This window comes from Paeniglutamicibacter sulfureus (assembly GCF_039535115.1).
GTDB lineage: Bacteria > Actinomycetota > Actinomycetes > Actinomycetales > Micrococcaceae > Paeniglutamicibacter > Paeniglutamicibacter sulfureus.
Genome location: NZ_BAAAWO010000001.1, coordinates 402076 through 459746, shown reverse-complemented (window position 1 = coordinate 459746; position 57671 = coordinate 402076). Strand labels below are relative to the sequence as shown.

At 66.8% G+C, this 57671-nt stretch carries 50 protein-coding genes and 1 tRNA gene (2 of these 51 only partly in view); 14 read left to right on the top strand and 37 right to left on the bottom strand.

The window, feature by feature from the left end; all coding sequences use genetic code 11:
* From poxB to ABD687_RS02010, 10 genes are all read left to right on the top strand, one after another.
* On the top strand, positions 1 to 1488 hold the 3' portion of the coding sequence (poxB, locus tag ABD687_RS02055) for a ubiquinone-dependent pyruvate dehydrogenase (protein WP_310287714.1). 237 nt of this gene lie to the left of the window's left edge; 1488 of the gene's 1725 nt are visible here — the last part of the coding sequence; the start codon falls outside the window, past its left edge; its stop codon occupies positions 1486 to 1488.
* 350 nt (positions 1489 to 1838) lie between these two features.
* Complete coding sequence (locus tag ABD687_RS02050; protein WP_310287716.1) at positions 1839 to 2717, top strand: TetR family transcriptional regulator C-terminal domain-containing protein; 879 nt, start codon at positions 1839 to 1841, stop codon at positions 2715 to 2717.
* A complete protein-coding gene (locus tag ABD687_RS02045) occupies positions 2714 to 3601 on the top strand; it encodes a beta-keto acid cleavage family enzyme (protein WP_310287720.1) in 888 nt (295 codons plus the stop codon). Before ABD687_RS02050 ends, ABD687_RS02045 begins: the two co-directional genes overlap by 4 nt.
* Positions 3602 to 3603: 2 nt before the next feature.
* Complete coding sequence (locus ABD687_RS02040; RefSeq protein WP_310287723.1) at positions 3604 to 4575, top strand: 3-hydroxyacyl-CoA dehydrogenase NAD-binding domain-containing protein; 972 nt, start codon at positions 3604 to 3606, stop codon at positions 4573 to 4575.
* Positions 4572 to 5012, top strand: coding sequence for a thioesterase family protein (locus ABD687_RS02035; protein ID WP_310287726.1), 441 nt, complete (start codon positions 4572 to 4574; stop codon positions 5010 to 5012). Before ABD687_RS02040 ends, ABD687_RS02035 begins: the two co-directional genes overlap by 4 nt.
* On the top strand, positions 4990 to 6642 hold the full coding sequence (locus ABD687_RS02030) for an ABC transporter substrate-binding protein (protein ID WP_425566731.1): 1653 nt from the start codon (positions 4990 to 4992) through the stop codon (positions 6640 to 6642). The genes ABD687_RS02035 and ABD687_RS02030 overlap by 23 nt, the downstream gene beginning before the upstream one ends.
* An 8-nt stretch (positions 6643 to 6650) precedes the next feature.
* Positions 6651 to 7598 carry an ABC transporter permease gene (locus ABD687_RS02025; protein ID WP_377700331.1) on the top strand — a complete coding sequence of 316 codons (948 nt, stop codon included), beginning with the start codon at positions 6651 to 6653 and terminating at the stop codon, positions 7596 to 7598.
* Entirely contained in the window at positions 7595 to 8476 is an 882-nt protein-coding gene (locus tag ABD687_RS02020; RefSeq protein ID WP_310287728.1) for an ABC transporter permease, read from the top strand. Before ABD687_RS02025 ends, ABD687_RS02020 begins: the two co-directional genes overlap by 4 nt.
* Positions 8473 to 10212 carry an ABC transporter ATP-binding protein gene (locus tag ABD687_RS02015; RefSeq protein WP_310287731.1) on the top strand — a complete coding sequence of 580 codons (1740 nt, stop codon included), beginning with the start codon at positions 8473 to 8475 and terminating at the stop codon, positions 10210 to 10212. Before ABD687_RS02020 ends, ABD687_RS02015 begins: the two co-directional genes overlap by 4 nt.
* 8 nt (positions 10213 to 10220) lie before the next feature.
* Entirely contained in the window at positions 10221 to 11399 is a 1179-nt protein-coding gene (locus ABD687_RS02010) for a serine hydrolase domain-containing protein (RefSeq protein ID WP_310287733.1), read from the top strand.
* A gap of 92 nt (positions 11400 to 11491) precedes the next feature.
* On the opposite strand, the gene ABD687_RS02005 is transcribed toward ABD687_RS02010, so the two are convergent.
* Positions 11492 to 12469 (bottom strand): NAD(P)/FAD-dependent oxidoreductase, encoded by a 978-nt coding sequence (locus tag ABD687_RS02005; RefSeq protein WP_310287736.1) that lies wholly within the window; start codon positions 12467 to 12469, stop codon positions 11492 to 11494.
* Positions 12470 to 12581: 112 nt separating this feature from the next.
* Here ABD687_RS02005 and ABD687_RS02000 point away from each other — a divergent pair, with 112 nt between their 5' ends.
* Entirely contained in the window at positions 12582 to 13184 is a 603-nt protein-coding gene (locus ABD687_RS02000) for a helix-turn-helix domain-containing protein (RefSeq protein WP_310287738.1), read from the top strand.
* 67 nt (positions 13185 to 13251) lie between these two features.
* Here ABD687_RS02000 and ABD687_RS01995 read toward each other — a convergent pair whose 3' ends face one another.
* From ABD687_RS01995 to ABD687_RS01890, 22 genes are all read right to left on the bottom strand, one after another.
* A complete protein-coding gene (locus tag ABD687_RS01995) occupies positions 13252 to 13887 on the bottom strand; it encodes a dihydrofolate reductase family protein (protein ID WP_310287741.1) in 636 nt (211 codons plus the stop codon).
* A gap of 425 nt (positions 13888 to 14312) precedes the next feature.
* Positions 14313 to 14921: a GNAT family N-acetyltransferase gene (locus ABD687_RS01990; RefSeq protein WP_310287743.1), complete on the bottom strand. Its 609-nt coding sequence runs from the start codon at positions 14919 to 14921 to the stop codon at positions 14313 to 14315.
* Entirely contained in the window at positions 14918 to 17068 is a 2151-nt protein-coding gene (locus tag ABD687_RS01985; RefSeq protein ID WP_310287746.1) for a penicillin acylase family protein, read from the bottom strand. The genes ABD687_RS01990 and ABD687_RS01985 overlap by 4 nt, the downstream gene beginning before the upstream one ends.
* A 418-nt stretch (positions 17069 to 17486) precedes the next feature.
* On the bottom strand, positions 17487 to 18461 hold the full coding sequence (gene nrdF / locus ABD687_RS01980; protein ID WP_264269051.1) for a class 1b ribonucleoside-diphosphate reductase subunit beta: 975 nt from the start codon (positions 18459 to 18461) through the stop codon (positions 17487 to 17489).
* A gap of 130 nt (positions 18462 to 18591) precedes the next feature.
* Positions 18592 to 20733, bottom strand: coding sequence for a class 1b ribonucleoside-diphosphate reductase subunit alpha (gene nrdE, locus ABD687_RS01975; protein ID WP_310287750.1), 2142 nt, complete (start codon positions 20731 to 20733; stop codon positions 18592 to 18594).
* The gene (gene nrdI / locus ABD687_RS01970) at positions 20730 to 21212 is read right to left on the bottom strand and encodes a class Ib ribonucleoside-diphosphate reductase assembly flavoprotein NrdI (RefSeq protein ID WP_310287751.1); all 483 of its coding nucleotides are present in this window, start codon (positions 21210 to 21212) and stop codon (positions 20730 to 20732) included. The genes nrdE and nrdI overlap by 4 nt, the downstream gene beginning before the upstream one ends.
* A 48-nt stretch (positions 21213 to 21260) precedes the next feature.
* Positions 21261 to 21506, bottom strand: a complete 246-nt coding sequence (gene nrdH / locus ABD687_RS01965) for a glutaredoxin-like protein NrdH (RefSeq protein ID WP_217387827.1) — start codon at positions 21504 to 21506, stop codon at positions 21261 to 21263.
* A gap of 852 nt (positions 21507 to 22358) precedes the next feature.
* Positions 22359 to 23120 carry a YggS family pyridoxal phosphate-dependent enzyme gene (locus ABD687_RS01960; protein WP_310287755.1) on the bottom strand — a complete coding sequence of 254 codons (762 nt, stop codon included), beginning with the start codon at positions 23118 to 23120 and terminating at the stop codon, positions 22359 to 22361.
* A 646-nt stretch (positions 23121 to 23766) separates the two neighbouring features.
* Entirely contained in the window at positions 23767 to 24117 is a 351-nt protein-coding gene (locus tag ABD687_RS01955) for a zinc ribbon domain-containing protein YjdM (RefSeq protein WP_310287757.1), read from the bottom strand.
* 71 nt (positions 24118 to 24188) lie between these two features.
* A complete protein-coding gene (locus ABD687_RS01950) occupies positions 24189 to 24737 on the bottom strand; it encodes a hypothetical protein (RefSeq protein WP_310287759.1) in 549 nt (182 codons plus the stop codon).
* Positions 24734 to 25339: a hypothetical protein gene (locus tag ABD687_RS01945; protein ID WP_310287761.1), complete on the bottom strand. Its 606-nt coding sequence runs from the start codon at positions 25337 to 25339 to the stop codon at positions 24734 to 24736. Before ABD687_RS01945 ends, ABD687_RS01950 begins: the two co-directional genes overlap by 4 nt.
* Before the next feature lie 242 nt (positions 25340 to 25581).
* Positions 25582 to 25657, bottom strand: a tRNA-Ala gene (locus ABD687_RS01940).
* A gap of 72 nt (positions 25658 to 25729) precedes the next feature.
* The gene (rsfS, locus tag ABD687_RS01935) at positions 25730 to 26143 is read right to left on the bottom strand and encodes a ribosome silencing factor (protein WP_310287764.1); all 414 of its coding nucleotides are present in this window, start codon (positions 26141 to 26143) and stop codon (positions 25730 to 25732) included.
* 39 nt (positions 26144 to 26182) lie between these two features.
* A complete protein-coding gene (locus tag ABD687_RS01930) occupies positions 26183 to 27883 on the bottom strand; it encodes a hypothetical protein (RefSeq protein ID WP_310287767.1) in 1701 nt (566 codons plus the stop codon).
* 12 nt (positions 27884 to 27895) lie between these two features.
* Positions 27896 to 28537, bottom strand: coding sequence for a nicotinate-nucleotide adenylyltransferase (nadD, locus tag ABD687_RS01925; RefSeq protein ID WP_264269203.1), 642 nt, complete (start codon positions 28535 to 28537; stop codon positions 27896 to 27898).
* Positions 28530 to 28754 carry a hypothetical protein gene (locus tag ABD687_RS01920; protein ID WP_310287769.1) on the bottom strand — a complete coding sequence of 75 codons (225 nt, stop codon included), beginning with the start codon at positions 28752 to 28754 and terminating at the stop codon, positions 28530 to 28532. The genes nadD and ABD687_RS01920 overlap by 8 nt, the downstream gene beginning before the upstream one ends.
* Before the next feature lie 103 nt (positions 28755 to 28857).
* Entirely contained in the window at positions 28858 to 30177 is a 1320-nt protein-coding gene (locus tag ABD687_RS01915; protein WP_310287774.1) for a glutamate-5-semialdehyde dehydrogenase, read from the bottom strand.
* A 108-nt stretch (positions 30178 to 30285) separates the two neighbouring features.
* Positions 30286 to 31425, bottom strand: a complete 1140-nt coding sequence (gene proB / locus ABD687_RS01910) for a glutamate 5-kinase (protein WP_310287776.1) — start codon at positions 31423 to 31425, stop codon at positions 30286 to 30288.
* Between the two features lie 9 nt (positions 31426 to 31434).
* Positions 31435 to 33006 carry a GTPase ObgE gene (gene obgE / locus ABD687_RS01905; RefSeq protein ID WP_310287777.1) on the bottom strand — a complete coding sequence of 524 codons (1572 nt, stop codon included), beginning with the start codon at positions 33004 to 33006 and terminating at the stop codon, positions 31435 to 31437.
* Between the two features lie 152 nt (positions 33007 to 33158).
* Positions 33159 to 33413, bottom strand: coding sequence for a 50S ribosomal protein L27 (gene rpmA / locus ABD687_RS01900; protein WP_217387816.1), 255 nt, complete (start codon positions 33411 to 33413; stop codon positions 33159 to 33161).
* 48 nt (positions 33414 to 33461) lie between these two features.
* Positions 33462 to 33770 (bottom strand): 50S ribosomal protein L21, encoded by a 309-nt coding sequence (rplU, locus tag ABD687_RS01895; RefSeq protein WP_264269065.1) that lies wholly within the window; start codon positions 33768 to 33770, stop codon positions 33462 to 33464.
* A gap of 192 nt (positions 33771 to 33962) precedes the next feature.
* Entirely contained in the window at positions 33963 to 37328 is a 3366-nt protein-coding gene (locus ABD687_RS01890; protein ID WP_302266340.1) for an Rne/Rng family ribonuclease, read from the bottom strand.
* A 568-nt stretch (positions 37329 to 37896) separates the two neighbouring features.
* On the opposite strand from ABD687_RS01890, the gene ABD687_RS01885 reads away from it, so the two are divergent.
* Positions 37897 to 38526 carry a vitamin K epoxide reductase family protein gene (locus ABD687_RS01885; protein WP_302266338.1) on the top strand — a complete coding sequence of 210 codons (630 nt, stop codon included), beginning with the start codon at positions 37897 to 37899 and terminating at the stop codon, positions 38524 to 38526.
* Between the two features lie 58 nt (positions 38527 to 38584).
* A complete protein-coding gene (locus ABD687_RS01880) occupies positions 38585 to 38938 on the top strand; it encodes a ribosomal maturation YjgA family protein (RefSeq protein WP_302266337.1) in 354 nt (117 codons plus the stop codon).
* Positions 38939 to 39041: 103 nt separating this feature from the next.
* Here ABD687_RS01880 and ndk read toward each other — a convergent pair whose 3' ends face one another.
* From ndk to ileS, 4 genes are read right to left on the bottom strand one after another with little or no spacing between them, the layout of a single operon-like run.
* The gene (gene ndk, locus ABD687_RS01875; protein ID WP_264269069.1) at positions 39042 to 39458 is read right to left on the bottom strand and encodes a nucleoside-diphosphate kinase; all 417 of its coding nucleotides are present in this window, start codon (positions 39456 to 39458) and stop codon (positions 39042 to 39044) included.
* A gap of 50 nt (positions 39459 to 39508) precedes the next feature.
* A complete protein-coding gene (locus ABD687_RS01870; RefSeq protein ID WP_264269070.1) occupies positions 39509 to 39970 on the bottom strand; it encodes a DUF4233 domain-containing protein in 462 nt (153 codons plus the stop codon).
* Positions 39971 to 39974: 4 nt separating this feature from the next.
* Positions 39975 to 41339 carry a bifunctional folylpolyglutamate synthase/dihydrofolate synthase gene (locus ABD687_RS01865; RefSeq protein ID WP_302266336.1) on the bottom strand — a complete coding sequence of 455 codons (1365 nt, stop codon included), beginning with the start codon at positions 41337 to 41339 and terminating at the stop codon, positions 39975 to 39977.
* Positions 41336 to 44641 (bottom strand): isoleucine--tRNA ligase, encoded by a 3306-nt coding sequence (gene ileS, locus ABD687_RS01860; protein ID WP_310287785.1) that lies wholly within the window; start codon positions 44639 to 44641, stop codon positions 41336 to 41338. Before ileS ends, ABD687_RS01865 begins: the two co-directional genes overlap by 4 nt.
* A gap of 388 nt (positions 44642 to 45029) precedes the next feature.
* Here ileS and ABD687_RS01855 point away from each other — a divergent pair, with 388 nt between their 5' ends.
* Complete coding sequence (locus tag ABD687_RS01855; protein ID WP_302266334.1) at positions 45030 to 46751, top strand: HNH endonuclease signature motif containing protein; 1722 nt, start codon at positions 45030 to 45032, stop codon at positions 46749 to 46751.
* A gap of 52 nt (positions 46752 to 46803) precedes the next feature.
* On the opposite strand, the gene ABD687_RS01850 is transcribed toward ABD687_RS01855, so the two are convergent.
* The 10 genes from ABD687_RS01850 to ABD687_RS01805 form a co-directional block, all read right to left on the bottom strand.
* Positions 46804 to 47178 carry a DUF898 family protein gene (locus tag ABD687_RS01850; protein WP_302266332.1) on the bottom strand — a complete coding sequence of 125 codons (375 nt, stop codon included), beginning with the start codon at positions 47176 to 47178 and terminating at the stop codon, positions 46804 to 46806.
* A gap of 180 nt (positions 47179 to 47358) precedes the next feature.
* A complete protein-coding gene (locus ABD687_RS01845; RefSeq protein ID WP_302266330.1) occupies positions 47359 to 48861 on the bottom strand; it encodes an FAD-dependent oxidoreductase in 1503 nt (500 codons plus the stop codon).
* A 67-nt stretch (positions 48862 to 48928) separates the two neighbouring features.
* Positions 48929 to 50197 carry a uroporphyrinogen-III C-methyltransferase gene (gene cobA, locus ABD687_RS01840; RefSeq protein WP_310287792.1) on the bottom strand — a complete coding sequence of 423 codons (1269 nt, stop codon included), beginning with the start codon at positions 50195 to 50197 and terminating at the stop codon, positions 48929 to 48931.
* A gap of 59 nt (positions 50198 to 50256) precedes the next feature.
* Entirely contained in the window at positions 50257 to 51237 is a 981-nt protein-coding gene (locus tag ABD687_RS01835; protein ID WP_310287795.1) for an ABC transporter permease, read from the bottom strand.
* Positions 51227 to 51949, bottom strand: coding sequence for an ABC transporter ATP-binding protein (locus ABD687_RS01830; RefSeq protein WP_302266326.1), 723 nt, complete (start codon positions 51947 to 51949; stop codon positions 51227 to 51229). Before ABD687_RS01830 ends, ABD687_RS01835 begins: the two co-directional genes overlap by 11 nt.
* Entirely contained in the window at positions 51946 to 53073 is a 1128-nt protein-coding gene (locus ABD687_RS01825) for an ABC transporter substrate-binding protein (protein WP_302266325.1), read from the bottom strand. The genes ABD687_RS01830 and ABD687_RS01825 overlap by 4 nt, the downstream gene beginning before the upstream one ends.
* A 58-nt stretch (positions 53074 to 53131) precedes the next feature.
* Positions 53132 to 54514, bottom strand: coding sequence for a sulfate adenylyltransferase subunit 1 (locus ABD687_RS01820; RefSeq protein ID WP_310287800.1), 1383 nt, complete (start codon positions 54512 to 54514; stop codon positions 53132 to 53134).
* 1 nt (position 54515) lies between these two features.
* On the bottom strand, positions 54516 to 55469 hold the full coding sequence (gene cysD, locus ABD687_RS01815; RefSeq protein WP_302266323.1) for a sulfate adenylyltransferase subunit CysD: 954 nt from the start codon (positions 55467 to 55469) through the stop codon (positions 54516 to 54518).
* 83 nt (positions 55470 to 55552) lie between these two features.
* Positions 55553 to 56272, bottom strand: a complete 720-nt coding sequence (locus ABD687_RS01810) for a phosphoadenylyl-sulfate reductase (protein ID WP_310287802.1) — start codon at positions 56270 to 56272, stop codon at positions 55553 to 55555.
* Positions 56269 to 57671, bottom strand: partial view of a nitrite/sulfite reductase gene (locus ABD687_RS01805; protein ID WP_302266320.1) — the 3' portion only. 322 nt of this gene lie beyond the right edge of the window; only the last 1403 of its 1725 coding nucleotides appear in the window; its start codon lies beyond the right edge, outside the window; the stop codon is at positions 56269 to 56271. The genes ABD687_RS01810 and ABD687_RS01805 overlap by 4 nt, the downstream gene beginning before the upstream one ends.

The following is a 57671-nucleotide window of genomic DNA, read 5'->3' as shown; positions in this document are numbered from 1 at the left end:
TTGATCAACGGGCTCTACGACGCCAACCGCAACCGCGTCCCGGTGCTGGCCATCGCGGCGCACATCCCCACCGGCGAGATCGGCAGCAACTACTTCCAGGAGACCCACCCGGCAGAGCTCTTCCGTGAGGCCAGCGTGTTCTGCGAGACGGTCTCGGCCCCGGAGCAGATGCCGCGGCTGCTGGAAATCGCCATGCGCACCGCGATCGAACGGCGCGGGGTCGCGGTGCTGGTCATCCCCGGGGACGTCGCCCTGGCCGAGGCCAAGGGCACGCGCGCCTCGGTGCTCAACGCCAGCCGCTCCGCCGTCCTGCCCCACGCCGAGGACCTGGCCCGGGCGGCCGATCTGCTGAACGCAGCCAAGCGGGTTACCATCCTGGCCGGCGCCGGGGTGGCCGGCGCGCACGCACAGGTCATGGAGATCGCAGGTCTGCTGGGCGCCCCGGTGGTGCACGCGCTGCGCGGCAAGGAGCACATCGAGTACGACAATCCCTACGACGTCGGGATGACCGGCCTGCTCGGGTTCGCCTCCGGGTACCGGGCCATGGACGCCGCCGACACCATCCTGCTGCTGGGCACCGACTTCCCCTACCAGCAGTTCTACCCGCAGGATGCGAAGATCATCCAGGTCGACGTGCGCGGGGAACAGCTGGGGCGGCGCACCCCGATCGACGCGGGGCTGGTCGGCACGGTGGCCGACACCCTGGAGGTGCTGGCACCGCTGTTGAAACGCAAGGCCGACACCACGCACCTGCAGGACGCGCAGAAACACTACCGCAAGACCCGCGAGAAGCTTGACGACCTGGCCACCCCATCGCGCCGGGGCGCGAAGATCCATCCGCAGTATGTCGCCCGCACCCTGGACGAACTGGCGGACGACGACGCCGTCTTTCTGGCGGACGTCGGGTCCCCGGTGGTCTGGGCGGCCCGCTACCTCACCATGAACGGACGGCGCCGGCTGCTGGGATCCTTCAGCCACGGCACCATGGCCAACTCAATCCCGCAGGCCATCGGAGTCCAGGCCTCCCATCCGCAGCGCCAGGTCGTGACGCTCTCGGGCGACGGCGGACTGGCCATGCTCATGGGCGATTTGCTCACGCTGGTCCAGTCGAAGCTGCCGGTTAAGGTCGTGGTCTTCAACAACTCGTCGCTGAACTTCGTGGAACTCGAGATGAAGGCCGCCGGGTTCGTGACCTTCGCCACCGACCTGTCCAACCCCAACTTTGCCGACGTCGCCACGGCCATGGGCATCCGCGGGTTCCGGGTGGAAAAATCCAAGGACCTGCCGGATGTCCTGCGCGAGGCCCTGGCGCACGACGGACCCGCCCTCATCGACGTGGTGACCGATCGGCAGGAACTCTCGATGCCGCCGGCCGTCACCGCGGAGCAGGCAAAGGGCTTTGCGCTCTACGCCGTCCGCACCGTGATGTCGGGAAAGGGCGACGAGCTGCTGGATCTGGCCGCCACCAACTGGCGCCAGCTCTTCTAGAAATATGTATGGGGGCCGGAACATCGGCGCAGCCCCAAGGCCGGGCAGGCTTGCCGATTCCCCTGGGTCGGTTCGAAGCCGGCCGTCTTCGCACCGCGGTGTACGGCCAGAACAATTCGCGCTTCATGGCAGGCATGTCTTTTTGCCGTCCAGATTGGCGCCGTCCGGATTTGGCCGATGGCTACCGAGTTGCTGGTGCCCCATTTGCGAACCCACTCTGGCCAGAGCCGTCATCCAGGCCGATCCGCGATAGGTTCCCGCTCCGGCATCGAAGGGGTCCCATCGCAACATTTACTGACCTTGAGTCAGAACTCTTGCGTTAATCGCAAATATGAGTCTAGGGTTGCACCATGCCCGAACCAGAGAACATCCCCTCGGGGATAGCCGAGCGCATCCGCGAGGCCATCCGCAACACCGGCCTGCCGCAGCGCAAGATCGCACGCCGGACGGGATTCGAAGAGTCCAAGCTGTCCAAGTCGCTCAGCGGCACCAGGAAATTCACCAGCGAGGAAATCGTCCTGTTGGCAACCGTGACCGGCGTGACGGCCAATTGGCTTATCACCGGTTCGGATGCGGCGCAGACACCTTCCGCGGCACCACCGGCAGACATCCTTCCGAAGCGTCACCGGGAAGACGAAAAGCATGCCCAGCGCCGTCGAAGCATCATTGAACGTGCCTGGTGGCTGTTTTCCGAACAAGGCTATGCAGCGGTGCGCATCGCAGACATCGCCAAGGATGTCGGTGTCAGCACGCCAACGGTGCATTATTATTTCCCATCAAAGCAGGCCCTGTTTGCCGAAACCCTGCACTATTCGGTAAAACTCGCCTACGACCGACAGGTTGCCGGGTTGCAGCCGATCACCGATCCGGTGGCACAGCTCAAGCGCCTTGTCGAGCTCCAGCTTCCCCTCGGGGCCGAAGGGCGCGCCGAGTGGTCCATCTGGCTGCAGACCTGGACCAAGCTCGCCGTTAGAGAGGGAGGGCTCGACACCCATTCCCCAGGCTACCGGCGCTGGACCTCGACTGTGCATGACATCATCTCCGCCGGACAAAAAACAGGACACTTTGTGACCGTCGATGCCGGCACCCTAACCGCCGAGCTGACCGCCATGTTCGACGGAATGGGAATCCAGGTCTTGACAGGAAACCTGACTCCAAGTCAAATGTTCGCAAATATTTGCGGTTTTATCGACCGCACCATCATCCAACAGCAAGGAGCGACATCATGAGTCGTAAAGTCATCGTCACCTGCGCCCTCACGGGGGCCGGAGACACGACATCACGGAGCGAGCACGTTCCGGTTTCCCCGGACCAGATCGCTGCCGACGCCATCGCCGCCGCCCGGGCCGGGGCCTCAGTGGTGCACATCCACGTCCGGGACATCGCAACGGGCCAAGGTTCCCGCGACGTGGCCCTGTACAGGGAGGTCGTGCGCCAGGTGAAGGCCTCGGACGTGGACCCGGTAATCAACCTCACCGCAGGAATGGGCGGGGACCTCTTCATCGATCCTGCCAACCCCACCGTGCACATGCCGGGCACCGACCTGGTTTCCGGGCTGGAGCGCCTGGCCCACGTCGAGGAACTGCGCCCCGAAATCTGCACCATCGACTGCGGTTCGCTGAACTTCGGCGAAGGCTCCCAGCTCTATGTCAGCACCCCCGACATGTTGCGCGAAGGCGCCGCACGGATCCGGGACCTCGGGGTAAAGCCGGAGATGGAAATCTTTGACACCGGCAACCTGTGGTTTGCCAACGTCATGGTCGAGGAGGGCCTCATCGCTCCCCCGCCGCTTTACCAGATCTGCATGGGCATCCCTTACGGGGCACCGACCGATCCCGGCCTGCTGCAGGCCATGGTGAACATGCTGCCCGATGGCGCCCAGTGGACCTCGTTTGCCATTGGCCGCAACCAAATGCCGTGGGTCGCGCAATCGGTACTGCTCGGCGGCCACGTGCGCGTGGGCCTGGAAGACAACCTGTACCTGTCCAGAGGGGTCAAGGCCACCAACGCTCAGTTGACCGAACGCGCCATCACGATCGTTGAATCGATGGGCCACTCGGTGGCCACCCCGGACGAAGCCCGTGACATCCTCAAGCTCGATAAGGCGGCCTAAGCATGGTCACGTACCCCAAGTTCGAAGACATCTCGAGTGTTGCCTGCGTTGGAGTGGGCACCATCGGCGGCGGCTGGGCCGCCTACTTCCTGTCCCGCGGCCTGAGCGTCCGAGCGTGGGACCCCTCCCCTGATGCCGAAGCGAAGCTGCGCAGACTCATCGACGCGGCCTGGCCGGCGTTGACCGCGCTCGGTCTTGCCGAGAACGCTTCCAGGGACAACTTCACCGTCCACGCCGACTTGAACGAGGCTGTTCGCGGAGTCGGGTTCGTCCAGGAGAGTGCACCGGAGAATCTGGAGCTGAAGCAGGACCTGCTGGCACGGATCGCCGAGGCCGTCTCCCCCGAGGTGGTCATTGGTTCCTCCACGTCCGGATACGGGATGACCGAGATGGCGCAGAAGGCGGAGGACCCGTCCCGTCTTGTCGTTGGCCACCCGTTCAATCCCCCCTACCTGATCCCCCTGGTCGAGGTTGTGGGAGGTCTGCAAACGGACCCACAGGCCACGAGCTGGGCCTCGGGCTGGTATGAATTCATCGGGAAGTCGGTGATCACCATGGATCGGGAGGTTCCCGGATTCATCGCCAACCGGCTGCAGGAGGCCCTGTGGCGCGAGGCTTTGCACATGGTCGACAACGGCGAGGCCACCGTCGAGCAGATCGACCTGGCAATCACCGACGGCCCCGGACTGCGGTGGCCGCTGCAAGGACCCATGCTCACCTTCCACCTGGCCGGAGGCGAGGGAGGCATGGCACACATGCTTGACCATTTCGGCCCGTCGCTCAAGTCCCCTTGGACACGCCTGGACGCGCCCGAACTAACCGCCACGTTGCGCCAGGATGTCATTGACGGGTGTGACGACGAGGCCGCGGGGCGTTCCTTCGGCGAACTGATAGCCCAGCGCGATGCGGCGATCATTGCCGTTCGCCAGGTGGTGGAGACCATCCGGAGTCCGCAGGGGGTGCAGGCGAAGTGAGTCTCGATCCGTATCGTTGCACGGTGCCGGCCGAGTGGATCGACTACAACGGCCACATGTCCGAGGCCTTCTACGTACTGGGATTCGGTGATGCGACCACCTCGGTGATGAACGCCTTGGGCCTGGACGAGGGCTACCGCCGCTCCAGCGCATGCTCCCTGTACACGGTTGAGGCGCATGTGCGCTACCTGCGGGAGGCTTCCCTCGCCGAGGAACTGGAAATCACCACCTGCATTGTCGCCGCCGGACCCAAGAAGCTGCACCTTGCCCACGAGATGCGCCGAGGATCGGAGCTCATCGCCACGGAGGAAATACTGGGACTCCACGTGGACCAGGGCACCGGCGCCACGATGCCCTTCCCGGCCGACGTCCTGGCCCACATCGCCGCCCACGAGCACAGGACCCCCGATTGGAGTGGCCGATCCATCACTGCATGAATCCTTCGCGCCCTTCACGAGAATCGAGTACGTCTTGAATTCCCACGAATCACCATCCAAACGAACGCCGGGCACCACTCCCAGCCGCCGCGCAGTCCTGGGCAGCGGCATGGCCCTGGGGCTGGGATTGCTGCTCACCGCCTGCGGTTCCTCCGGCGTCGCGTTGCAAAAAGCGCCCACCGGCGACCCGGTCCGCGGGGGTTCTCTGCGGGTGGGCCTGGCAGGCGGCGGGGCCGCAGACACCCTCGACCCCCATTCCCCGGTCAGCACCACGGATATCGCCCGCGTGGTAAACCTGTACGAGTCGCTGCTTTACCGCGACGAGAACTTCGAGCTCAAGCCGTTGCTGGCCCTCAGCGCCGTCCCCGATGCCACGGCCCTGGTGTGGACCGTCGCATTGCGGCCCGGGGTGAAGTTCCACGATGGACGCCCTGTCACCGCCAAGGATGTCGCCGCCACCTTTGCCCGGGTCACCGACCCCGATGACCCCAAGAGCGGGGCCGCGGCCCTGACAATCCTCGACGAGGTCAAGGTCATCGACGACCTGACGGTCGAATTCAGGCTCAACACGCCCACCGCCACCTTCGACGACTCACTGGGGCAATATGCGCTGGGCATCGTCCCGGAGGACTTCGATGTGCAGCACCCGATTGGCACCGGGCCATTCAAGGCCTCCAGCTTCGATCCCGGACTCCGGTCGGTGTTCGTACGCAACGATGCCTACTGGCGGGAGCACGAACCGTACCTGGATGAGCTGACCATCCTGAACTTCTCGGACGACGACGCGATGCTCAACGCCTTGCTGTCCACCCAGGTCGATGCCATCGGCCAGATCCCGCTGGCCCTGCTGGAAGTCATCTCAGCAGATCCCCGCATCAGTATCCTGAACTCCGAAACCGGCGCCTGGCTGCCCTTCACGATGCGCACCGACAAGGCCCCGTTCGACGATGTCCGGGTCCGCCAGGCATTCCGCCTCGCGGTGGACCGGCAACAGATGATCGAACAGGTCCTGAGCGGCAACGGCTCTCTGGGCAACGACCTCTACGCGCCTTTCGATCCGGGCTACGCGAAGCAGCTCCCCCAACGCACCCAGGACATTGGCAAGGCCAAGGCACTGCTTGCCGAGGCCGGCTTCTCCAACGGGCTGGACATCGAATTGGTCACCGCACCAATCCAGGCCGGCGCCGTGGAAGCGGCCCAGGTATTCGCCCAACAGGCCCAAGCGGCGGGGATCCGGGTCAAGATCCGTCGCGTGGACACCACGACGTTCTTTGGTGATGATTACCTGTCATGGACGTTCGCCCAGGACTTCTGGTACACGCGCAATTTCCTGCCCCAGGTCAACAACAGTTCACTGCCGACCAGCCCGTTCAATGAAACCCATTGGGACGACCCGGAGTTCTTGGAGCTGATCGAGTCCGCCACCACCGAGGTCGATGAAACCAAGCGCAACGCGCTGATCACCAAGGCGCAGCAGATCGAGTACGAGCGCGGCGGATACATCATCTGGGGCCATCCCAACCAGGCGGACGCCTACCAGAAATACGTGGCGGGGCTGATTCCAAACAAGACCGGCCTGGCCTTGTCGGGCTTCGAATTCCGCCGCGCGTGGATCGGGGTCACCAAATGATCGCCCGCATGATCGCCAAACGACTGCTGGTCAGCCTGGCCATCCTCTTCATCGTCTCCTTGCTGGTGTTCGTGGCCACCCTGCTGCTGCCCGGCGACCCCGCCCAGGCAATCCTGGGCCAGCAAGCCACGCCCGAACGGCTGGCCGCACTGCGGGAGCAAATGAGCCTCAACGACCCGGTGTGGGTGCGCTACTTCACCTGGCTCGGCGGCCTGCTCACGGGCGACCTCGGATACTCGGCTGCCACCGGCGGCCCCGTCACCGCCCTGCTGTCCGACCGCATCGAATCCTCGCTGGTGCTCATGGGCCTTGCCGCACTGATTTCCATTCCGGTCGGCATCGTCGTTGGCACGTTCTCCGCCCTGAAGCGTGGACGGGCCTTCGACAACGCCAGCACCGGTGTTTCCCTGGTGTTGGCGTCCCTCCCCGAATTCGTGATTGGAATCGGGCTCGTTGCGTTGTTCTCGACCACCGTATTCAAGGTCCTTCCCTCGGTGACCATGGCCCCTCCCGGCGAGGCGGTGTGGAACCACCCGGTTCAACTGGTCCTGCCCACGGTAACGCTCGCGCTGGTGGTGACCCCGTACATTGTCCGGATGATGCGCGCCACGATGCTCGAGGTGCTGGATTCCGGGTTCGTGGAAATGGCGCGTCTCAAGGGCGTGCCCGAGCGCCAGGTGGTGCTGCGGCACGCGGTGCCCCACGCATTGGCCCCCGTCGCCCAGGTCATCGCAATCCAGCTGGCCTGGATGGCCGGCGGCGTGGTCGTGATCGAATTCCTCTTTAGGTACCCCGGCATCGGCCAGGCGCTGGTGGATGCGGTGACCAACCGCGACGTGCAGGTGGTGCAGGCGCTGTCCATCCTGATCGCCGCGGCCTACATCGTGGTGAACCTGCTGGCCGATCTGGTGGGAATCCTCACGAATCCGAAACTACGCACGGAGAAGGCCAAATGAGCACCGTCGATGATGTCGTTGAAGCAAATGTGTCACGCTCCCGTCCCCCTCGGCTCCTCGCCCGAATGATGCGTCAGCGCCAGGCCAAGGTCGGCCTGGTGCTGACGGTGGCCGTGTTGCTGATCGCCCTGGCCGGGCCGCTGCTGCTGCCCTGGCTGACCGGGCATACCAGCACCGAATTCACGGGACGCCCGTTCACCCACGTGGGACTGTTCGGCACCGACAACCTAGGCCGAGATGTGCTCTCTCGCTTCCTGGACGGCGGACTGCGATTGATCGCCTACTCAGCGCTTGCCACGGCGCTGGGCATGGTCATCGGTGTCGCCGTGGGAATGACCGCGGCCTATTCCCGCGGACGGGTCGATGCGCTGATCATGCGCGGCAACGACGTGCTTCTGGCCCTGCCGCAGCTGGTCTTCGCGCTGCTGGCCATTACCGTGCTCGGCCCGCAGGGCTGGGTGCTGGTTGTGGTCATTGGAATCACCCACGCCCCGCGCATTGCCCGAGTCACTCGTTCGGCCACCGCATCGGTGATCACCGAGGACTACATCCGGGCCAGCGAAATGTACGCGGTTCCCAGGTACAAGATCCTGCTCACCGAGGTTCTGCCAAATATCACCGGCCCATTGATGGTCGAACTCGGGTTGCGCATGACCTACTCGATTGGCTTTGTCGCGGCGCTGTCCTTCCTCGGGCTGGGCATGCAACCACCCACCGCGGACTGGGGCCTGATGATCAACGAGAGCCGGATCGCCCTGGTCATCCAGCCCTGGGGCGTACTGCTGCCCGTTGCGGCCATCGCAGTGCTGACTGTGGGCACCAACCTCCTGACCGACTCGCTCGCGCGGGCCTCGGCCAACATGAATGCGGGGAAATGACAATGACCACGATCGTGGAGAACGACATCGCGGCAAGTGCGCTGTGCGCCACCGACCTGAGGGTGCAAACCGATGCCGGGGAGGAAATCCTGCACGGGGTCAGCTTCACCCTGGCGCCGGGCCGCATCCTGGCCTTGGTCGGTGAATCCGGCTCAGGCAAGACAACGGCCGGACTCGCATGCATGGGACATTTCCGCAAAGGGCTGTCCAAGGGCACCGGCACGGTGCGCCTGGGCAGCGGGGACCACGGAAACATCATGGATCTGCCCGACGCCCAATTGCGGCGCCTGCGTGGCAAGGTGATTTCCTACGTGCCCCAGGACCCGTCCCTGTCGCTGAATCCGTCCATGCGCATCGGGGAGCAGATTGCCGAAACCCTGCGCGTGCACCAAATCGGCGCCACCGATTCCGAACGCCGGTTGCGGGTTAGTGAAGTGCTGGCCGAGGTCGGCCTGGCCAATGACCCCGCCTACCAGCGGCGCTACCCCCACCAGCTATCCGGAGGACAACAGCAGCGCGTGGGCATTGCGATGGCCTTTGCCTGTCGGCCGTCGGTGATCGTGCTTGACGAGCCGACCACCGGCCTGGACGTCACGACTCAGGCCGTGGTGCTGCAAACAATCGGCGAATTGGCCGAACGGCACCAGGTCGCCGGGCTCTACATCACGCACGACCTGGCCGTGGTCGCAGAGATCGCCGACGAGGTCGCCGTCATGCTCGAAGGTGACATCGTGGAGCACGGAGCGACCGACCAGGTACTCTTCGCCCCGCGACACGGATACACGCGCAGACTGCTCGCCGCAGTTCCTGATCTCGCCGGCAAACGCCGGGTGGGCCAGGTGGAGGCAATCACCGGAGAACAGCCGTTGGTCGTCGCCGGCCCCCACGGCGTGCCGGACACCACCGGCTCCACACCGCTCGTTGACGACGCCAAGCCCTTGCCCGGCAACCTGCCACGGCCAGCTTCCGTTGCGGTGGCGGCTCGTCCGCTGCTGCAACTGAGCGACCTGGCCCTGTCATATGGCAAACACGCGGTTCTGGACGGGATCGATTTCCAGTTGCTGGAGGGAGAGTCAATGATGCTGCTGGGCGAGTCGGGGTCCGGCAAGACCACCCTCTCGCGCTGCGTGGCCGGGCTAAATGATGCCTACACCGGTTCGATCGAGCTTTTCGGAGAGAGGCTGGCCACCGGCACGCGGATGCGGTCATCCGAGGACCGGCGGCGGATCCAATACATCTTCCAGTCGCCATTCTCATCACTGAACCCGCGTCGAACCATCGCCGATTCGGTGGGTGTCCCATTGCAGATGTCGGGAATCAACGACAAGCGCAAACGCCGCGCCTTGGTCCGTGAAGCCTTGGACCAGGTAAAGCTCGGCGAACGCTACATGGAACGCCGTCCCGGAGATCTCAGCGGCGGTGAACGCCAGCGCGCGGCGATTGCCCGTGCCCTGGTCAATGCCCCCTCGCTGCTGGTCTGCGACGAGATCACCAGCGCCCTGGACGTCTCGGTGCAAGCCTCGATCCTGGATCTGTTGCGCACGCTGCAGACCGACCACAACATGTCGATGCTTTTTGTCACGCACAACATCGCCCTGGCCCGGCATATTTCCCAGCGTCTTGCCGTATTGCAAAAGGGAAAGATCGTGGACATGGACACTACCGAAGAGGTGCTCAACAACCCGCAGCACCACTACACGCAGGAACTGCTGGCCAACGTCCCGGCGTTCAAGTAAGGGAGAACATGGACACGTCACGTGAAAAACCCCGGACCCGCCACAATGACGGGCTGCCACAGCCCGGGTTCGAGATGCTGTCAGGAGTCTTCGCCCGGCACCTGGCAGCGGCCGAAGGCGGCATGGCCTTCTGCGTGTACCGAGAGGGCAAGCCCCTGGCCCGGTTCTACGGCGGCACCACGGTCAAGAACGGTGCCACCCCCGCTTCGGGCACCGGAATTCGTCAGGCGTGGTCCGAAAAAACCATGGCAGTCTTGTTTTCCGGCACCAAGGGCCTGATGGCCACCATTGCCGCGATCCTGATTGATCGGCGCGTCCTGGACCCGGAAGCCACCGTCGCTTCGTACTGGCCCGAATTCGCGGGGGCCGGCAAGCAGGATGTCACCGTCGCCCAAGTGCTCAGCCACACGGTTGGCCTCGTCTTTGTCGACCCGGACCCCGACGATAGCCTGCGATACGACAACCGGGCCGTGGCAGCGGTCCTGGCGGCTCAGTCGCCCTTGTGGGAACCGGGCACCAAGGTCGCTTACCACGCACTGACCTACGGGTACCTGGCGGCCGAGCTATTCTTCCGCGTAACGGGAAAGAGCCCGGGTGAACTGGTTGGGGAATTGCTCGCTGTGCCGCTGGACCTGGACATTCACTTGGGTCTACCCGAATCACTGGACGGGCGACTGGCCACCATTTTCCGGTCGGAGAATTATGCGATCTCCACGTTCCTGCAGGATCCGGAACGGCGGAGGATCGTGGATCGGATGTACGCGGGCTCCCTCACCGGAATCGGCGATCCGTTCAATTCCGTGGAAATGAGGCGAGCGGAGATGGCCTCCGGCGGAGGCATTGGCACCGCCGATGCAATGGCATCCCTCTATTCCCAACTGGCCAGGCCACTTTCACCGCTGTTGTCCGCCGGGGCCCTGGCGTCCTCCACTGCGACCTGGTCCGAGGGCGTAGACGCAGTCAATGACCGGCCACTGCGCTTCGGGCTTGGCTATGAGTTGGCCGATCCCCTGGGAACTTATGGCCCAGTCGCCCCGGCCTTCGGGCATTCCGGTGCCGGTGGCGGATTGCATGGGGCCTGGCCGGGAAAGAACATAGGATTCTCGTTCTTGACCAACGAAATGCTTGCCGAAGACCAGGACCGCCGGGCCAAAGACCTGCTGGGAGCCCTTGCTCGCATTGTCTGACCCCGATCCTTGTATGCCCGAAGGTATCGAGCGGGAGACATCGGGGGCATCCGCAGCCGAACAGGTGGTGAATGGCACCCTCTCTTTTTTGGCTAGCTACGTTGCCCGATCGCGGCAACCGCACCGGCGCGCAGGGCGGCCACCGCCGCGTCGGTCTCTTCCTGGATGAGGTCGGCGTTGACCATGGCGCCCACGCGCAGCCCGTCTGCGGCCGCCATCATCACCTGGGCCATGGGGTCACGGGTGTTCCCCGCCGCCCACAGGCCCGGGATTTCCGTCTTGCCCATTTCGTCGGTGGCAACGTACGTGCCGATGCCCGACGGGTGTGCCGTCGCCTCCAGGCCCAGCCCCGACAGGGCCGGGACCCCGGCCGCGAAGTGCGGCATGACGACCAGGGCATCGACCGACTGCTCGACTCCGTCCCGGAAGACCACGTGGGACAGGTGGTTGTCGTTGCCGCGTACTGCGATGATTTCCCGATGCACGACGCGGATGCCCCGTGCCTCCAGCTTTTCCCGCTCGATCGGATCGAATTCCCGCTCCGGCGCGGTGTACAAGGTGACGCGATCGCTCAACTGCCTGAACATCAGGGCCTGGTGGACGGCGAAGGGGCTGTCCAAGACGGCAATGTCCTGGTCCCTGACCTCCCAGCCGTGGCAATAGGGGCAGTGCAACGCGTTCTTCCCCCAGTACGCCTCCAGTCCCTCGACTTCCGGAAGCGTGTCGCTGACCCCGGAGGCGAGGATGATCCTGCGGGCGGCGAGTATAGTGCTGTCGTCCAACTCGATCCCGAACCCGTCGGCGTTCCGCCGGGTCGCCGAAGCGCGGGCGTCGCGGAACCGGACGCCGTAGCCCTCCGCCTCTTTCCGACCGAGGGCGAGCAGCTCGCGCGGCGGCAGTCCGTCGCGCGTGAGGAAGTTGTGCACGCCCTCGGCCGGGGCGTTGCGAGGTTCCCCGGCATCGATGACGACGACGCTGCGTCGCGAGCGTCCCAGCGCCTGGGCTGCGGCCAGTCCCGCCGCTCCCCCGCCGATGATGGCCACGTCGAATGTATCCGGCGTCGTGTTCATGGTTCATGCTCCCTGGTTCGTGTTTTCACCGGGGAAATCCGGTGCACCACCCAGCATGGACCCATCTCCCAACTTCTGGCAATCATTTTTGCCGTTATGGCAAAATGGGACCATGGAACAAGACATGGACAGCACCCTCGCACAAGTGGGGCCCCGGCTGCGCAGCCTGCGGAACGGCAGCAACCACACCCTGCAGGAGCTCTCGGCGCAGACCGGCATCTCGGTCAGCACCCTCTCCCGGTTGGAATCGGGCCAGCGCCGGCCCACCCTGGAACAGCTCTTGCCGCTGGCGCGCGCCCACGGCGTGCCCTTGGACGACCTCGTGGGAGCTCCGGCCACCGGGGACCCGCGAATCCATATCAAGCCCATTGTCCGCCACGGCATGACCATCCTGCCGTTGAGCCGCGGGTCCGGCGGCGGCCTCCAGGCGTTCAAGCACGTGATCCCGGCCGGCAAAACCGTTGCCGACCCGCCGCTGGCGACCCACGAGGGCTACGAATGGCTCTATGTCCTGAAGGGCAACCTGAGGTTGCGGCTCGGGGACCACGACCTGGTGCTGCCCGCCGGAGAGGCAGCGGAATTCGATACGCACACCCCGCACTGGTTTGGGCTGGCGGACGGGCAGGGCGTGGAGTTCCTCAGCCTCTTTGGCCCGCAGGGCGAACGCATGCATGTTCGGGCCAGGCCAACACGGAAGACCCCTGCGGTTTCCTAGCACGCCCGGCAGGTCGGGCTGTCCTGCCGGCCCACGTCTGCTGAAAGTCAGGCGCACTAATATGGGCTCACTTCGGTGCGGTGCCAGGCGGGCCGCTGAGCACGGTGGGGACGTATTCGAGCAGCTGAAGCCGTCCGTCGAAGGTTCTGCTGTCCACCATTTCGAGTGCCACGTCAGGATACCCGTCGTAGATGCGTTCCCTCCCGGTCCTGCCCGTGATCACGGGAAAAACGACTAACCGGAAGCGGTCCACGAGTCCCGCGGTCAATAGCGACCGGCTCAGGCTGAGGCTACCGAGGGTGCTCATCGGCCCGTTGCCGCTCCGTTTCATCTCGGCCACGGCCTCGACCGCGTCCCCGCCCACCAGCCTCGAATTCGGCCAACTCAGGGGCGCCCGCAGGGACGAGGAGAAGACGACTTTGGGCACGTCGGCAAGGCCCGTCAGACTGGCGGCTTCGGTCTCGGAGAATCCGGAATCCGCGGCCGCCGCCTCCTCTGACATGGCGGACATCAACCGGTAGGTGTTCGCGCCGAGGAGGTAGGTGTACTGCTTCTGCCCTTCCCGCTCGAGCCAGGCGAGGTATTCCGGTGCCTCCAGGCCCCACCAGCCGGGCCATCCCTCGGCCGATGCGTACCCGTCCAGGGAAATGATCAGGTCCACCATCAGCTCCGCCGACGACGCCTCGGCCGTAGTCTCGCCCATGACGTTCTCCCCGATCCGATCGACGTAGCCCTCTGCCGGTCCCCTCTCCCGAGGACGGCCATTTCGTTTTCGGGCCTCACCGGCACCGCGACAATCGGGTGCTCTGTCGGTGCCCGTGCCAGCAATGCTAGGCCCGGTCCCATCTGAGTTCAAGGGGTCGGCGAGACTCATCAAGAGTGCTCGCGAAATAGGGTCAGTGCCTCATTTAGCAAGTGCTCGCGAAATAGAGGGAACCCCGAATTGACTCATGGAGAAGATTTCACTTCCGCGGCTCCCCCGGGCGCAGGGTCGAGCCCCGAAAGCACGCAACAGGCAGCGAAGAGCCCGCTATGTGCGGCCATGGCATTGAGAAATCAGCTCCGCCAACCAACCCGGCGACCAGCGACACTGTGAATGCTGCATCCACATCATCCACGGGTCAAGTCCTAGCGCGTACGCAACGTTTCCGTGCGCTCGAAGCGCCCCCGGGCCAGGAAGGCCAACTGCGCTTCCTTCTCCGCCAGCTGGATCTTGGGCCCGAGCTCGAAGCACGTGGCCTCCAGCCGGCGCACTGCCTTGTCATTCCGGGCATCGGGTTCCACCACGATCCGGTCGATGGCGGGGTCGGCGAACATGAAGTTGATCAACGAGGTGACCAGCCGAGGCGTGAAATTCGGGACGGGCCGGGTGGCCGGTGCCAGCAGCAGATGCATCCCGATGTCCTCGACCCGGACAGGGTAGGCCTCGCCCACGGGATCATGCAGTGGCTCGTAGGTCTGGAAGAGGGCCACCGGTTCGCCATCGAGCAGCACCAGGAACGCGTGGTGCGTCTCAAGCGACTCGAGGAACTGGTAGACCTCCAGGACGTCGCTGCGGGAGTACTGGGTCATGCCCCAGAACCGGGCACGGTCCTGCGTAACCCAACCGTGGATGAGGTCGAGGTCTCCCTCCGGGGACAGCGGCACGATCCGTACCGTCCCCCAGGATTCGAGGTCCTCGGTGTAGAGGGCGGTGCGAAGGCCGAGATCCTGGGCCGTTGTGGGGGTGGTTTTCATGGGGTCCTTCCGGATGGGGGTTCCGTGGCAAGAGAGGGGTCTTTGACCAGCAGGTTCCAGTCCGTGATGACCGGAACGAGGCCTCCGGCCGCCCAGAGCGGCAGTTGGTCGGAAAAATGGGGGCTTTCAGGGTTGCCGTCCGCGCCAAACGGGACGACCCAGCGGGAATTGGCGCGGTCCGCGAGGTCCCAGACGTAGCGGGCCACCGGGCCGCGGAAGCTGCGGTCCTCGACACCGGGCAGGGACTCGGTGGAGAGCACGCAGCCGGTGTCCCCGGAAAGGGCCGCGGTCGGGACTCGGGACGCGAGCCTGTCGGGGAGCTCGTGCACGGCAAGGAGCGTGTGTCGCTCGCCCCACTTTTGCTCCGATCCGGCGGAGGCCTCGGCCAGGGCCGCGGCGGCCTCCACCGCAGGGTCGATCCCCAGCTCCGTGCCGCGAAGCAACAGGGTCTCAACGGCGAAGCCCACCCGGGACGCCACGGAAAGCCACGGCCCGAACAGCGGCGCATACCCGTGTGCTCCGGCCAACGGCTCCAGGGCAGGATGCCGGGCAATCCCGTGGACCAAGGCCGAGCGCCACGCGGCGAACGCCCCTGCGTCGGGACTGTCCGAGGACATGTGGCCGTCCCATTCGAGGATGCGGGAGCGGAGCCGGGCGGCGGCGGGCGGCAACACACCGGCATCGAGCGATTTCAGCAGGGCACGAAAGGCGGGCAGCGAGCCGAGCAGGGTGTCCGAATGGATGGCCTGCATGGCGTCCACGGTGAGGGGTGCGGCCTCCGGGGCTTCCAGGAGTTCGCGGATCCGCCGGTCGCGGTGGGCGGGGGCGAATTCCATCCCGACGGGGTCCCCGCCGCCTGCTTCGCGGTCGTTGGCGCTCACCTCAAAACGGTCCACCCCGGTCCTCGGCAGCCGAACATAGCTGCCGTCCCAGGCATGCTCGGGCGAGGCCGCCGGCACCGGCACGCGCCGGTTCTCGTGGTTCCGCTCCGGCACCAACCCGGCGAGGAAGTGCCGGACAGTTCCTTCGGTGTCCGCGGCGAGAACGCTGTTCACCGGCTCCACCCACCGTTGCAGCGCCGTCTCCACCTCGTCGACGCGGCGGCTGCGCAGCAGCGGCAGGAGTGCATCGAAACCCAGCCGCCGCTCGACCCGGGCCGGCATCCGCAGGCTCAACGCGCCACCATTTAGCCCCCCGGCGATGACCGGACCGCGGGTAGTCTCGATAACCTCCACGTCCTCGGACTCGCCGCCTCGGACCAAGATCATCTCGACGCCCGCGACCACGGATTCCCAGCCCAGGGGGCCGCGGGCCTGGATGCCGTCTTCGCTCCGGCGCAGCTCTTCTTCGAAGAGGTCCTGGTAATCGGCCATGGCGTTGGTGATGGCCCAGGCGGTGTGGCCGGTGTGGCCGAAGTGCGGAAGACCCGGAACACCGGGGAAGGCGAAGCCGATTGCGTCGAATTCCGGACAGGAAAGGTGAACCTGCTGGTAGACGCCGGGCAGCTCCAGCAGGCGGTGCGGATCGCCGGCGATCAGCGGGGATCCGCCCGCGGTTGCCGACCCATGGGCGGCCCAGGCATTGCTGCCGGAGAACACCGGGGCCTCGATGCTGAACAGGTCAACGGCGTCTGGTCCGAGGGTCCGGGCGACATGGGCGCGGAAGAGCTTGTTCGGGAACGTGGAGAAGAGGATGTGCTGGACGAGAAACACCCCCAGGGGGGTCCACGGGTTCCACCGTGCCGGAGCGGTGCCGGACTCCTCGAATTCCGGTCCTCCGCGCACCCCGGCCTCGAGCGCCTGGTTGATGCCGGCCACGAAGCTGGTGCACCAGCGCTGAGTGTCGGCGTCGAGGGCCTCGAAGCAGCGACGCGCAGTGTCGTTGAGCCTGCACTGCCGGGAGAAGCGGTCCCACGGCAGGCCGTCGGCGCCCAGCATTTCAGCGGTGCGTCCCTCGGAGCGCCAGCGTTCCAGTTCGATCTGCCATGAACGGTCCGTGGCGGCGTTCACGCCCTGCAGGCGCGCCAGCTGGTCCGCGGAATCGGCACGCAGATGCGGGATCCCCCAGGCATCGCGGTAAGTGCCTGCGCCCGGGGCATTGCCGGAGGTGTGGTTGCCGGGGCCGGCGGGGTCAGGCGTCTTTGTCACAGGGGCACTCTCGAAGTTAGGTTAGGCTTACTTTAGTCAAAGATAGATGACTGGGGGCGCCTACTCAAAACCGGGGCGTTGCGTGAAGGAGTGTTGTATGAAGCGCAGCTGGCATGCCCCAAGGGCATGGGTCCCAGAATTTCACCGCGGCGCTGCCGCGTCCTGGTGGACCCCGATCCCGCGGACGGAACTTTCATCCTGACTTTCAGACGGCTCGACGCCGTGCAGGACCCCCGTCTCGGCATTGCGGGAATACCGGCGCGACGCACTTCACAGGCGAATCGTTAACCACGAAACCGCTGGCGACCGGATAGGAACGCCAGCGGTTTTCGCCACCTCACTCGAAAATCACCAAGGGCGCCGACTTCACCGTGGTGGTGACGCCGGCGCCCATGGGCCGATGTGGTTGGGCTGGGACCTAGAAGTCCCAGTCCTCGTCTTCGGTGTTGACGGCCTTGCCGATAACGTACGAGGAACCCGAGCCGGAGAAGAAGTCGTGGTTCTCGTCGGCGTTCGGGCTCAGTGCCGAAAGGATCGCCGGGTTAACATCGGTGACCGATGCCGGGAACATGGCTTCGTAACCCAGGTTCATCAGCGCCTTGTTGGCGTTGTAGTGCAGGAACTTCTTGACGTCCTCGGCCAGGCCGACACCGTCGTAGAGGTCGTGGGTGTACTGGACCTCGTTCTCGTACAGCTCGAACATGAGCTCGAAGGTGTAGTCCTTCAGCTCCTGCTTGCGCTCCTCGGAAAGTCCCTCGAGACCCTTCTGGAACTTGTAGCCGATGTAGTAGCCGTGGACGGCCTCGTCGCGGATGATCAAGCGGATCAGGTCTGCGGTGTTTGTCAGCTTGGCGCGGGAAGACCAGTACATCGGTAGGTAGAAGCCGGAGTAGAACAGGAACGACTCGAGCAGGGTCGAGGCGATCTTGCGCTTCAGCGCGTCTTCACCGTAGTAGTAGCTCTCGATGATCTGCGCCTTCTTCTGCAGATTCTCGTTCTCGGTGGACCAGCGAAATGCGTCGTCGATTTCCTTGGTCGAGCACAGGGTCGAGAAGATCGACGAGTAGCTCTTGGCGTGCACGGACTCCATGAACGCGATGTTCGTGTAAACGGCTTCCTCGTGCGGGGTGAGCGCATCGGGGATCAGCGAGACGGCGCCGACGGTGCCCTGCAGGGTGTCCAGCAGGGTCAGGCCGGTGAAGACGCGCATGGTCAGCAGCTTCTCGGGCTCGGTGAGCGTGTTCCACGACTGGACGTCGTTGGACAGCGGGATCTTCTCCGGCAGCCAGAAGTTGTTGACCAGTCGGTTCCACACCTCGACGTCCTTGTCGTCCTGGATGCGGTTCCAGTTGATGGCTTCGACATGGCTGGCCAGCTTCAGCTTCTCAGTCATTTCCGTCCCTCTTCTTGCTAAGTTTTTGGTTGTAACGGGTGCGCGTACGACGGCGGGTTGGAACCCGCCGCCGTACGCATTCGGTTGTTAGGTTATCGCGACCTGGCAACCGGGGGTGAAACGGCTGCGACTAGAGCATGCAGCTGACGCAACCATCGACTTCGGTTCCCTCGAGTGCCAGCTGGCGCAGGCGGATGTAGTAGAGCGTCTTGATGCCCTTCTTCCATGCGTAGATCTGCGCCTTGTTGATGTCGCGCGTGGTGGCCGTGTCCTTGAAGAACAAGGTCAGGGACAGGCCCTGGTCCACGTGCTGGGTGGCAACCGCGTAGGTGTCGATGATCTTCTCGTAGCCGATTTCGTACGCGTCCTGGTAGTACTCCAGGTTGTCGTTGTCCAGGTACGGGGCCGGGTAGTAGACGCGGCCGATCTTGCCTTCCTTGCGGATCTCGATCTTCGCCGCCACCGGGTGGATGGAGGAGGTCGAGTTGTTGATGTAGGAGATCGAACCGGTCGGCGGGACGGCCTGCAGGTTCTGGTTGTAGATGCCGTGCTCCATGATGGAGGCCTTCAGCGCACGCCAGTCGTCCTGCGTCGGGATGTCGATGCCGGCAAATAGCTCGCGCACACGCTCGGTGGCCGGGACCCATTCCTGGTCGGTGTACTTGTCGAAGAACTCGCCCGAGGCGTACTTCGAATCCGCGAAGCCGTCGAAGGCCTCCCCGGTTTCGATCGCGAGCTTGTTCGAGGCACGCAGCGCGTGGAACACCACGGTGTAGAAGTAGATGTTGGTGAAGTCCAACCCCTCTTCCGAACCGTAGTGGACGCGTTCGCGGGCCAGGTAGCCGTGCAGGTTCATCTGTCCCAGGCCGATGGCGTGGGTCTTGGCGTTGCCCTGGGCGATCGAGGGAACCGAGTTGATGTAGGACATGTCCGAGACTGCGGACAGCGCGCGGATCGCGGTCTCGATCGAGGCCCCGAGGTCCTTGCCGTCCATCGCCTTGGCGATGTTCATCGAGCCGAGGTTGCAGGAAATGTCCTTGCCCACGGTCTTGTAGCCCAGGTCCTCGTTGTACTCCGAGGGAGTCGAGACCTGCAGGATCTCCGAGCACAGGTTGCTCATCGAGATCTTGCCCTTGATCGGGTTGGCGCGGTTTACGGTGTCCTCGAACATGATGTACGGGTAACCGGACTCGAACTGGATCTCCGCCAGGGTCTGGAAGAACTCGCGGGCGTTGATCTTGGTCTTCTTGATGCGCGCGTCATCGACCATCTCGTAGTACTTCTCGGTGACGAAGATGTCGCTGAACGGGACGCCGTAGACGCGCTCGACGTCATACGGCGAGAAGAGGTACATGTCCTCGTTCTTGCGGGCCAAATCGAAGGTGATGTCCGGAACCACGACACCCAGGGACAGGGTCTTGATGCGGATCTTCTCATCCGCGTTCTCGCGCTTGGTGTCCAGGAAGCGCAGGATGTCCGGGTGGTGCGCGTTGAGGTACACGGCACCTGCACCCTGGCGTGCGCCCAGCTGGTTGGCGTAGGAGAAGCTGTCTTCGAGGAGCTTCATCACGGGGATGACACCGGAGGACTGGTTCTCGATCTGCTTGATCGGGGCGCCGTGCTCGCGGACGTTGGTCAGCGAGAGGGCAACGCCGCCGCCGCGCTTGGACAGCTGCAGCGAGGAGTTGATGCCGCGGGAGATCGACTCCATGTTGTCTTCGATGCGCAGCAGGAAGCAGGAGACGAGTTCACCGCGCTGGGCCTTGCCGGCGTTCAGGAACGTCGGGGTGGCGGGCTGGAATCGTCCCTCGATGATCTCGTTGACCAGGGCGACTGCCATTTCCTCGTTGCCGCGGGCGAGGTGCAGTGCAACCATGCAGACGCGGTCTTCGTAGCGCTCAAGGTAACGCTTGCCGTCAAAGGTCTTCAGCGTGTACGAGGTGTAGAACTTGAAGGCACCCAGGAAGGTCTCAAAGCGGAACTTCTTGGCGTAGGCACCGCGGTAGAGGTCGCGGATGAAGTTCATCGTGTACTGATCGAGCGTCTCGCGCTCGTAGTACTCGTGCTTGACCAGGTATTCGAGTTTCTCATCCAGGTCGTGGAAGAACACGGTGTTGTTGTTCACGTGCTCCAGGAAGTACTGGCGTGCCGCGGCACGATCGGCCTCGAACTGGATCCGCCCATCTGCCCCGTATAGGTTCAGCATGGCGTTCAGCTCGTGATAACCCAGGCCCTGAAAAGCGGCCGGCAATTCCTTAGAATCCTGCTTCATTTCAGGTACTGCGACTTTCGTGTCCAAAAGACTTCCAATCCTTCGCGAACCCGGGTCACATCTTCTGGAGTGCCCATGAGCTCAAATTTATATAGAAGCGGAACGCTGCATTTGGCTGCGATCTTGATTGCGGCCAAGCAATATGTGGTTCCAAAGTTTGTGTTTCCGGCCCCAATTACGCCTCGTAATAGGTTTCGGTTGCGCGCATCGTTGAGGAACTTGACGACTTGCGGTGGTATTGATCTTTCGCCCTTTTCACCGCCATAGGTGGGAAGCAGTAGCACATACGGCTCAGCCGCCACCAAGTGCGGTTCGTGGTTCAGCAACGGAATGCGAGCGCATTCCAGACCCAGTTTCTCCACGAATCGGTGGGTATAGCCCGAAGCGGAGGAGAAATAGATCAATTTGCTGGTGGTAGGTACCTCTGCCGGAAAGGCGTGATCATGCATTGGCGGTGTTGCCAACGATGAAGCAGGCATCTTGATCGCCTCGAAATCACTGGAATCGGTAACGCTGGAGGTGGCTGGTTAGGCCACGGAGGAGCTCAAATCCTGGGCCAGCTCATCAATTTTGTCCGGTCGGAAGCCCGACCAGTGGTCGGCATCGGTGATGACGACAGGTGCCTGCATGTAGCCCAGAGCGCGTACGCGCTCCAGAGCAGCGGGATCCTGCGAAATGTCAACGCTCTGGTAGACGATGCCCTTCTTATCAAGAGCTCGGTAGGTTGCGTTGCACTGTACGCATGCTGGCTTCGTGTAAACCGTGACGGTCATATCCGTAAATCCCCTCGTGCAAAATCTGTGTATGTGAAGTGGCTGGGTCCCTATGCGCATTCCCCGCGGGAAGAGACATACGAACGTTTTGCTCCGACGGCGGTTGAGCCCTCAAGAGGCGGGGATTCGTACATTTCTCCGTATTCCGGAGGTTCGCGCACTAGGCCTCACCAGCTAATTCAATACTACATCTAGTGGGGCTCGGGGCGTTAGACCCCAACATGATGTATTACACCCCTGTCATTCGACCCCACGCCTGTCCACAAGCCTTGTGGATAAAGAGCAGCCTTTAAACCGCATGAATCCAGCGAACTAGAAAATCTATCCACACCCTGTGGAACAATCGACCACAGATTAAAGAACTGGCGTGTCGTTCAGCACGGCGTGTCGAGCACATGGCGCCAAACCACTAGATATGGTCCGACAGCACGAACGCTACCACTACTGGTGGTAGCCAGGGCCGCCAAACGCCGCACTTTCCCCCACAAAAATTGCATCTTGTCGAGGGCCGCACTCTTGAAAAAGATTTGCCCCTGAGGCGGCTGGAAATTGGATGAACGACCGACGCACGATCCCTTCGCGCACCAGCACGAAGGCGAGGGAATTGAAGCGGATAAAAGGCAAGCTTGTCCAGTTTCCAACGTAGGTCGGTGCATGACTGGAGACTTGGTTCCGAGTGTCGGCAAAAGATGAATAGCCCGCCGCAGTCGCGGTCCCAACGAACCGGGAATCCGCCACCACCAACCCCGTTTAGGTCAAGAATCCCGAGTGTTGCCACGGCGGTCGGAGCATTTGCGGCGAATTGCTCCCGATTGCGGCGAAACCCGAGGGGTTCGGACTGCTCCGTGCAGGCTAGCCGGCGACAGGCAGCGCCCGAGCGCCGAAGATTCCCTGTCCCACACGCACCACTGTCGCACCCTCTGCAATGGCCAGCTCAAAGTCGCCACTCATGCCCATGGACAGTTCCTCGATGGACATTTCGGCGGGCACGCTCTCGCGCAGTGAGTCCCGGAGTTCCCGCAGTCGCACGAAACATGCGCGAACCGCTTCGCTGTCGTCACTGAACAATGCGAGCGTCATCAGGCCCTTGACGTGGAGCCGGTCAAACTGGGGCAGCTGATTCACGAATTCCCGAACGTCGTCCGGCGCAAGGCCGGACTTGCTTTCCTCGTCGGACGTATTGACTTGGACAAAGACATCGAGTTGGCGGTCCTCGACTTCGAGCCGGCGTTGCAGGGCTTCCGCCTGGCGAAGGTTGTCAAGCGCCTGGAATTCGTCTGCATACTTCGCCACGAATTTTGCCTTGTTGGTTTGCAGGCTTCCAATGACGGAGAACTTTAGTCCCGGTATGTCGGCCAGGAGTTCCGCCTTTCGAGCCACCTCCTGGACCTTGTTTTCCCCCAGGAAATCCATGCCCGCCGCGATAGCCAGGCGAAGGCGGTCCTCCGGCACGGTCTTGCTAACCGGCAACAACCGGATCGAGGCGGGGTCCCGCCCGGCCTTCCGCGCCGCGGCATCGATCCGGGACCTGACAGAGGCGAGATTTTGCTTGAAATCGTCGATTGAGTTGGCCTGGGCGGCGGCAGGGTTGGAGGAGTTCAGCGACTGTGTCATGGAGGGGAAAGTCTTTCACGATGAGGAGCTTCGAAAGCATGGCGCATCGTTTAGGATGGCCAGTGCACCAACGCCAACATAGCATGTCCCGCCCGGGCCTTGGCTTACCCGCTCGCTGTCCCTCCCCCATCTGGCGCGCTCCCCATTTTGGCCACCACCGCGGGGCCGGGATCCAACTGGCGCGCAAGGTGGCGCGCGTCGCGACCGGCCCCACCCATGATGCCGGAAGTAAGTCCGTATCGGAACGGAATGCCGAGAAACCCAGTCCGGAAATCCCGGTCCTGACGCCCTTGCGGTGGAATGGATAGCCGTTCTCATCTGCCCCAAGTCCCTCGATTCATGAATAATCCGGGCGGTATCCCATGGCCCAGATGATCGTGGACGCCCCCACTGGAATGCCTTACGGCGGCGCTCGGTACATCCAAGACGCCTCGGGGCATTGCCGTCGTGCTCTCCAGCTGGCTTAGCGATGGCAACGCGCGTATGGCATCCATGCGCAGGGGCCTGGCCAACGCCACCGCCAACGTGGGTCACCGACAGGAGCCGGACTCATGACTGGTCGACTGGTTCAGTTGCAGTCCAAAGGAAAGCGCCACCCCTCCATCGCTGGAGAGGTGGCGCTTGGCAAATGGTTGAATGCGGCGTATTAGATTTTTTTTACGACGGAAGACTTGAGCTGCATGGGCCCGAACCCATCGACCTTGCAGTCGATGTCGTGGCCGTCGACGCCGTTGACCAGACGGATGTTGCGCACCTTGGTGCCGACCTTGATGGACTGGGCCTGCCCCTTGACCTTCAGGTCCTTGACGATGGTGACGGTATCGCCGTCGGAAAGCACCTTGCCGACGGAATCCTTGATAACAGCTTCCTTCGGCTCATCCACTGCGTCAGCTTCGGCCGACCATTCGTGGGCGCACTCGGGGCAAACCAGCAGCGCGCCCATTTCGTATGTATAGGGGCTTGAACACTGCGGGCACGATGGCAATACGTCAGTCATGCCCATCATTCTAGTACGACCCCGGAACTCGTCGCTCTGGCCGCAAACCCCACGCGGAAGTACGTCCCGGCCTATAGACCGATGAGCCGCCCCACACCAACTGCTGCGCATGCCCACAGAACGCTGACGAAGGTTCCCAGAATGAACTGCTCCGCGGCCGCGTGTTGCTTAAGCTCGGAAAACCGTCCCAGTCCCTTCACTGCCAGAACCACCGCCAGGCCCTCGGGCCAGGAGGCCCACAGAGTTGAGGCTATTGCCGCGCGTTCCAGCAACCCGATCCACATGCCTCCGCGCAGCGGACTCGGCTCCACCTCATCGTAAGCGTCGTCCCCGGCGGCCCTTTTAAAAGCCGCAAGCCGGAAGACCGTTTCGGTGACCGGCCCTCCGCCCAGGGTTGCAGCCGCAACACTGGCCACGACCACAAGTTCATGGGGAATGGAGGATGCCACGGGAAGGTGGCCGCCGATCGCAGCGGCAAGACCTGCCAGGCCAAGCACGGCCACGAGCAGGTAGCTGGTGGTCGACTGCTTCAGCGGCCAGCGAAAGCCGGAATCCGCAAAGTATCTAGGGGTGCCCAACGGAACAACAACGACCAGGAATGCCAAGGCAATCCAGCTCATGAACCCTGCCCGCCTTCCATCGTCATCGAATAGTCTGTCAGCGCCCGACCCGCCAAGTTGGTGAGCCTGGCGGTCTCATACCAGAGCCCCGAAGCCAGACGGGCCGAAACGGCCTGCTGCGAGATTTCTAGGCGCGCAGCGACCTGCTGCTGGGTCAGGCCCTGTGACACCAGTGTGCCGGCCTCGGCCGACGTTTTGGTTCGTCGCGCGTTAACCAGTGCGAGGAGCTGCAGTTCGGCTTCGATCCGCTCCGCTTCCGGCCCTGGGCCGGACAGTGCCAGGGCGCCACTGGAATTCTTTGCCCGCTCAACCGCATCCCGCGCATATTCAAAGGCCGGGCCCCGCCCCGCCCGGGTTTCCCGGGGCATCGGGGTCTGCACCGACCCCACACCGATTCCCACGCTCCACTCCCCCGTGTGTGCAACGTCCAAGGCCAAGGCAACGGCCATGACACCGTCGTCGAGCACTCCTTGCAGCTCATCGCCCGCGGTTCTCTCGAATCCCCGCACCGCGTTGTACTCACCGTCCAGTCGGCGCAGCAGGGATTCGACCTTGTCCGGCCCCGAGCGGGACCTACGCTGGTCTATGGTGATGACAATCATGACACAAACTTACAGGCTTGTAGCATCATTCACAATGCCTAAGGCTTGTTGATCGTTTCACAAAGGTCGGCCCATGCCAGTGCCCCGGCACCATCTGGCAGGAAACGAAGGGCTTCTCCGAACATGCCCGGCCACGAGCGGAGCACCTTCGCGCTTCCGTGGCCGGAACCGGGGCACGACTGGGCCTCGGGGAAGCGAAAAGGCCCCCGGCCGAAGCCGGAGACCTTTTCATTCATACATTTTGGTGGAGGTAAGGGGATTCGAACCCCTGACCTTCTGCATGCCATGCAGACGCGCTACCAACTGCGCCATACCCCCAAATGAGAGCCGCCCTTGCGGGCAACTCAACCATCATAGGCCACACAAAACGTGTGGCGCAAATCGAGGGGTCTAGAGCGAATCCGGGAGCGTTTCGATGTGCGACATGTCGGTGGCCGGCTCGCCCGTGGTCGGCAGTTCGATAACCGGGCAGTCGCCCCAGAGGCGCTCCAAGGCGTAGAAAACGCGGTCTTCGTTGTGCTGGACGTGGATGACTACATCCGAGTAGTCCAGCAAGACCCAGCGGCCCTGGCCGCGGCCTTCGCGGCGAACCGGACGGATCTCGAACTTCTCGGCGAGCTTGTCTTCGATCTCGTCGACGATCGAATTGACCTGGCGCTCGGAGGCAGCCGAGGCAATCAGGAACGCATCGGTGACGCCGAGGCGTTCGGAAACGTCCAATGCGACGAGGTTTTCAGCCTGCTTCTCGGCTGCGGCAAGGGCAGCTGTCTGCACCAGGTCGATGGAATGTTCGTGGGCGCTCATGGGGGTTCTCCTTGAGAATTGGGTGCGACGCGGTGGGCGCTAGTTTGAGTTCAGGAACATGATGAGACCGGCAACGAGTGCCGCGCCTCCAACGGACAAAGCCGCGATGACCATCAAGTACATGTTGTTGGCACGGCGCATTCCGGCGGTCTGCACATCCAGTGGCTCAAGCCCCTGCGCGCGCACGGCACGCACGGGTGGGCGAGCCAGAGAAGGCCCAACATTTTCGGCGGGGGCATCCTTGGTATCGGGTGCTTCCACTGCCTTGCCGGCGCCCGGGGCCACGGAAGGCCTGGGGCCGGCGGGTGCGGCGGCCGCGGCTTTCGCCGCCGCCGTCCGTGCCGGTGCTGCTGCGGCAGCTTGTGAAGCGGCGGGCGACGTGGAGTCGCGAGCCGGTGCCTGGGCCGGAGTAGCAGCCTTTGGCTTGTGCGCAGGTGTGACCGCCGGGGCTTTCGCTGCCGGGGTCGTCGGCTTCTGCGCGTGGGGCGCTGAAGCCGGAGTCTTGGTGGCCGGGGCCGCGGGGGCCTGGCGGCCCTCGACGATGGTGCCCTGGTCGGTCATGGCAATGTTGTAGCCGCGCGTCAGCGGACCCGAGACGCCGGTGTTGACCAGCTTCTTTTCGATGTCCTCTTCGCGGAGGTGGTTCATCGCCCCGGTGAAGGGGTCCGAGCGGCGGGCGCCGGCACGCTGGGTGTTTTCTTCCTGCATGCGCTGGCGTTCGGCTGCGCGGCGGGAAATGATGGCGGCGCGGGCGGCGAGTTCGCGCTGCTGTGCCAGGACCTCCAGGTCCACTTCGCCCAGGTCCTCTTCGGGCTGGATCAGCAACGGCTCGCTTGGGGCCGCCCCACCGGAGCGCCGACGAAGCGCAAGCGCGTCCTCCACGCTCATCTGCGGCGCCGTTCCGGGAGAAGGAACCGGGGGGCCAACGGGTGGTTTTGCAGCGGCGGGCTTCGCGGGTGTCTTGACTGGAGGCTTCGTGGCGGCTGCAGGCCCGGACGCCGCGGGCTTGGCGGGCGTTTGCTTGGCATCCGCTGGCTTGGCGTCCGCGGGCTTGGACGCAGCATCGGCCTGGGGCCCTGCTTCAGGAGCCTGGGTCGCCGTGCCCGGTTTGGCGACGGAACCCGTTTCCTTGGCGGTGCCGAGCGCCTGGAGGCGCATCTGCTTGCGGGTCAACGGCGCGGGATCGTCGCCCGGCGACGGATCCTTGGGGGAAAGCTCGGAGACTTCCTGCTCCAGCCGGCGGCGGGTGCGCAGGGCTTCGCGGTCGCGGGCGCGCTGCAGGGATGTTCGTTCGGTGCGCTGCGAAACGGCATCGACTTCCCCGGCGGCGGCGCGGCGGCTGCGAACGGGTTCTTCGGGCTCCGGCACCGGCTTAGGTGCGGCGGCGGCCGGTGTCGTACTTAACGGTTTCGCCGCGGACTTGGCGGCCGGTGCAGGGCTCTTCGCGGCCGGTGCGGGAGCCTTGGGTGCAGGCGTCTTCGCTGCAGGTGCCGGGGTCTTGGCCGCCGGGGCGGGAGCCTTGGCCGACGGCGCAGGGGATTTCGGCGCAGGCGCAGGAGTCGCCGCCGCCGGGGAGGCGGGAGCGGAAGGCTGGGCGGCCGCCGTCTTGCCGGCAGGGCTCGCGGGCGGCTGGCCCGACGCCTGCTCTTGGGCAAGCTTCGCTTCGGCCTCGGCACGTCGCTGCTCCCGCAGGGCTCGCCTGCTGAGCGCGGGCCCGGTCTCGTCGCTCATCTTGTCCATTCCCGGCCGTCTCTAGTCCTGGCCGTTGCTTACTGCGTTGTTCTTGTCGTTGTACAACTTGTACTTGGCGATGTACTGCACCACGCCATCGGGCACCAGGTACCACACCGGATGTCCGGTCCGCACCCGTTCCCGGCAATCCGTCGAGGAAATCGCCATGGCCGGCACTTCCATCAACGAGACGTCGTTGCGGTCCAGCACCGGCAATTCGTGGCCCGGCCTGGTGACCCCCACGAAGTGGGCCAGCTGCCAGAGCTCCTCGGCGTCCTTCCAGCCCAGGATCTGGGCCATGGCGTCCGCGCCGGTGATGAAGAACAACTCCGCGTCGGGACGCTGTGCGCGCAGGTCCCGCAACGTGTCGATCGTGTATGTGGGGCCGGGACGGTCGATGTCCACCCGGCTCACCGTGAAGCGGGGGTTCGCCGCAGTGGCGATCACCGTCATCAGGTAGCGATGCTCGGCCGGAGCCACGTCGCGGTCAAGTTTCTGCCAGGGCTCCCCGGTGGGAACGAATACGACCTCGTCGAGGTCGAAGACGGCTGCGACTTCACTGGCGGCCACGAGGTGGCCGTGGTGGATCGGATCGAACGTGCCGCCCATGACGCCCAGGCGAAATGGGCGGTCCGTTCGTTCGGCCTCGAGACGGCTAGTGATGGCCGTGCTTGTTTGCGTGCGTGCGGTGCGTGTCCTCGGGCTCGGCCTTGACGTCGTGGCGGTTTGCGACGTTGGAGTACGACATGGCGATCAACAGCAGCAGCATGAAGACCACGAAGATGCCGCCTCCGACAATCAGGGCCTGCGTTTCGGTGGACATGCCGCCACCGGTGCTTTCGGCAGCGGCAATGGCCACATTCAGGGACTGGGTAAACATGTTTCTCCAGGTTGTTGCGTGCCGGACGCGCACATGCGTGCACGGCACTGTCTTGTAACTTTTATGACTCGTTAGCCTCTATCGTACCCACCTTGGCACGCGGCTACGAACGAACATGCCCATCGCCTTGCACAATCCACTTGGTGGTGGTGAGCTCGCGCAGTCCCATGGGGCCGCGCGCATGCATCTTCTGCGTGGAAATGCCGACCTCGGCGCCCAGGCCCAGCTGACCGCCGTCGGTGAAGCGGGTGGAGGCGTTGACGATCACCGCGGCCGAATCAACCTCGGCAATGAAGCGCTCGGCGTGGGAAAGATCGTTGGTCAGGATCGCCTCGGTGTGCCCGGTGCTGTGCCTGCGGATGTGCTTGATGGCACCACCCAGGTCATCGACCACGGCAACGGCCAGGTCCAGGTCCATGTACTCGGTGTCCCAGTCGGACTCCTGCGCATCGATCGTGGGGGTCGAACCGGCAAGCGCCTTGGCGCGTGCATCGACGTGCAGGCGCACCCCGGCCTTGTGCAGGGCGGCGAGGACCTCGCCGGAGGCCTTGGCATTGGCATTGAGCAGCAATGTCTCGACGGTGTTGCACACCGAGGGGCGCTGGGTCTTGGCGTTGAGCAGGATCGGCACGGCCATGGAGGCATCGGCCGATTCGTCGAGGTAGATGTGCACGTTGCCCTCGCCGGTCTCGATGACCGGGACGCTGGCGGTGGTGACCACGCGCTGGATCAGCTCGCGGCCGCCGCGCGGGATCAACACGTCGATCTGGCCGCGGGCACCCATCATGGCGTCGGCGCCGTCGCGGCCCCAGGCATCCACCGAGGCCACGGCGTCGGCGGGCAGCCCGACCGATTCCAGGGCGTCGCGGATCAAGGCCAGCAGCGCCACGTTGGAGTGCGCCGCGGCGCTGCCACCGCGCAGCAGCACTGCGTTTCCGCTCTTCAGGGCGAGCCCGGCAATGTCGACGGTGACGTTGGGGCGCGCCTCGTAGATCGCGCCGATTACGCCCATCGGGACGTGGACCTGGCGCAGCCGCAGCCCGTTGGGCAGGGTCTGGCCGCGCAGCACGGTGCCCACGGGATCCGGCAGCCCGGCCAGTTCCTCGAGCGCGGCGATCAGTGCGTCCACGCGCTTGTCGTTGAGCTTGAGCCGGTCCAGCAGCGCGTCGGAGGTCCCGTTGGCCTTTCCCGCGGCGATGTCCTTGGCGTTGGCCTTGATCACGGATGCGCGGTGGGTATCCAGCGATGCGGCAATGGCCAGCAGCGCGCGGTCCTTCCAATTGCGGTCGGCGCGGGCCAGCACGCGCGATGCGGAACGGGCCCGGTCGGCCAGCTTGCCCACGGCAACCCGGGCATCCTGGATGCCGGCGGCGGTCCCGTCCACGGAGGAAAGATTCTGCGATGCGTCGATGTTCTGGCTCATGATCACCTATTCTACGGTGGATGCGACGAAGCCCGCCCCCATATTAAGCATGGTGGCGGGCAGAGGCGTCGCGCCGTTCGCGGGCGGCGGCTTTCGCGAACGGATCGGCTAGACAACGACGAGGTCGTCGACGTGCACCACCGCACGTTCGAATTGGCTGCCCAGGTCCTCGCCGAGCTCCCGGGTGGAGCGGCCGAGCATCTGCGGCAATTCGGCCGAGGAGAAGTTCACCAGTCCGCGGGCAATGACCAGTCCGGCGGCGTCGGTGATTTCCACCGCGTCCCCGGCCTCGAAGGAGCCATTGATCCCGGTGATCCCTGCAGGCAGCAGCGAGGCGACGCCAGAGGCGACGGCACGCACGGCACCGGCATCCAACAGCAGTCGTCCCTGGGTGGTGGCCAGGTGCGCGAGCCACAGCATCCGGGTGGAGCGCCGACCGCCGCGGGCGGAGAACCAGGTTCCCACGTCCGCCCCGGCCAGTGCAGCCGCCGCGTTCGCGGTGGAGGTCACCAGGGCGGGGATGCCCGATTCGGCGCTCATGGTGGCGGCCTCGACCTTGGTGGCCATGCCCCCGGTGCCCAGCCCGGCTCCCCCGGTGGACCCGATGCGCAAGCTCGCCAGGTCCTCGGCGCGATCGACCCGGGACACGCGCACTCCCCCGGCGTTCGGCGGTGCGTCGTAGACGGCGTCGACGTCGGAAAGCAGCAGCAGCGCGTCGGCCTTGACCAGGTGCGCCACCAGGGCGGCGAGCCTGTCATTGTCGCCGAAGCGGATCTCGTGGGTGGCGACGGTGTCGTTTTCATTCACGATCGGCACGACACCCAGCGCCAGCAACCGGTTCAGCGCCCGGAACGCATTGGCGTACTGCTGGCGGCGGATCAGGTCGTCGGCGGTGAGCAGCACCTGGCCGACGGTGACGCCGTGGGCGGAAAACGCCTGGGTGTATCTGGCCATGAGCAGCCCCTGGCCCACCGAGGCAGCTGCCTGTTGGGTGGCCAGGTCGCGCGGGCGGCGCCCCAGGTCCAGGGGCGCCAGACCGGCGGCGATCGCCCCGGAGGACACCAGGATCAGCTCGGTTCCCGCGGTGTTGACTGCCGCGAGTCGGTCGACGAGGGAGCTTAACGCTTCCTCCGAGATCCCCCCGGCCAGCGTGGTCAGGGACGAGGAACCGACCTTGACCACGATGCGCGAGGCACGCGGCAGGTCTTGTCGCTGGGTGATGCCCGAGGGATGGTTTGTGGCGCGCACGGTGCTGTTTTACTCCCCGGACTTGGGTAGCTGGTGCTTGTAGTTGACAGACTCCGTCCAGATTCCGGCCTTGCGCTCGGCTTCCAGGTCCTCGCGGGCAGCTGCCTTGGCGCCCTTGCGCGCCTCGTGCTCCGCCTTCTTCTGCTCGCGGGAGGGGCGCGCGGCAAATTCTGCCAGGCGTTCGTCCTGTCCACGGCGCGAACCAAGCAGCTCGGCGCCGGCGGCCATTGTCGGCTCCCAGTCGAAGACCACGGCGTCGACCTCGGAGCCAATCACCACGGCATCGCCGGGCTTGGCGCCGAGCTTGTAGAGCTGGTTTTCGACGCCGAGCTTGGCCAGGCGGTCGGCGAGGTAGCCAACGGCCTCGTCGTTGCGGAAGTCGGTCTGCATGATCCAGCGCTCGGGTTTTTCGCCGATCACGCGGAAGAGCGGCTCGAGGTTGCGCTCCTCCTTGCGGATGACGAACCCTGCCTTGCTGGCCTTGGTGGCCCGCGGGCGCAACACCTCAACGGGCACGGGCAACGGGGCGGCCTCGATCTTGGCGCGGGCCTCGGTGACCAGTTCGGACATGGCGAAGGAGAGCTCGCGCAACCCCTCGCGGCTCATGGCCGAGACCTCGAAGACGCGGTAGCCGCGCTTCTCCAGTTCCGGGCGCACGAATTCGGCCATGTCGCGTCCGTCGGGCATGTCGACCTTGTTCAGGGCGATGAGGCGCGGGCGTTCGTTCAGCGGGATGATCTGGCCATCGGCACCGGCAAAGGAGGAGTCGACCTCGTAGGCGTCGAGTTCGGCCTGGATGGTCTCCAGGTCGGCGACCGGGTCGCGGTCCGTTTCCAGGGCGCCGCAGTCGAGCACGTGCACCAGGGCGGCGCAACGCTCGACGTGGCGCAGGAATTCAAGACCCAGGCCGCGGCCCTGCGAGGCACCCGGGATCAGGCCCGGCACGTCGGCCACGGTGTAGCGGACTTCCCCGGCCTGGACCACGCCAAGGTTCGGGACCAGGGTGGTGAAGGGGTAGTCGGCGATCTTGGGCCGTGCGGCGGAGAGCGCGGCGATCAGCGAGGACTTGCCGGCCGAGGGGTAGCCCACCAGGGCGACGTCGGCGACGGACTTGAGTTCGAGGATGACCTCGGCGGCGGTGCCGGGGGTGCCCAGCAACGCGAAACCGGGGGCCTTGCGGCGCTGGCTGGAGAGCCCTGCGTTGCCCAGGCCGCCCAGGCCGCCGGAGGCAACAATGTATTCGGATCCGTCACCGATGAGGTCGGCGAGGATGTCACCGTCGCGGTTCTTCACCACGGTGCCCTCGGGCACGGGCAGGACCAAGGTCTCGCCGTTCTTGCCGGGGCGCAGGTCGCCCTTGCCGCCTTCGCCGTTGCCGGCGTGGCGGTGGGGCGAGTGGTGGTAGGACAGCAGGGTGGTGGTCTGGGCGTCAACGCGCAGGATCACGTCACCGCCGTTGCCGCCGCTGCCGCCATCGGGTCCGCCCAGGGGCTTGAACTTTTCGCGTTTGATGGAGACACAGCCGTGCCCACCGGAACCACCGGAGACATGGAGGACCACTCGGTCGATAAAGGCTGCCACGGTTGAAAGCTCCTAGCAAAAAAAGGGGTGGCGTCTTCCGCTGCCCGCCCGAGGGGCGTGGTGCGGAAAACGCTGGGGGTTTTGGAAAAACACATAGAGGGTGAGCCGTGCGGCCCACCCTCTACAGTGTAATGAATGCGGTTACGCGCTAATTAGCCAGCGGTAACGATGTTCACGACTTTACGGCCGCGACGGGTGCCGAATTCGACAGCCCCGGCTTCAAGTGCGAACAGGGTGTCGTCCTTGCCACGTCCCACGCCGGCGCCCGGGTGGAAGTGGGTGCCACGCTGGCGAACGATGATTTCGCCGGCCGAAACGACCTGACCACCGAAGCGCTTGACGCCAAGGTACTGGGCGTTGGAATCGCGACCGTTGCGAGTGGAACTCGCGCCCTTCTTATGTGCCATTGAAAATGCCTACCTTCAGGTAATGAGAATTCTTGGAATCAACCGCAATTAAGCGATCGAGGTGACCTTGACCTTGGTCAGCATAGAGCGGAAGCCCTGGCGCTTCTTGTAACCGGTCTTGTTCTTGAACTTCTGGATGACAATCTTCTGGCCGCGAAGGTTCTCAATGACCTCGGCGGTCACCTTGACCTTGGCAAGCTCATCGACTGCCGAAGTTACCTTCTCGCCGTCAACCAGCAACAGGGCTGGCAATTCAATGGAGGCGCCTGGGGCAGCCTTCAGGCGGTCAAGGGTAACGAGGTCTCCAACAGAAACCTTTTCCTGGCGGCCGCCAGCGCGGACAATTGCGTACACCACGTGGGTACTCACTTCTACTCGACGTTCAATCTGTCTTGCTGCGCATCACTACCCCAAAAGAAACCGGGGATTGCGCTGTGCTGGCACGCCGAGCGGAAGAATCCGATAGCTGGCGTTCGCACCGAGGATCTAGACTACGCTAAAAAGCGCTGCAGGGGCAAATACAGCCTGCCCCGCGAGTCGTCAAGATCCCTACTCTTTCAACTCTTTGACCGGCACCCCGACACCCAGCATAATCGGCGCATTGGCGGCGATTCGCGGCTGTGGGGCCTTGGATGGGTCAGCGAGCGAAGCGACATGGGAGGTACCCGATGCCGCCAGCGTGTCCGATGCCACAGAAACTGCGGTGTCGGATCCACCCTGCGGGCTCGTTGCACGGCGGCTGCGCTTGACGCGCGCCACCGGCTCGATGCCCGAAGTCTTTTTGGTTGCCGTTGCCGACGGCGCCTCGGAAGGCGCATCGTCGGACGCCTGCCCGGCCACGCCCGAGATCACCGGCGCGGCAGCAACCTCCGGCTGTTCGCCGGCGGCTGGTGCGTTCGACTCGGGAGCCTTGGAACGGGCCTTGCGGCGGGTACGGGTGCGTGCCGGACGCGTTTGCGCGGACTCGCCCTCCTCGGTCTCGGCGGGCGCCTCGGCCGGGGAGTTGTCGGGAAGCGCGGCTTCCAGGTTCTCCAACGTCAGCGACGGCGCAGCGGCCTCGGAGGAGGCTGCACGGCGGTTGCGGCGCGCAGCGGGAACCGTGACCGACTCCCCCGCCACGGTCAGCGTGGCACCGCTCTCGGCGGCCTCGGCATCGTCGTGTTCGTGGGCTGCATGTGCGGCCGCGGCGATCGTGGCAAAGGCGTTGCGCGTGGCAGTTGCCTTGGCCTCGTCGACCTCAGGCTCCCTGGTCTCGGCGTGCGCGGTTGCGGCACCCTGGTCCTCGGCCTGCGCCTCGGATTCCGGGCCGCGGTTGCGGCGGCGGCGTTCGGCCCGCGAGGGCTTCTGGTCGGCGCGGCTGCCGGCACTTTGCGGCTCACCTGCCGAGTTGAAGGAGCGGCGGTGCTCGACCGGCTCGTCGTGGGTGATCACGCCGCGGCCTGCACAGGCCTCGCAGTTCTCACCGAAGACCTCCAGCAGTCCGGTGCCCATGCGCTTGCGCGTCATCTGCACCAGGCCAAGTGAGGTGACCTCGGCAACCTGGTGCTTGGTGCGGTCGCGGCCCAGGCACTCGACCAGGCGGCGGAGCACCAGGTCGCGGTTGGACTCGAGCACCATGTCGATGAAGTCGATGACGATGATGCCGCCGATGTCGCGCAGGCGCAGCTGGCGAACGACCTCCTCGGCCGCCTCCAGGTTGTTCTTGGTGACGGTTTCCTCGAGGTTTCCGCCCGAGCCGGTGTACTTGCCGGTGTTCACGTCGACAACCGTCATGGCCTCGGTGCGGTCAATGACCAGCGAACCGCCCGAGGGCAGGAAGACCTTGCGGTCCAGGGCCTTGTGGATCTGCTCGTCCATGCGGAAGGCGCCGAAGATGTCCTCGTCGGATTCCCACTTCTCCAGGCGCGACACCAGGTCCGGGGCCACGTAGGTCACGTAGGCCTCGATGGTGTCCCAGGCTTCCTCGCCGGAGACGATCAGCTTGGTGAAGTCCTCGTTGAAGACGTCGCGGACGACCTTGATGGTCAGGTCCGGTTCCCCGTAGAGCAGTTCCGGTGCCAGCGTCTTGGTGGACGTCGAGGCGGCCTCGATGCCTTCCCACTGGGCGCGCAGGCGGTTGATGTCGTTCATCAACTCTTCCTCGGAGGCGCCCTCGGCGGCGGTGCGCACGATGACGCCAGCGTTTTCCGGCAGGTGGTCCTTGAGGATCTTCTTCAGGCGGTTGCGCTCCACGTCGGGAAGCTTGCGCGAGATGCCCGTCATCGAGCCGCCCGGAACGTAGACCAGGTAGCGGCCCGGAAGGGAAATCTGGCTGGTGAGGCGGGCGCCCTTGTGGCCGACCGGGTCCTTGGTGACCTGCACCAGGACGGTGTCCCCTGACTTCAGGGCGTGTTCGATGCGGCGCGGCTGGCCGTCCAGGCCCGCGACGTCCCAATTGACCTCGCCGGCGTAGAGCACGGCATTGCGTCCGCGTCCGATGTCGACGAAGGCGGCTTCCATGGAAGGCAGCACGTTCTGCACCTTGCCGACATACACGTTGCCGATCAGGGAGTCCTGCTGGGTCTTGGAGACGAAGTGCTCGGCCAGGATGCCGTCCTCGAGGACGCCGATCTGGATGCGGTCCTCGCGCTGGCGCACTACCATCTGGCGGTCGACGGATTCGCGGCGGGCCAGGAACTCGGCCTCGGTGATGACCTGGCGGCGACGGCCGGACTCGCGGGAGTCGCGGCGGCGCTGGCGCTTGGCTTCCAGGCGGGTGGATCCGCGCACGGCCGTGACCTTGTTGGAGACCACCGGTTCCAGGGTGGTGCGCGGGGCACGGACCCGGGTGACGGTGTTGGGCGGATCGCTCTCCGAGCCCCCGGCCAATTCCAGGTCGGCCTCGCCGCGGCGACGGCGACGGCGACGGCGGGAGGACACGCCTGAGCCGTCCGCGTTTTCCTCATCGGAATCGGCGTGGGCTGCCTCGTTGCGGGTGCGGCGGCCGGAAGGTTCCTCGAGCTCGTCCTCGTCGGTTGCCTTGGCGGCAACCGGGATGCTCGGTGCCTGGAAGATCAGCGACAGCGCGGATTCGGGGATGGCGAACGGATCGGAGATGGTCGCCGGCTCGGCTTCCGCGGCTGCTGACTCGTCTTCATCGGCTTCGACAATCCTGGCTTCGGCTGCGGCCGGGGCCTGGACCGCGGCGGCATCCGCGGCTTCCGGCTCCTGGGTGGCGCGGGCTCCGCGGCCACCACGGGCCGGGCGGCGACGGGTGGCCTTGGCGGGCTCGGCGTCTTCGGCCTGTTCCGCGGTGGCTTCGGCCGGGGCCTCGGTGACAGGGGCCTCGGGGGCTTCGTCGGCGGCAGGGGCCTCGGTGTTCGAGGCCGGGGCGGTTGCCTTGCGGCCGCGTCCCCGGGCAGGGCGCTTGGCGGCTGCCTTGGGTGCGGTTTCCTCCGCGGCAGGTGCCTCGGTCTTCTCGCCTATGGATTCGGTCTGGGCCTCGGCTGCGGCCTGCGCGGCAGGTGCCTCGATGACGGCCGGGGCCTCGGTTGCGGCTGCTCCCGGGGAGGTGACCCCGGAGGTTGCGCGGCGCGGGCCGCGGCGTGCAGGAGCCTTGGCCGCCTCGGCCACGGGTGCCGGGATCTGCGCCTTGGCGGTTGCCTCGGCAACGACCGACTCAACGGTGGCGGCCTTGGCCGGGGCGTTCCGGGTGGCAGGGGCGCGGCGTGCGGTGGTTGCGCGCGGGGAAACGTTGGCGCGCACCTTGCGCGTCGGTGCGGCCGCTGCGTCGTTGAGCTCGGCCAGGGTCATGGCCCGGCGCGGGGGCGGCGGTGACGGTTCGTTGAAGTTGCCGCGCGGGGGGCGGGAGGTACGGCTGCGGCCCTTTGGCCCCTGGCCCATTGCTGCCTTTGATTCGTCGCGATTCAATGCCATGTTAAAAGAGTGCTCCTCGGCGGGTCGACTGCTCCCACAGATAGCGCGTCTCCCCTGGTTGGTTCGCCGGACCGGGCCTTGTGGCCGCGTGTCCCAGCGGAAATCCTTGGATTTGCCTTGACCGGGTGCGCCCACCGTTGCGGGGCGCGGCATCCGTGCAAGACCAACGGCGCTTTTCCAAGCAAGCCGCTTTACGTTGCGGCGACCATATCGCGGTATTCGCTGAAGACCTTCGTATAGGCGGTCTCTTCGCAGCAGATGCATCGCAATCGGGCTTGAAAGCCTGTCGTTGGGTTGAAAGCAGACTGTGGATCCACGAACAACCACTGCAATTGTCTCACATCGACACGCCGAAGCACGCCGCCGAGGGGTTTCGGCGCGGCAAGAGGGCTGCCGCGCTTTGCCCCGCCCCTTGTGCCAACCCCGGCGCGGGGCATGAACGGCACCGCCGGGGGCCACTAGACTTCAGCTAGGGCCGCCGGCGAACACCGGCCCGACCGGGCGCCCACGCCACCTTCCGGGTGGCGGCAAACGGGGAAAACACGAACCGCCACGAGGGAGCACCCCCATGAGTTTGTCCGAAGCAGCAGCACCGCAACGCGAACCGGACGCCGTGCCGCGCATGGCCCGCGCACGGCCCTTTGGCCTGTTCCTGGTGCTCACCGGCGCGGTCGCCTGGGTCGCCTCGGGGATCCTGGTGCTCGAGCGCATCGCCCTGTACAAGGACCCCGACTACGTGACCAGCTGCGACTTCAATCCGTGGGTTTCCTGCGGCACCGTCATGAAGTCGACCCAGGCAGCCCTGCTGGGCTTTCCCAATCCCTTCCTGGGCATCGTGGGCTTCGGCATCGTGATCACCATCGGCATGGCATTGCTCGCCGGGGCGCGCTTCGCGCGCTGGTACTGGGTCGGCGTGCAGGTGGGCGTCACCCTGGCAATGGTCTTCATCGTGTGGCTCTGGTCCCAGGCCCTCTACGAGATCAACGCCCTGTGCCCTTACTGCATGGTCGTCTGGGCGATGATGATCCCGATGTTCCTCTACACCACGGCGCGCAACATCGCCCACGGCGTGCTTCCCGCTCCTTCGGCGCTGCGGCGCGTGGCGGGCGAATGGACCTGGGTCGCTGTCATCGTGCTGCTTCTCATCACCGCTGCAACCGTCGTCCTGCGCTTCCCCGGTGCCTTTGTCGGCGCCTAGGACGCACACCGGCGAACACCGAGGGGCCAGGACCCGGCGGCTGGCGGCGGCGGCCTGGGTGCTCCCGGTCATTGTCGTGGGACTGGCCTCGCGTTTCGGAGGCACCGGCCTGGCCGCAGACCTCGCCGGCGGGGTGCTCTACGCGGTGCTGGTGTACGTACTGCTCACGGTACTGCGCCCACAGGCTGCCCGCTGGTCCAACGCCTCCATCGCCCTGGTTCTTTGCGTACTCATTGAGTTGCTGCAGCTCACCGCGATTCCGGCGGATCTGGCGCGGGTCTTCGGGCCCATCCGGCTGGTGCTGGGCACCGGCTTCGCGCCCCTGGACCTGGTGGCCTACGCAATCGGGGCAGCATTGGCCTTGGGCATCGACATGCTGCTGGGCAGGATCCGGGCCAGGCCGGCGGCCTAGACCCGATCACGACCTGCCGAGGACAAGACGGGAGGGCCCGTCGTTTCCACTCGCGTGGAAACGACGGGCCCTCTTTCGTACGGCTTGGGGGGTGGTCCGGAGGTTAGGAGAACCAGATGCCGATTTCGCGGGTGGCCGATTCGACCGAGTCCGAGCCGTGGACCAGGTTCTGCTGGACCTTCAGGCCCCAGTCGCGGCCCAGGTCGCCGCGGATGGTGCCCGGGGCGGCGGTGGTCGGGTCGGTGGTGCCGGCCAGCGAGCGGAAGCCGGGGATCACGTTGTGGCCCTCGGCGATGACCGCCACCAAGGGGCCGGAGAGCATGAACTCGACCAGCGGCTCGTAGAACGGCTTGCCCACGTGCTCCTCGTAGTGTGCCTCGAGCAGTTCGCGGGTTGCGGCCACCTGCTTGAGCTCGGCGATCACGTAGCCCTTGGCCTCGATGCGGGAAAGGATCTGGCCGGTCAGCTGGCGCTTGACGCCGTCGGGCTTGATGAGGATCAGGGTGCGTTCAATGGCCATGGGTGCGGCTCCTTTTGTCGTGGTGGTGCAAGTTGTCGTCGGTATTGATTCTACGGTTGGGCCGGCTCCGCGCCGGGACCTTCCTGCGGGTGCGCCGCATCCCAGGCGGCCTGCTCGCGGGCACGGCGGGCCGTCTCCAGGTCCATGGCCCTGCCCTTGGTGACTGCGTACCACCAGGTCAGGGCGAACGCGGCCCCGATGAAGAACATCGAAGTCAGCAGGAACCCGGTAAAGATGAACAGCAGCTGCAGCGCCCAGCCGATGGCGAATCCCAGCGGTTTCTTGAGCAGCGCGCAGGTGAGCAGGCACACCAGCGCGACCGCGGCACCGGCACCGAGCACCAGTGCCGGTGACCATTCAGCGCGCTTGAGCCCGAAGAGTGTGAGTGCGACGAAGATCGCCAGGAACGCCTCGAGCGTCAGCACGGTGGAGGCGAACATCACACGGGTTGAGCGGGGCTTCTTGGGCTGTCCCGGGCGCCATTCACGTTGCGCCTTGGTCATTTTCGCCATGTTCCTACTCCCCTCCCAGCAGCATGCGGGCCTCGCCCACCAAGGTGATGGACCCGGTCACCAGCACGCCGCCGCCGAAGTCCTCGCCGGCCTCGGAGCGTCCCACCGCCCATTCCAGGGCGTCGTCCAGGCGCTCGGTGACGAAGAGGTCCTCCTCGTTGAACCCGGCCTCCAGCGCCATTCCCGCCAGTTCCCCGGCGGGGATGGCGCGCGGGGAATTGGACTGGGTGATGCAGATGTCCTCGGTGAGGTCCAGATAGGACTCGCGCAGCTGCGCGAGCATGGCCGGTGCGTCCTTCTCGGCCAGGATCCCGATGACCAGCACCAGCTTGGTGAAGCCGAAGGACTCCTTCACCGCGGCCGCGGAGGCGCGGATGCCGTCGGGGTTGTGCCCGGCGTCCAGCAGCACGGTCGGGGCCTTGCGGATGACTTCCAGGCGCCCGGGGCTGGTGGCGGCCCCGAAGCCCTCCATCACCAAATCGTGGTTCAGCGCGGTTTCCCCGCCGCCGATGAACGCCTCCACCGCGGCCAGGGCGACGGCGGCGTTCTGCGCCTGGTGCTCGCCGTGCAGCGGCAGCAGGATGCCCGGGTAGCGCCCGGCCAGGCCCTGGATGTCCAGCTGCTGGCCGCCGACGGCGACCGTGCGGTTCTCGACGCCGAACTCCACGCCCTCGAAGCGGTAGGGCGTTTCGAGTTCGCGGGCCTTCTCCAACAGCACCTGGGCGGCGGCTGCCGGTTGCGCGGAGGAGACCAGGAAGCCGCCGGGCTTGATGATGCCCGCCTTCTCGGTGGCGATCAGCTCGACGGTGTCGCCCAGCAGCTCGGTGTGGTCAAGTGAGATCGGGGTCACCACGGAGACCTGCCCGTCGCCCACGTTGGTGGCGTCGGTGATGCCGCCCAGGCCCACCTCGATGATCGCCACATCCACCGGGGTGTCGGCGAAGATCGCGAAGCCCAGGATGGTGACGGCCTCGAAGTACGTCAGCCGGTTTTCGCCCTTGGCGGTGAGCTCGTCGTCGACGATCTGCAGGTAGGGGCGGATCTCGTCCCAGATCCGCACGAAGGTCGCATCGTCCACCGATTCGCCGTCGATCGCGATGCGCTCGGTGACCGAATTAAGGTGCGGGGAGGAGTAGCGCCCGGTGCGCAGGTCGTGGGCGCGCAGCAGGGACTCGATCATCCGCGCCGTGGAGGTCTTCCCGTTGGTGCCGGTGACGTGGATGATCGGGAAGGCCTTGTTCGGCTCCCCCAGGATCTCCATGGCCCGGCGCATGGGCTCCATGCGCGGCTCGATCTTGTTTTCCGGGGCGCGCGCCAAAAGCTCGGCGTACACGCTCTCCACGGAGAACCTGTCAAAGGTGTTGCTCATGTGTTGGGTCCCATTTCGTTCTCGGCGGCTTCGGCCGCGGCCACGGTTTCGACGCTGACCACGGGGGCTTCCCCGTCGGATGCGGTCACCAGGACGAGCCCGAGGCTGAGCGTTTCGCCCTTGATGAGCTCGGCGTTGGCGTGCAGCGCCGCCACGGTGGCGGCGTCGGCGGTGATCTCGGTGCGGATGCGGTCCCCGACCAGCAGGTCGGCGTCCTTGCGGGCGGACTGGATGGCGCGGATCATGTCCCGCGCCGTTCCCTCCGCCGCGAGTTCCGGGGTGACTTGCGTGTCGAGCACCAGGAAGCCGCCGCCGGGCAGCACGGCCGCGGCGATGGAGTTTTCGCCTTCGGAGGCCTCCACGACGGTTTCGAGCGTGTACTCGTGTTCCTCCAGGCCCAGTCCCCCGGCGGTGACGGTTCCGTCGTCGTCCACCGACCAGTCCCCGGACTTGGCGCCCTTGATGGCCACCTGCACGTTCTTGCCCAGGCGCGGGCCCGCGGCGCGCGCGTTGACGACCAGGCGCTGGCTGATGCCGTACTCGGCGGCGTTGGCGTCGGCGGCGTCGATGAGCGTGAGCGAGCGCAGGTTCAGCTCGTCCTTGATGATGCCGGCGAAGGTGCCTTCGAGCGCGGCGACGTTCGGCACCGCGACGCTCATGCCGGCCAGCGGCAGGCGCACGCGCAGGTTCGCGGCCTTGCGCAGCGAGGAGCCGACCGAGGCGATCTTGCGGGTGGTCTCCATCGCGGCAACCAGGTCGTCGTTGCGGACGAAGAGCTCCGCGTCGGGCCATTGCGCCAGGTGCACCGAGCGGCCCCCGGTGAGCCCGCGCCAGATTTCCTCGGCCGCCAGCGGCAGCAGCGGGGCCGCGACGCGGGTGAGGGTCTCCAGTGCGGTGTACAGGGTGTCGAAGGCCCGGGTGTCCTCGTCGAAGAAGCGCTGGCGGCTCCGGCGCACGTACCAGTTGGTCAGCGTGTCCATGTAGCGGCGGATCGTTTCGGCGGCCTCGGAGATGTCGTAGGCATCCAGCGAGGCGGTGACCTCGCGGACCAGGTCGCCGGTGGCAGCGAGCATGTACGCATCCAGCGGATCCTCGGAGCTGTGGGCGATCTTCGCCTCGTAGCCCGATCCCCCGTTGGCCGCGTTGGTGTACAGGGAGAAGAAGTGCCAGACGTTCCACATCGGCAGCAGGACCTGGCGCACGCCCTCGCGGATGCCCTGTTCGGTGACGACCAGGTTGCCGCCGCGCAGGATCGGGGAGGCCATCAGGAACCAGCGCATCGCGTCGGAGCCGTCGCGGTCCAGCACCTCGTTGACGTCCGGGTAGTTCTTCAGCGACTTGGACATCTTCTGCCCGTCACTGCCCAGCACGATGCCGTGGCTGATCACGTTCTTGTACGCGGGGCGGTCGAAGAGCGCGGTGGAGAGCACGTGCATGGTGTAGAACCAGCCGCGGGTCTGGCCGATGTACTCGACGATGAAGTCCGCCGGGTGGTGGGTGTCGAACCAGTCCTTGTTCTCGAACGGGTAGTGCGCCTGGGCGTAGGGCATCGACCCGGAGTCGAACCACACATCCAACACGTCCTCCACGCGGCGCAGCGTGCCGTTTTCGGCGCAGCCCTCGTGCGGGCGGAGAAGGTCGTCGATGAACGGGCGGTGCAGGTCAGGCTGCCCCTCGTTGTTCAGCGGCAGGCGCCCGAAGGCGGCCTTGATCTCTTCCAGGGAGCCGTGGACCTCGCTGTGGGTGCATTCGGCGCCGTCGCATTCCCACACCGGGATCGGGGATCCCCAGTAGCGGTTGCGGCTGATCGACCAGTCCCGCGCGTTGGCCAGCCACTTGCCGAACTGGCCGTCCTTCACGTTCTCCGGGATCCAGTTGATCTGCTGGTTCAGCTCCAGCATCCGGTCCTTCACCTTGGTGACCTGGACGTACCAGGAGGAGATGGCGCGGTAGATCAGCGGGGTGCGGCAGCGCCAGCAGTGCGGGTAGGAGTGCACGTAGGAGGCCTGCTTGATCAGCCGCGCGTCGTTCTTGAGCACGTTGGTGATGGCCTTGTTGGCCTCGAACACCTGCACGCCCACGATGCCGGCCAGCGGCCCGGACTTGAACACCGGCAGGAACTTCGCGCCCTCGTCGATCGAGAGGATCACCGGGATGCCGGCGGACTCGCAGATCTTCTGGTCCTCCTCGCCGTAGGCGGGGGCCTGGTGGACGATGCCGGTGCCGTCGGTGGTGGTGACGTAGTCGGCGACCAGGAGCTGCCAGGCGTTGGCCGTGCCCCAGGTCTCCGCGTCGGCGAAGGTGTCCCAGAGCGGCGCGTACCTGATCCCGGCCAGGTCCTTTCCGGCATGGCGGGAGGTGATGGCGGCGGCGGCCGCGGCGGCATCCGCGTATCCCAGGTCCTTGGCGTAGGAGCCGAGCAGGTCCTCGGCCAGCAGGAAGCTGCCGGTTGCCGCCGAGGCCTTCACGCCGTTCTCGCCGGCGGGCACCACGACGTAGACAACGTCGGGGCCCACGGCCAGGGCCATGTTGGTCGGCAGCGTCCAGGGGGTGGTGGTCCAGGCCAGGGCCTGCACTCCGGCGAGCTCCCGGGAGATTTCCGTGTCGCCGGCCAGCAGCGGGAAGGAGACGGTGACGGTCTGGTCCTGGCGGTCCTTGTACACGTCGTCGTCCATGCGCAGCTCGTGGTTGGACAGCGGGGTCTCGTCCTTCCAGCAATACGGCAGCACGCGGAAGCCCTTGTAGGTCAGGCCCTTCTCGGAAAGCTGCTTGAAGGCCCAGATGACCGATTCCATGTACTCGACGTTCAGCGTCTTGTAGTCGTTCTCGAAGTCGACCCAGCGTGCCTGGCGTGTGACGTAGTCCTGCCATTCGCCGGCGTACTTCATCACCGAGCTGCGGCAGGCGTCGTTGAACTTGTCGATGCCCATGGCCTCGATCTGCGCCTTGTCGCTCATCCCCAGCTGCTTCATGGCCTCGAGCTCGGCCGGCAGCCCGTGGGTGTCCCAGCCGAAGCGGCGCTCCACGCGCGAGCCGCGCTGCGTCTGGTAGCGGGCGACCAGGTCCTTGACGTACCCGGTGAGCAGGTGCCCGTAGTGCGGCAGGCCGTTGGCGAAGGGCGGGCCGTCGTAGAAGACGAACTCGTTGGCCCCGTCGACACCGGCATCGCGGGCGTCGATGGAGGCCTGGAAGGTCTCATCGTTCTTCCAGTAGGAAAGGACCCGTTCCTCGATCTCCGGGAAGCGGGGAGAGGATGGCGTTGTGCCATGCGGGTCGGTCGAGGCCTTGGGGTAGCTGGTCATCTGCGGCAGTCCTGGTGATCGAAGGCGCGTGTGCGCTTAGGCGTTCTCCAACACAGGGACGATGGCGGAGCAATTGGTCACTCCACCTCGCGGTACCACCCCGCTTGCCCGGTTCGCCCCGGGGTGTTCCCGGGCCGTCCCTGGCCGCTCGTTGACTGCTGTGACGGGCTTACCCGCTTGGTTCTACCGGGCGCCTCCCGGGCATGCCGGGTGGTCACCGTTCTTCCAAGGACTCGCCGGTGATTGCCGGGTCGACGTCGTAGTGCCTCCAGTCTAGCGCGCCCGGGCCCCCGGCGCTCAATCCCTCCGGTTCCGGTCGCCGGCCACCGTTATCCACAGATCCGCGCATTGCGCCCCACGGTGCCCCGGCGGGGTCCATGCTGGGACCATGCCCAACACGCCAACACTCGTTGCGGAGGTCCTGGACGCCGTCAAGGCGGCGCTGCCGGGCCCGACCGACACCCTGGAAGGCCCGGCGACCGCCGCCGGTGCCCGGGGCGAGGCGTTGCGCGTGCTCGCGGTGCTGGTTCCGGTGCTGCGCCTGGCCCTGGACCAGGCGGCGTCGGGCATCGGTGCGTCCCCGGTCCGGGCCGCCGCCTTCGTGAAACTCTCCGAGGACCTCTACCGGCAGGCAGGGTACGGCCAGCTGCTGGCCGCATCCTGCGCCGGGGATGCCCAGGTGCACACCATCGGCGAGGAGCCGCTGGCAACGCTCAACGGATTGCTGGCGGACCCCGCCGCCTTCGCCGCCGGCCCCGCACTGCCGGGCGATGTTCCCGCCAAGCCCGGGCGCACGCCGCTGTACCGCGACGACGCCGACTTCCTGGCGGCCCGGCTGAATCTCACGCACTTCCAGGCGCAGCACCGAGTGCAAAGCGCCGAAAACCTGCTGCCGCACACCGGGTTCAACGGCAAGGAAGTCCCCGCGAAGTTCCCCTTGCTGGGCCGGGTGCTTACCGATGCCGCCGCCGACCCCAAGGCCGTGGCCACGCTGGCCAAGAAGTTCGAGCACCTGGCCCCGGACCTGGCACCCGGCAGCGACGGGGCGGCCACCGCCCGGCGGCTGGAAGCGGAACTGGCCGAAGCGGCCCGCACCCGCAATGCCCAGGGCACCGCGAAGTTGCTCAAGGACCAGGCCAAACGCCTTGACGAAGTTGCCGCGGCCCGTCGCGAAGACATCGAGGAGCTGTTCATCGGCGCGCACTTCCTGGGCCATACGCGCAAGGGCTACGAGTACAAGGTCATCACCACGGCCGAGGGCCACGAACTGCTGGCCACCGCCGCGGACATCCTCAACAGCCCCAAGACCAAGGCCGGCACCGCTCCCGCGCCGGCAAAGGAGGCGGGTCCGCCGATCCCCGACTGGGCCGTGGATCCCGGCACTCCGCCGGAAGCACGTCCCCTTGCCGAATTCACCGATCTCGGTGTGGCGCCGGAGCTGGACCCGGGGATGGAATTGCGCCCCGGGGAAACCGTCGAACAGGCGCTCACCCGGCAGCGGGCCCGCCGCTTGCACCAGCTCATCCTCGATTCGGTGCGCATCGCCACCAGCCCCCTCGAGCCCGGGTCCGAGAACGGGCGCGTCGGGGAGGGGCAGATGCCGCTGGCACCGAACGTCACCCTGAACGTCACCATCGACCTGAAGACCTTCCTGGGCCAGCTCGAGGCGGCGGGGGTCAGTGACCGCGGCGAAGACATCTCGGCGGCCAGTTGCCGGCGCCTGGCCTGCAACGCGGGGATCACCCCGATCATCCTCAACGGTGACGGGGTTCCGCTGGAACTCGGCCGCAGCCGAAGATACTTCAACCGCGCCCAGCGCCGGGCCATCGCCGTGCGCGACAAGGGATGCATCAACCCTGGGTGCACCATGAGGATCGGCCGATGCGAGGCCCACCACCTCGACGAATGGAACCAAGGGGGGCTGACCAATGTCTCACGAGGCTGTTTGCTCTGCCCGATGTGCCACCAGGCGTACCACAGCGGTAAATTCCGGATCGAGATGATCAACGGGCACCCGCACGTGATCCTGCCCAAATCCCGGGACCCGCTGCAGCTGCCGCGGCGCAATTGGATCTTCCACCCCGCCGCCCAAGCCGAGCGAGCGGCCTGAGCCGCCCACCGTCCGGAGCGGCAGACTGCCCGCGGGCAAGGTGTGCCTGAGGCTAGTCCAAGACGGTGTTTTCGATCTTCCACACGGTCAGTCGCGGGTACACCCAGAACGAATAGATGCCCAGGGTGATGAGGATCAGCAGGAACCACTTGATCCACAACCCGAAGATTCCCCACCCGGTGCCAACGAACCGCAGCGGCCGGCCCAACAGGAAGGTGTTCTTGGCCCGCCAGCGCTCCACCAACACCACCGCAAATGGGTAGCAGATCCCCAACGTGAAGATGGTGATGGCCATGCCCAGCAATTGCGTGCCGAACCACGTTGCCGCTCCCCCGCGGAAGACAAAGACCCGGGTTCCGGGCGGGAAGTTCCCCAGTGCCGCGACACCCGTTCCGGGCTGGTTGTTTCCGCTGACCTGCATGCTCATGATGTTTTTCCCCCTGGTGGTGAACGGGCCGACGGCCATGCGCCGCCCGGCCGTGCTTGTCCCTCGTAGCCTAGCCGGGCACCACCACGTTTTGGGGCCGCCCCGACCCGGGAACGCAACACCCCGGCCGCGTTGCGCGGGTGTGGCACCGCACGCCCGCCGACCGGGGGTTCCTCCGCCTCAGGCGCGGGAGCGGGCCGCTTCGTCCGCCGTGCGCGAGACCGCGACCATTTGAGCGCGCTCGACGACCTTGACGCGTTCGCGCGGCACCGGCCCCTCGCGGGTCGGCGCCGGGGCGGCGGCCGCGCCGAGCGCCTGCTCGTGGGCATCCAGTGCCAGCCAGCCTTCCCAGCTGGTGTACTCGACGCCCTTGGAATCCAGCAGGCCGGTCACGGCATCCGGGGCGGGGTTCGCGGCCACGGGCAATCCGGCGAGGTCGGCCAGCAGGTGGGCGATGGTCTCGGCGGCGTCGCCCTTGGTGTGGCCGATGAGCCCGACCGGGCCGCGCTTGATCCAGCCGGTCGCGTAGAGCCCGGGCACCTGGGTGCCGCTGCCGTCCAGGACCTTGCCGCCGTCGTTGGGGATGGTGCCGGTGCGTCCGTCGTACTCGATGTCCTGCAGCGCGGAGCCGAAGTAGCCGACGGCCCGGTAGACGGCCTGCACCGGGTAGTCGACGAGCTCGCCGGTCCCCCGCGCCTGGCCGGTCCCGTCGAGCTCCTGGCGCTCGAACCTGATGCCGTCGACCTTGCCGTCCGCCCCGGCGATCTCCACGGGGGAATGCAGGAAGTGCAGGTGCAGCCGGCGGCTGGCGCGCCCCCCGGCCTCCCCGGCCTCCCCGGCCTCGCCGCGTTCCTCGCGCTCTTCCTGCTCGATGAGCCAGTTGGTGAGGGTGCCGACCATGGTCTTGACCTGGTTGTTGGACTTGATCAGTGCGTCGGAGGCCGCATCGAACTCGAAGTCCTCGGGGTAGAGCACGATGTCCACGTCGCGGCTGTGGCTCAGCTCGCGCAGCTCCAGCGGGGTGAACTTGACCTGGGCGGGGCCGCGGCGCCCGAAGACGTGCACGTCGGTGACCGGGGATTCGGCCAGGCCGCGGTACACGTTCTCCGGGATCTCGGTGACCAAAAGGTCCTCCGCGTGCTTGGAGAGCATCCGGGCGACGTCCAGTGCCACGTTGCCGTTGCCGATGACGGCGATCTCGGTGGCTTCCAGCGGCCAGGTGCGCGGCACGTCGGGGTGCCCGTCGAACCAGGAGACGAAGTCCGCAGCCCCGTAAGAGCCCTGTAGCTCGATGCCCGGGATGTTCAGGTCGGCGTCGTTGATGGCGCCGGTGGCGAAGATGACCGCGTCGTAATGCACCCGCAGCTCCTCCAGGTCCAGGTCCGTGCCGTAGTCGACGTTGCCGAAGAAGCGGATGTCCCCGCGGTCCAGCACCTTGTGCAGGGCCTTGACGATGCCCTTGATGCGCGGGTGGTCCGGGGCGACCCCGTAGCGGATCAGCCCGTACGGCGCCGGGTAGCGGTCGAAGAGGTCGATGGCGACCTCGAAGTCGCGCTCCGCCTTGGTGAGGATGTCGGCGGCATAGACGCCTGCCGGGCCGGCCCCGATGATGGCGACGCGCAGCGGGCGTGAGCTGAAGGCGTCCGGTGTCGCGGCGGCGGCCGGCGTGTTCTTCTCGGTCATGGGTTCTCCTGGGGTTGCTAGGGGGTTGCCAAGTGGGTGCGAAAGGGGTTGAAGTGCGGGTGCATCCTCAGGCGACGGGCAACGGCTGCCGCCCGGGTGCGGGAACCGCCGGCGCCAGCCTGCCGGCGGCGTGCGGGCTGAGCCGGACCACGTCGCCGATGACGACCACGGCGGGGTTTGCCACGCCGATGGCTTCGGCGGTGGCGGCGATCGAGTCGAGCCGGTCGATGGTGACCCGCTGGTCCGGGGTCCAGCCGCGCTCGATGACCGCGACCGGGGTGTCGGGCCGCAGCCCGCGCCCCAGCAGCGTGGCGGTGTTGCGCCCCAGCCGGGCCACGCCCATCAGCAGGACCAGGGTGTGGTCCGGCCGGGCCGGCAGCTCGGTGAGCTCGTCGTGCCCGGTGGCCATCGAGAATCCGGCGGCCACTCCGCGGTGGGTGACGGGGATGCCGGCGGCGGCCGGGACGGACACCGCACTGGTCACCCCCGGCACGACCTCGACGGCGACGCCGTTTTCGCGGCAGTGGGCCGCTTCCTCGCCGCCGCGGCCCAGCACGAACGGGTCCCCTCCCTTGAGCCGGACCACCCGGTTCCCGGTACGCGCCTCGCGCACCAGCACCGCGTTGATCTCGTCCTGGGAGGCCAGGTGGTCCCCGGGGGCCTTGCCCACCTCGATGATGCGCACCGAAGGGTCGAGCTCTTTCAGCAGGTCACGCGGGCCGAGCCGGTCGGCGACCACCACGTCCGCGGCGGCCAGCAGCCGGCGTCCGGTGACGGTGATCAGCCCCGGGTCACCGGGGCCTCCCCCGACCAGGGCGACGGATCCGGCGCCGGCGCGGCGCCGGCGCAGCGGCAGCAGCCCGGTGTCGGCTGCCAGCGCGATGGCGTTGCGCAACCCGGCGGCGCGGCGCGGGTCTCCGCCGGCGGTGACCGCGACGGTGATCCCCTCCTCGGTCCGTGCGACGGCGGGGGTCCAGGCGCTCGAGGCGGCGTGGTCCGAGGCGTTGACGCACCAGATCCGCAGACCTTCCGCGTCGGCGGAAACCCGCGCGTCGAGCTCCCGGTCCCCGGTGGCAGTGTGGGCCAGCCACATGCCCTCCAGGTCCCCGGGCCCGTAGCCGCGCCGCAGCCAGGTGAGGCCCCCGGCGTCGGCCAGCTCCTCGATCCCCGGAACCGCCGCCGGGGCGATGACGGTGACCTGTGCCCCGGCCTCGAGCAGCTGGTTGACCCGGCGTTCGGACACCGCCCCGGCCCCGACGCAGAGCACTGCCTTGCCGGAAAGGCGCAGGGCCAGCGGATGGATGGGCGCCTCGCGAGGGGCGGTTGGCTCGAACATGCTCGACTCCTGACGGTGGTGGAAGGTGGTGGGTGTGTGGCGCGGGGGCCGCGGGTGGCTCATCGTCCTGCTCCGGGGGCCAGTCCCCGGCGGCGCAGCAGGCTGCGCTCCAGCGGGGCGAAGACCAGCAGCTCGACGGCGATGCCGACGGCCAGGATCGCCAGGATCGCGGCGACGACCACGGCCATCTGCGACAGGTCGCGACCCTGTTGCAGCAGCGAGCCCAGGCCGAAGCCGATGGACCCGCCGACGGCGATGATCTCGGCGGCCATCAGCGAACGCCAGGAAAACGCCCAGCCCTGCTTGAGTCCCGCCACGTAGCCGGGCAGGGCAGCCGGCAGCACGATCCGCAGCAGCTGTTGGGTGCGGCCGGCCCCCAGCACGGTGCCCAGCCGGCGGTATTGCGGCGGGACCGTATCGACGCCCGAGAGGAACCCGTTGACGATCGAGGGCGTGGCGCCCATCAGCACCACAAAGAAGACAGTGGCGTCGGTGAGCCCGAACCAGATGATGGCGGCGGGCACCCAGGCCACACTGGGCAGCACCTGCAGGCCGGAGACCAGCGGGCCCAGGCCGCGGCGCAAGGTCGAGGAGGCCGAGAGCAGCAGCCCCAGTGGCGTCCCGATGGCCAGGGCCAGCAGGAAGCCGAGCACCCCGCGCTGCAGCGAGGTGAACACCGCCTCGACCAGCCGTCCGTCGGCGGCCAGGGACGCGGCGGTGCCCAGCACATCGAGCGGGCCGGGGAAGAGGTCGGCGCGCGGGGAGCCGAACCAAGCGGCCAGCTGCCACAGGCCCAGCAGGCCGGCGAGGGTGCCCAGGGGCAGCAGGATCCGGCCGACGGTGGGCCGCGAGGTGGCGGCGGAGTCCTGCAACCTGTCCAAGCCGGCCTCGATTTCGCCGAGGCTGTCGGGGCCTCCCGGGCCGTCGCTACCGCCCGGGCCGTCGCTACCGTCGATGTCCTCGGGCGGTGCCGGTTCCGCGGCGCGCGCCGCGGCGCGTTCGCGGGCGATGGCCGTGGCGGAAGTGATGCTAGTGGGCATGGTGGCGGATCTCCTCGCGTAGCCTCTGCGTGATGTCGCGGGTCAGGGCGGCCTGCTCGGCCGGATCGGTGCGGACGTGCTCGGGGATCTCCCACTCGGCGGCGACCCGTCCGGGCCGCGAGGAGAGCAGCAGGACCCGCTGGCCCAGCCGCACGGCCTCGCGCACGTTGTGGGTCACGAACACCACGGTGCGCCGGTGGGCGCGCCAGATCCGCTCAAGTTCCTCGTGCAAAAGGTCCCGGGTGATTGCATCGAGCGCGGCGAACGGTTCGTCCATCAGCAGCACCGGGCGGTCCTGCCCCAGCGCGCGGGCCAGCGAGGCGCGCTGGCGCATGCCCCCGGAGAGCTCGTGCGGGCGCTTGGCCCCGGCATCGCCCAGGTGGACCAGCCTCAGCAGCTCCCCCGCGCGTTCCCGGCGCTCGGCGCGCGGCACCCCGCGCAGCTCCAGGGCGAGTTCGATGTTGGCCCGGGCAGTGAGCCAGGGCAGCAGGGCAGCGTCCTGGAACATGAACGCCGCGCCTCCCGCCGGGACGCTCACGGAGCCGGCGGAGGGCGGTTCAAGCCCGGCGATGACGTTCAGCAGCGTGGACTTCCCACACCCCGAGGCACCGAGGATCGCCACGAACTCCCCGTCGGCGATCGTGGTGGTGATCGAGGAGAGCACGGGGGCCGCGCCGTAGTCCTTGGACAGGTTCTCGATGACGATGCTCATGCACCCGCCTCCGTCCCGGTCGATGTTGCGGCACGTGCCCGCGCCAGGGGGGTGGTGTCGATGAGCCCGTCCAGGGACGCCGGTTCGGCGAGGCCCGCTGCGACAGCGTTGCCCAGCAGGCGCGGGTAGGCCCCTTCCAGCGGGTCGGCGGTGAAGCTGAGTTTTCCCAGCGCGCGCTTGATCACGGCGGGAGCCAAAGCGGCGCCGGCGGTCTCGGCGATCCGGGCGTTCAAGGTGGCCAGCACGTCGGTTTCCCTGGCGGTGTTGATCCAGTCAAGGGCGGCCAGGTGGCCGCGCAGCAACGCGTCGACGGTGTCCGGGTGGCGGGTTGCGAAGTCCGGGGACACCGCGAGCACCGTGGTGGGGAACAGTCCGGGGGCCCCGGTGTCGGCACCGTCCCACAGTTCGGCCTCGTCGACGAGCACCTTCGCCCCGGCCTCCAGCACCAGCCGGGAGGCCCAGGGTTCGGGCAGCCACGCCCCGTCGATCTTTCCGGCGCGGAACAGTTCGAGGGTCTGGGCGTTGGCCGTCGGGGTGATACCCACGTCCCCGCCGGCCAGGTCGGTTTCCAGTCCCTGGGTGGCGAGCCAGGTCCGCAGCGCGACGTCCTGGGTGCCTCCCAGCTGCGGGGTGGCCAGGGTCGTGCCGCGCAGCGCCGCGGCGTTGGCCAGCGATGCGCGGACCACCAGTTGTGCGCCTCCGGCTGCGGCCCCGGCCAGCACGCGCACCCCCTGCCCGCCGCTGGCGGCGAAGGCGGCGATGGCGGGGTTCGGCCCCAGGTAGGCGGCGTCGATGGCCCCGGCATTCAGCGCCTCGACGGCCGCCGGACCGGCCCCGAACACGCTGGTGGCCAGCTGCGTTCCGGATCCCTCGAGCTCGGCGGCGAAGAACCCCATGGCGGTGCCCACCAGCGCCGGCGCGTGCGTCAGGTTGGCGAAGAACCCCAGCCGCAGGGCGCCGGCCGGCCCCGCGGGAACGCTGCCGGCCGCCCCTGGCCGCGGCACCGTGGTGGTGGCCGCCGCCCCGAGCACCAGCAGGCCCAGCAGCCCGGTGCCGCCGGCGAGCAGCGCCCGCCGTCCTGGCCCGCGGTGCGGACCGGCGGCGGTGTACCGGATGTTCTCCATGGCTGAGGTGTCCTTCTCTGTGGGTGTGGGTGGGGGTTGGCACTGGCCTGCGGCGGGGTTAGCCGGCGGCGGGGCGTTCGCCCACGAGCCCGGCGGCGAGCGTGTTGCCGTCCTGCGGGTCGATGACCAGGAACGCCCCGGTGCGGTGGTGTCGCACGTAGGGCTCAGTGGGCAGTTCGGCAGCCAGCCGCAACACGACGGAGCCGATGTCGTTCAGTTCCAGCCCGTCGGCGGGAAGGAGCCCGAAGTCCTCCAGGTCAAGCCGTCCCTCGATGGCGGTGACCTTCGCGCGGACCGTCGCGGTCCCGTGCTTGATGAGCACCGTGGCGCCGGGGCGCAGCGGTGCGGGCGCGAGCCAGCACAGCTCGGCGAACAGGTCCGCCGAGGAGTCCGGCAGGGTCCCGGCAGCGGCGATGGTGTCTCCGCGGGCGATGTCCAGCTCATCTTTCAGCCGCAGCGCCACCGAGGCCGGTGCGGTGGCGGAGGCCAAGTCCCGTCCGGCGGCGTCGATTCCGATGACGGTCGTTTCCCGGCGAGGCTGCCCCGGGGTGGCGATGGTGACCGGGTCCCCCACGGCGATGGAGCCGGCGGCGATCGCCCCGGCGTAGGCGCGGTAGTCGCGGAAGGCGGCGGCATCCAGCCCCGGGGCCAGCGCGCCCTGCGGCCGGAGCACCAGCTGGACCGGGAAGCGGAAGGCCTCGGCAGCGGTGTCCGCCTCGTCGCGCGTGGGCAGGGTTTCGAGCAGCCCCAGCAGCGTGGGCCCGGTGTACCAGCCGGTGTGCGCCGAGCGTTCCACCACATTGTCCCCGACCAGCGCGGAGACCGGCAGGGTGTGCGGGGGGCGCAGGCCGAGCCCGGCGGCGACCCGCGCCACGTCGGCGGCGATGTCGGCGAAGCGCTGGCCGTCGTATCCGATCAAGTCGATCTTGTTCACCGCGACGACCACGTTGGGCACGCGCAGCAGGCCGATGACGCCCAGGTGCCGGCGGGTCTGTTCGAGCACTCCCTTGCGGGCGTCGATGAGCACGATCGCGGCGTCGGCGGTGGAGGCCCCGGTGACGGTGTTGCGGGTGTACTGCACGTGTCCGGGGCAGTCGGCCAGCACGAAGGAGCGCTCCCCGGTGCTGAAGTAGCGGTAGGCCACGTCGATGGTGATGCCCTGTTCGCGTTCGGCGCGCAGCCCGTCGGTGAGCAGGGCCAGGTCCAGGGTGCCGTCCCCTCCGCCGAAGCCGGTCTCCGCGGAGGTGCGGGCCAGTGCCTCGAGGGTGTCGGCGAGCACCGCCTTGGCGTCGTGCAGCAGCCGGCCAACGAGCGTCGACTTGCCGTCGTCGACGGATCCTGCCGTGGCGAAGCGGAAGAGCCCGCGCCGGCCAAGTGCCGGTGCGAGGGTGTCCAAAGCGGCGGTGTCCAGGGTGCTGGTGTCCAGGTTGGTGGTGCTCATCTTAGAAATACCCGTCCTTCTTGCGGTCTTCCATGGCCGCCTCGGAGATGCGGTCGTCGGCGCGGGTGGCGCCGCGTTCGGTGATGGTGGTGGTGGCCACTTCGGCGATGACCTCCGCGGTGGTGAACGCCTCGGAGAGCACCGCCCCGGTGCAGGACATGTCCCCCACGGTGCGGTAGCGCACGGTGCGCCGCGTCACGGCCACGTCGTCGCCCGGCCGGCTGAATTCCCCGACGGCCCGCCACATGCCCGAGTGCTCGAAGACCTCGCGCTCGTGGGCGTAGTAGAGCGGCGGCAACGCGATGTTCTCGCGTTCGATGTAGCGCCAGATGTCCAGTTCGGTCCAGTTGCTGATCGGGAAGGCCCGCACGTGCGCACCCGGGGTGTGGCGCCCGTTGTACAGGTTCCACAGCTCGGGGCGCTGGTTGCGCGGGTCCCACTGGCCGAACTCGTCGCGCAGCGACAGGATGCGTTCCTTGGCCCGGGCCTTGTCCTCGTCGCGGCGCCCGCCGCCGAAGAGCACGTCGAAGCGGTTGGCGGCTATGGCGTCCAGCAGCGGCGTGGTTTGCAGCGGGTTGCGGGTTCCGTCGGCACGTTCGGTGAGCCGCCCGTCGTCGATGTAGTCCTGCACGCTGGCGACCACCAGGCGCAGGCCCAGCTGCTCCACGGTGCTGTCGCGGAACGCGATGACCTCCTCGAAGTTGTGTCCGGTGTCCACGTGCAGCACCGGGAACGGGACGGCCCCTGGCCAGAAGGCCTTGGTGGCCAGGTGCAGCATCACCACGGAGTCCTTGCCCCCGGAAAAGAGCATCGCGGGACGCTCGAACTCGGCGGCGACCTCGCGCAGGATGTGGATGGATTCAGCCTCAAGGGCGTCGAGCACGTCGATCTCGGGCGCGGTGGCGGTGGCGGTGCGTGGTCGCTCGGGGGCTGCGGTGGGCGCGGTGGTGCTCATCTCTTGCTCCTTCGTCGGTGGGAGGGGTGTGGTGGTGCGTTCGGGACGGGCAGGCGGTGCCGGCCGGGCAGGCGGTGCCGGGCTCACCGGTGGATGCCGCATTCGGTCTTGGCGACCCCTGCCCACCGGCCGGCGCGCGGGTCCTCGCCCTCGGCCACCGGCCGGGTGCAGGGGGCGCATCCGATCGACGGGTAGCCGTTGGACAGCAGCAGGTTCACCGGCACGCTGTTGGCCGTGGCGTGGGAAATCAGCTCGTCGAAGCTCCATCCGGCCAGCGGGTTGACCTTGATCAGCCCGTGGGCCTCGTCCCAGGTGACCAACGGCGTGTTGGTGCGGGTGGGTGCCTCGTCGCGCCGGACCCCGGTGAACCAGAGCCGGTAGCCGGCCAGGGTCCTGGCCAGCGGCTCCATCTTGCGCATCCGGCAGCAGGCGGCAGGGTCGCGCTCGTGCAGCCGGGGCCCGTGCTCGGCGTCCTGCTCTTCCACTGTGCGCACCGGGAGCACGTCGATGATCCGCACGTCCAGCGAAGCTGCAACCTCGTTGCGCGTGGCGTGGGTTTCGGCGAAGTGGTAGCCCGTCTCCAGGAAGAGCACGTCGACACCTGGCAGCGCCTCTGCGACGACCGACGGCAGCACGGCATCGGCCATGGAGCAGGCGACGGCGACCTCTGCGGTGTCGAAGTTCCGCTTGACCCAGGCGATGACGTCGGTGGCCGAGGCGTCGAAGCCCAGTTCGGCGGCGCCTGACTCGGCAAGGGCACGGTCGGCGGCGAGTTGGTCCACGGTGTGGGTCTCGGTGCTCATTCGACGTCCTCGTCCGCGGCACGGTGCGACCACGCCGCGAAGGATTCGCCCGTCTCGGAGCCGGCCGAATAATTTTCCAGCACCCGCTCGATGTAGTCGGGCAGCTGATCGGCGGTGACCTTGAGCCCGCGCACGGTGCGTCCCAGGCCGGCCTCTCCGCGTTCGGTGGAGGCCAGTCCCCCGCCCAGGTGGACCTGGAAGCCCGGGGTCTGCCCGCCGTGCCCGTCGGGAAGCAGCTGGCCCTTGAGGCCGATGTCGGCGGTCTGGATGCGGGCGCAGGAGTTGGGGCAGCCGTTCACGTGCAGGCTCAGCGAAGGCGGCAGCCGCACGGCCGACTTCTGCGCGAAACGCTCCTCGAGTTCGGCGACCGCGGCGATGGTGGTGTCCTTGGTGTCAACGATCGCCAGCTTGCAGAATTCGATGCCGGTGCAGGCGATCGCGGAGCGGCGGAAGATGCTCGGCGCCGTGGCCAGGCCCAGCGCATCGAGTTCAGCGGCTGCGGCCCTCACCGATTCGGCGGGGATGTCCAGAGCGAGCAGCTTCTGGTGCGGGGTGGTGCGCAGCCGCGCCGAACCGTGGCGCTCCAGCAGGTCCGCCAATTCCAGCAGCAGCGTCCCGGAGAGCCGGCCGGCCTTGGGACTCGCGCCGATGAAGAAGCGCCCGTCCTTCTGCTCGTGGATGCCCACGTGGTCCCCCGGGGTGGTCGGCTTGTCCGGTGCCTGCCCGTCGGGCAGCGCGTAGCCGAGGTATTCCTCCTCGAGCACCTTGCGGAACTTTTCCGGTCCCCAGTCGGCCATCAGGAACTTCAGCCGCGCCTTGTTGCGCAGCCGCCGGTAGCCGTAGTCGCGGAAGATCGAGACCACGCCCAGCCACACCTCGGCCGCGATTTCGGGGCGCACAAACGCGCCGAGCCGCTCGGCCAGCCGGGCGTTGGTGGACAGGCCTCCGCCGACCCACAGGTCATATCCCGGCCCGTGCTCGGGGTGGTTGACCGCGATGAGGGAGATGTCGTTGATCTCGTGCACCACGTCCTGGGACGGGTGCCCGGAGATGGCGGTCTTGAACTTGCGCGGCAGGTTGGCCAGTTCGGGGTCGCCGATGAAGCGTTCGCGGATCTCGCGGATCACCGGGGTCGGGTCCAGGATCTCGTCCTTCGCGATCCCCGCCACCGGGGAGCCGAGGATGACCCGCGGCACGTCCCCGCAGGCCTCGGTGGTGTCCAGGCCCACGGCCTCCAACCGCCGCCAGATCTCCGGGACGTCCACGACGTCGATCCAGTGCAGCTGGATGTTCTGCCGATCGGTCACGTCGGCGGTGTCGCGGGCGAAGTCGCGGGAGATCTCCCCGATGGTGCGCAGCTGCCGAGTGGAAAGGGTTCCGCCGTCGATCCGGACGCGGA

Bases quoted from the DNA above. Each gene is read 5' to 3' on its own strand.
- ABD687_RS01845 (WP_302266330.1), bottom strand. From the start codon at position 48,861: ATGACCGAGAAGAACACGCCGGCCGCCGCCGCGACACCGGACGCCTTC.
- rsfS (WP_310287764.1), bottom strand. From the start codon at position 26,143: ATGAGCGCCCACGAACATTCCATCGACCTGGTGCAGACAGCTGCCCTT.
- ABD687_RS01820 (WP_310287800.1), bottom strand. From the start codon at position 54,514: ATGAGCACCACCAACCTGGACACCAGCACCCTGGACACCGCCGCTTTG.
- nrdH (WP_217387827.1), bottom strand. From the start codon at position 21,506: ATGACCGTCACGGTTTACACGAAGCCAGCATGCGTACAGTGCAACGCA.
- ABD687_RS01915 (WP_310287774.1), bottom strand. From the start codon at position 30,177: ATGAGCCAGAACATCGACGCATCGCAGAATCTTTCCTCCGTGGACGGG.
- nrdE (WP_310287750.1), bottom strand. From the start codon at position 20,733: ATGAAGCAGGATTCTAAGGAATTGCCGGCCGCTTTTCAGGGCCTGGGT.
- ABD687_RS02020 (WP_310287728.1), top strand. From the start codon at position 7,595: ATGAGCACCGTCGATGATGTCGTTGAAGCAAATGTGTCACGCTCCCGT.
- ABD687_RS02005 (WP_310287736.1), bottom strand. From the start codon at position 12,469: ATGAACACGACGCCGGATACATTCGACGTGGCCATCATCGGCGGGGGA.
- ABD687_RS01990 (WP_310287743.1), bottom strand. From the start codon at position 14,921: ATGAAAACCACCCCCACAACGGCCCAGGATCTCGGCCTTCGCACCGCC.
- cobA (WP_310287792.1), bottom strand. From the start codon at position 50,197: ATGTTCGAGCCAACCGCCCCTCGCGAGGCGCCCATCCATCCGCTGGCC.
- ABD687_RS01855 (WP_302266334.1), top strand. From the start codon at position 45,030: ATGCCCAACACGCCAACACTCGTTGCGGAGGTCCTGGACGCCGTCAAG.
- ABD687_RS01865 (WP_302266336.1), bottom strand. From the start codon at position 41,339: ATGAGCAACACCTTTGACAGGTTCTCCGTGGAGAGCGTGTACGCCGAG.
- ABD687_RS01830 (WP_302266326.1), bottom strand. From the start codon at position 51,949: ATGAGCATCGTCATCGAGAACCTGTCCAAGGACTACGGCGCGGCCCCC.
- ABD687_RS01810 (WP_310287802.1), bottom strand. From the start codon at position 56,272: ATGAGCACCGAGACCCACACCGTGGACCAACTCGCCGCCGACCGTGCC.
- nrdI (WP_310287751.1), bottom strand. From the start codon at position 21,212: ATGCCTGCTTCATCGTTGGCAACACCGCCAATGCATGATCACGCCTTT.
- ABD687_RS01960 (WP_310287755.1), bottom strand. From the start codon at position 23,120: ATGACACAGTCGCTGAACTCCTCCAACCCTGCCGCCGCCCAGGCCAAC.
- ABD687_RS01825 (WP_302266325.1), bottom strand. From the start codon at position 53,073: ATGGAGAACATCCGGTACACCGCCGCCGGTCCGCACCGCGGGCCAGGA.
- ABD687_RS01870 (WP_264269070.1), bottom strand. From the start codon at position 39,970: ATGGCGAAAATGACCAAGGCGCAACGTGAATGGCGCCCGGGACAGCCC.
- ndk (WP_264269069.1), bottom strand. From the start codon at position 39,458: ATGGCCATTGAACGCACCCTGATCCTCATCAAGCCCGACGGCGTCAAG.
- ABD687_RS01950 (WP_310287759.1), bottom strand. From the start codon at position 24,737: ATGAGCTGGATTGCCTTGGCATTCCTGGTCGTTGTTGTTCCGTTGGGC.
- ileS (WP_310287785.1), bottom strand. From the start codon at position 44,641: ATGACCAGCTACCCCAAGGCCTCGACCGACCCGCATGGCACAACGCCA.
- cysD (WP_302266323.1), bottom strand. From the start codon at position 55,469: ATGAGCACCACCGCGCCCACCGCAGCCCCCGAGCGACCACGCACCGCC.
- ABD687_RS01920 (WP_310287769.1), bottom strand. From the start codon at position 28,754: ATGTTTACCCAGTCCCTGAATGTGGCCATTGCCGCTGCCGAAAGCACC.
- ABD687_RS01835 (WP_310287795.1), bottom strand. From the start codon at position 51,237: ATGCCCACTAGCATCACTTCCGCCACGGCCATCGCCCGCGAACGCGCC.
- ABD687_RS02040 (WP_310287723.1), top strand. From the start codon at position 3,604: ATGGTCACGTACCCCAAGTTCGAAGACATCTCGAGTGTTGCCTGCGTT.
- ABD687_RS02045 (WP_310287720.1), top strand. From the start codon at position 2,714: ATGAGTCGTAAAGTCATCGTCACCTGCGCCCTCACGGGGGCCGGAGAC.
- ABD687_RS01890 (WP_302266340.1), bottom strand. From the start codon at position 37,328: ATGGCATTGAATCGCGACGAATCAAAGGCAGCAATGGGCCAGGGGCCA.
- ABD687_RS02025 (WP_377700331.1), top strand. From the start codon at position 6,651: ATGATCGCCAAACGACTGCTGGTCAGCCTGGCCATCCTCTTCATCGTC.
- ABD687_RS02050 (WP_310287716.1), top strand. From the start codon at position 1,839: ATGCCCGAACCAGAGAACATCCCCTCGGGGATAGCCGAGCGCATCCGC.
- nrdF (WP_264269051.1), bottom strand. From the start codon at position 18,461: ATGACTGAGAAGCTGAAGCTGGCCAGCCATGTCGAAGCCATCAACTGG.
- ABD687_RS01930 (WP_310287767.1), bottom strand. From the start codon at position 27,883: ATGGACAAGATGAGCGACGAGACCGGGCCCGCGCTCAGCAGGCGAGCC.
- ABD687_RS02000 (WP_310287738.1), top strand. From the start codon at position 12,582: ATGGAACAAGACATGGACAGCACCCTCGCACAAGTGGGGCCCCGGCTG.
- rpmA (WP_217387816.1), bottom strand. From the start codon at position 33,413: ATGGCACATAAGAAGGGCGCGAGTTCCACTCGCAACGGTCGCGATTCC.
- ABD687_RS02015 (WP_310287731.1), top strand. From the start codon at position 8,473: ATGACAATGACCACGATCGTGGAGAACGACATCGCGGCAAGTGCGCTG.
- ABD687_RS01850 (WP_302266332.1), bottom strand. From the start codon at position 47,178: ATGAGCATGCAGGTCAGCGGAAACAACCAGCCCGGAACGGGTGTCGCG.
- ABD687_RS01995 (WP_310287741.1), bottom strand. From the start codon at position 13,887: ATGGGCGAGACTACGGCCGAGGCGTCGTCGGCGGAGCTGATGGTGGAC.
- ABD687_RS01945 (WP_310287761.1), bottom strand. From the start codon at position 25,339: ATGATTGTCATCACCATAGACCAGCGTAGGTCCCGCTCGGGGCCGGAC.
- ABD687_RS01955 (WP_310287757.1), bottom strand. From the start codon at position 24,117: ATGACTGACGTATTGCCATCGTGCCCGCAGTGTTCAAGCCCCTATACA.
- ABD687_RS02010 (WP_310287733.1), top strand. From the start codon at position 10,221: ATGGACACGTCACGTGAAAAACCCCGGACCCGCCACAATGACGGGCTG.
- ABD687_RS01885 (WP_302266338.1), top strand. From the start codon at position 37,897: ATGAGTTTGTCCGAAGCAGCAGCACCGCAACGCGAACCGGACGCCGTG.